Origin of the sequence: Methylobacterium sp. Leaf125 (assembly GCF_001423085.1) — a bacterium.
Taxonomy (GTDB): domain Bacteria; phylum Pseudomonadota; class Alphaproteobacteria; order Rhizobiales; family Beijerinckiaceae; genus Methylobacterium.
In genome coordinates this window covers 1-56,196 of sequence record NZ_LMNU01000049.1, presented here as the reverse complement: position 1 = coordinate 56,196, position 56,196 = coordinate 1, and the positions used below count along the sequence as shown (strand labels likewise).

Sequence of the window (56,196 nt, the reverse complement as noted above, 5' to 3'; positions counted from 1 at the left end):
ACGCGTACGTCCTCAACCGCGACCTCAGCGTGGCCGTGGTCGACCGCGCGAAGAACGCGGTGGTTTCGACGATGAAGCCGTGAAGCGTCGCGCGCCGGGTGCCTTTCGGCGCCCGGCGCGTTCTCGATCTCGACACGTCGCGAACGCAGGACAAAGACCCCATGCTCGGCCTGTTCCAGCGCAAGGACCGCCTCATCGTCCACGGAAAGACGCCCTACAACGCCGAGCCGCCGCTCGATCGCCTGCGGGCCGCCTTCCTGACTGATCAAGCCGACTTCTACGTCCGCAGCCACGGCGACATCCCGGACCTCGACGCCGACGGCTACCGCCTGACCGTCGACGGGATGGTCGCGACGCCCCTCGACCTCTCCCTCGCCGATCTCAAAGAACGCTTCGCGCCCGTCACCGTGACGGCGGTGATGCAATGCGCCGGCAACCGCCGGGCCGACATGCTGGCGGTGGCCCCGGTCTCCGGCGACCCGTGGGCGCCCGGCGCCATCGGTAATGCGGAATGGACCGGCGTGCGGCTCGCCGACGTGCTGCGCGCGGCCGGCATCAAAGCGGATGATGAGCGCCACGTCGCCTTCGAGAGCCACGACCGGATCGCGGACACGGACACGCGCTTCGGCGCCTCGATCCCGCTCGCCAAGGCGCTGGCGCCCGAGACGCTGCTTGCCTTCGCGATGAACGGCGAGCCTCTCGCCCCCGAGCACGGCCATCCGTTACGCGTGGTGGTGCCGGGCTTTGCCGGCATCCGCAGCCCGAAATGGCTCGCCCGGATCACGGTGCAGGACCGGCCCTCCGACAACCCGATGCAGGCCGACGACTACAAGCTGTTTCCGCCCGACGTGACGGCCGAGACCGCCGACCCGGCCCACGGCATCACCATCGAGGCGATGCCGTTGAACAGCGCGATCTGCGAGCCCGCCCGCGGCGCTGCGTTGAAGGCCGGCCGGCACGCGATCCGCGGCTACGCCATCGCCAGCGACCGCGCGGTCGCCCGCGTCGACGTCTCGACGGATGGCGGCCGCAGCTGGGCGCAAGCCCGGATCAAGCGCGATGCCGACGCGCCCTACGCCTGGACGTTCTGGGAGATCGAGCGCGAACTGACCGCGGGCGAGCACGAGCTCGCGGTGCGGGCCTGGGATTCCGCCGGCCAGACCCAGCCGGCCGCCCCCGACGACACCTGGAACTACAAGGGTTACCTCAGCGCCGCCTGGCACCGGGTGCGAGTGACGGTGGCCTGACCCTCACGCCCAGAGCAGGGCGGTGGCCGCGAGGCCGGAGATCGCGATGAGCAGGGCCGCAATCCCGACGGTGAGGAGGCGCGGCATCATCGGGATCTCGGAATGGGCGAGCCGTGCCCGGATCGCCCGGTCCCGCCACACGGCGCCGGCGAATGAGGCGAGCGCGCAGCCGATCAGCGTCAGCGACAATACCTTCAGCGGCCAGACCGCGAGCACCTCCCGCAGGAAGCGCTGCGCGGCGAGGCCGACGCCTAGGAACGCGAGCCCGGTGCGAAGCCACGCCACGAAGGTGCGTTCGGCCGCTAGAACCGTCCGATCCTCGGCGAGTCTCACCCGGGGATCGTCGGGGGGCACGGGTTTCGCGAGCTCGCTCATCCGGCATTCGCTGTCGCGATCAGGTCGAGAAGCGCGTCGGCGGCCCGGCTGCGGTAGCGCTCCTTGTGGCGCAGCACCCGGAACGGCCGGCTCGGTAAGTCGAACGCCGCCCGGACCAGGGTCCCGGCCCGAAGCGCGGCGGCGACCACGGTCTCGGACAGGACGGCGGCCCCGCCCCCGGCCTCGACGGCGGCGCGGACCGCCTCGTTAGAGGGCAGTTCGAGCGTGACCCGAAGCTGGGCGGCTGCGAGGCCGGCCGCACCCAGGGCCGCCTCGAAGGCCGAGCGGGTTCCCGATCCCGCCTCGCGCAGCACCCAATCGACCCCGGCGAGGTTTTCGGGTTCGAGGTGGGTCGCCTCGGCGAAGGCATGGCCAGGGGCGACCACGAGGACCAGTTGGTCCTGCGCGATGGTCGTGCTCGCGAGCGTCGGGTCGTCCAGCGCCCCCTCGACAAAGCCGAGTTCGGCCTGCCCCGCGCGCACCGCGTCGGCGGCGTCGGTGGTGTTGCCCACCGCCAACCGGATGGCGATCTCAGGGTAGGCCCGGCGGAAGGCGACGAGGTGGCGCGGCAGCCAGTCGCTGGCGATGGTCTGGCTGGCATAGAGGGCCAGCGTCCCGCGTCGCATGCCACTGAGGTCGGCGAGCACCAGTTCGGCGGCCTCGGCCCGGGCGAGTACGGCGCGGGCCTCGACGAGGAACACGCGTCCCGCCTCGGTCAGCTCGATCCCGCGGCCGACCCGGTGAAACAGCTTGGTGGCGTGCCGCCCCTCGATGTTGGCGATCGCCGTGCTGACTGCCGACTGGACGAGGTTCAGCGCCTCTGCAGCCCGGGTCACGTGCTGCCGCTCCGCCACGGCCACGAAGATGCGGAGTTGGTCGAGGGTCATGGTTGCCGCGGCGGAACCGGCAATCCACGGACCTGCGCGTCAACCGCCTGCGCGACGGTCAACAGCCGCGCCTCGTCGGTGCGACCCGTCACGACGTAGGACATGCCGCCATCGACCCAGGAGAAGGCAGCGACATCGCCCTCGCGGGCGAAGCGGAACACCGTGCGGCCATCCGCATCGCCCACGCGGCTGTAGAGCGTCAGCCGGGTGCCGTGATCGTCATCGTACATCAGCATCGCGGCGGATTCGGAACCCGCCGGCAGCAGCCGGCCGCCCATCAGGCGGAAGCCGTAGGCCGTGAGGTCGGGGGTGGTCACCGCCCGGCCGAGGCGCTTCGAGAGCCACGTCACGAGGTGCGGCTTCTCGTCGGCGCGCACCTCCACCGGATGCACCGCCTCGACCACGTAGGTGCGGAAGGCCGCCACTGCGTCGTCGGTCGCCGGCTCGGTTCGCGCGAGCGTGACCGTGGGTACCTGCCGCACGGCATGGCCGAACCAGCCGGCGGCACCGCCGACCGCGAGGCAGAGCACGGCCGCAGCCGCGACCGGAAGCCAGCGCCCGGTTATCGGGCGATGTCGCGAGCGGATATTGGCGACCCTGAGCCGCGCCGGGATCGCCTCCTCGGCGATCGGCGCGAGGCGGGCACGCAAGCGCTCGCGCAAGGCGCGATCCGCCGAGACCTCGGCCGCCCGCGCGGGATTTCCCCTGAGCCATGCCTCGACCAGCGCCTGCCGCTCCGGTTCCAGACGACCGTCGATCAGGCCGTGCAGGTCGTCCTCGCCGACCGGGCGCGGATCCCCGCTCATTTTACCCTCCTCAACAAGCCGGTTCGGCCCGTTTCCAGAAAACTTCGCATCCGCTCCCGGGCTCGGCTTAACCGCGACATCACCGTGCCGAGCGGTACTCCGAGCACCTGGGCCGCTTCCGCATAAGACAGATCCTCAACCGCGACGAGCAGCAGCACCGAGCGCTGCTCCTCGGGCAGCGCATCGAGCCCGGTGAGCACGTCACGGGCTCCCATAGCGGTCTCGGGGTCGGCACCCGGATCAGGCACCTGCTCCAAAGCCTCCGCGCCGAGATCGACGCCGCGCCGGCCCCGGCGTCGAACAGTGCCGAGGAACAGGTTGCGCTCGATCGTGAACAGCCAGGCCCGCAGGTCGCCGTCGCGGCGGCGTCCGGACCAGCCGGACAACGCCCGCTCCAAAGTGTCCTGGACGAGGTCGTCCGCCGCTTCGCGGTCCCGTAACAGCGCGACGGCGTAGCGCCGCAACGCTGGGATCTGCGGTTCGATGAGGGCAGCGATCTCGTCCACGAGGCTTTACCGATCAGGGCTTGGCGATGTGCCATGCACCGTTGAGGAATCCGTCGCCGGTGATGTCGCCGGGCTTCGTATCCTTGGCGAAGGTGTAGAGCGGCTTGCCCTTATAGGCCCACTGCATCGTGCCGTCGTCCCGCGTCACCATCGTCCAGTCGCCACTAGCAGCCGAGCCGGGCGCCGCCATCAGGGCGGGCCAGTTGGCGGCGCAGGGGCCGTTGCACATCGACTTGCCGCCCATGTCCTTGTCGAAGGTGTAGAGGGTCATGCTCTTGGCATCGACGAGCGCCGGCCCCTTGGCAGTCTCGGCCGTCATCGCAGGCGCAGCGGCCTGGGCGGCGACGGCGGAGAAGGCGAAGGCCGCAAAGGCGGCGCGGATCAGCATGGTGCGCATGAGTGAGGTCTCCGGCGGTCGACCATGACCGCATTGGGAGAGATGCCGAACGGGCGCGTCTATTCCACTGACATTTGGAAAAGATCGATCACATCGGCAGGGCCGCGAATTCGTCCCCGGCCAGGGAATAAAACCGTTTCCCCGGCATCTCTCCCCTCGACAACGAACAGGGAGGACGGCTCATGCGCGGAGCATTGGGATTTGCGCTCACGGCCGCCGTGATGGCCGGCGGCCTCGTCGGCGGCCGGATGATGATGCCCCCGACGCTGGCCGCTGCCGAGCCGCCGGCCGTCGTCTCCGCGTCCTTCGACGCGGTGATGGCGCAGTCGATGACGCGGATGCATGCCGACATGATGGTCCCGCCCTCGGGCGATCCGGACCGCGACTTCGCCGCGATGATGATCCCGCACCACGAGGGCGCGATCGCGATGGCCCAGGCGGAGCTGCTCTACGGCAAGGATCCGGTCCTGCGCCGCCTCGCGCAGGGGATCATCGTCGAACAGGGCCAGGAGATCGCGGTGATGCGCCGGGCGCTCGCCGATCTCCCTCCCGCGCCGGATTCGTCCGCCGCAGCCGCCCACCTTCACCACCATGGCACGGCCCCTGCCGCCGAGATGCCTTCGGAGATCTGCCGATGAAGACCGCCCTCACCCTCCTCGCGCTCGCGCTGCTCTCCGGCTCGGCTCTCGCCGGGCAGGCCCCGGGCGCAGCCTCCGCACCGGACGTGCCGGTCAGCGGCAGGGACCGGTTCTACACCTCGGACCAGTTCTCCAACACGGTCTCGGTGGTCGATCCCGCCGCCAACGTCCTGCTCGGCGTGATCCGGCTCGGCGACCCGACGCCGATGAACCTGAGCCCGCTCTATCGCGGCCAGCTCCTCGTCCACGGCATGGGCTTCTCGCCCGACCACAGGACGCTGCTCGCGGTCTCGATCGGTTCGAACTCCGTGAGCTTCATCGACACGGCGACCAACACGGTCCGCCACACGGCCTATGTCGGCCGCGCGCCGCACGAGGCCTTCTTCACGCCGGACGGCCGGGAGGCCTGGGTGAGCGTGCGCGGCGAGGACTACATCGCCGTACTCGATGCCGCGACCGCCAAGGAGACGCGCCGGATCACCGTGCCGAACGGGCCCGGCATGACGATCTTCTCGCCGGACGGCGCCTACGGCTATGTCTGCTCCAGCTTCAGCCCCGAGACGGTGGTGATCGACACGAAGACCCACACCATCGTCGGGCGCGTGAAGCAGGAGAGCCCGTTCTGCCCCGACATCGCCGCGACACCGGACGGCAAGCAGGTGTGGTTGACCCTCAAGGATGTCGGCCGGACCCAGGTGTTCTCTGCGACGCCGCCCTTCGCGCCGCTGAAGACCATCGAGACCGGGCCGATCACCAACCACGTCAACATCGTCTCGACCAAGGCCGGCCAGTTCGCCTACGTGACGATCGGCGGCCTGAACCAGGTCAAGGTGTTCCGCACCGACGACTTCACCCAGGTCGCCACCATCCCGACCGGCGCCCTGCCGCACGGGCTCTGGCCCTCGGGCGACGGCAGCCGCGTCTATGTCGGCCTAGAGAACGCCGACAAGGCGGCGGTGATCGACACCGCATCGAACACCGTGATCGCCGAGGTTCCGATCGGCCAGGGGCCGCAGGGCGTGGCCTACGTCCCGAACGCCGTGCCGGAGGGGGACGGAAAGCAGAACCTCCAGCCGCTGGGCGCAGCCGGCAAGACCAGCGCGCTGACGCTCGCAGGCACCGATGGCAAGCCGGCGACGCAGGTGACCCTGTTCGACCAGGGCGTGCTGCAGACCCTGCAGGCCGCGGTCACGGGACTGGCGCCGAAGACGCCGTTCGTCCTGGCGCTCGCCGCCGATCCGAAGGGGGCCGCCGGCCTGGAGCCGCTCGCCGCCTTCATGACCAACCCGGCCGGCGCGGCCATCGTCAACGCCATCGGCCCGATCCGCCAGATCACCCGCACGGATGCCGGCGCGAGCCGGCGCTACCTCGTGGTGGTCTCGGGCAAGCCCGGTGAACTCGGCGGCGTCGTCCAGATGCAGACTGTGGATTGAACGGGCGGCCTCACGAGCGCGGGAAGCGGGAATCCGAGAGCATGCGTTCGCAGCGCGCGTCCGGCTGCAACGTCTGCTTTCGAGGCCGCCGTTAGATTGCTCCTATGACCTAGTTGGGTCGGAGGCGGAACGTCCGCTTCAGGGCGAAGGGTCAGGGTCCGCTTCCCACCAGTTGCGACTTCGCAGGTGGGTACCAAGCGTCAGGTTCGGACCACTAGATCGGGACACGCCCCGACCGGCAGCTTCTCCAGCGTAGAGGAAGGTGCCGCGAAGAGGCGACGCGTCAGTCGAGTGCTTTCGACCAGCTCATCTCCTCCCCCCGTTACTCCTATCCAGTGTAACGCGGAAATTGCGAACTTTCAGGCTTCAGGGATCCAGCCCGAGACGGGCCGCCAGGGCCGCTGAGACGGCCTCCCGGCGGTAGATGACGGGGTTCTTCCCGGCTGCTAGGCCCCGCTTTGTGCGTGCCTTGAGCGCGGCCGCCGCCGCTAGGATGACCGCACCCGCGTCGATCGGGCTCGCGAGGCGGTACCCCTTGGGAGCGCCTGCAATGACGACCGCCAGCCCGTCGGCGATCGCGCGGTCGAGCGTCGCCGGATCCGGCGCGCCCGCCTCCGCTGCCCGGGCGCGGGAGGCAGCCTTGGCGGCGCGGTTGGCCTCGCGTGCACGGGCGGCCGAGAATGAGGGGCGGGGAGTGCTCATGGGCGGATGATGCCGTGACGAGGTGCAAGGCACCATGACATGTCACGCCCTCGACACCCTCTCGGCACGCCCTCGTGCGCACCTCGTGCTGAGCGCAGCATTTCCTCAGCATATTTTTGGGCGTTTCAGTTTTCCACATCGGCGATTCATCAAGAGCGAAATCCGCAATCACTCAGGACGCGTGCTGCAGCACCCCCGGAAACGGATCGTTCACCATGCCGTGTGGATCCCTTCGACTTCGGGTTGACGGGGAGTCCCGGCCAGGCGCGAATTGAGTCGTGAGATCGCCCCGCCCGGAGAGAAGCCGATGTCCCACGAGACCCGTTCCTTCACCGTCGACAGCTCCTTCCGCGTCGCGCAGGGCCTCGCCCTCGGGCACTCCGCCGTGGCGGGGGCCTTCGACGGCCTGCGCGAGTTCCAGCGCCAGCGCGACCTCGCCGACCTCGGCGCCGTCGAGGCCGTCGCCCGGGAGCTCCACCGCGTCCGCCGGCTACTCGCTGCCGCGCAGGCCGAGACCGCCGCCGCGCGCGCCGAGGTCGCCACCCTGGAGCGCGCCGTCGACGGCGAGCGCGCCCGTGCCGACCGGGCCGAGGCGAACCTCGCTCGCCTCGTCGAGGCCGTCCGCGACGGCCGCATCCGGGCACAGTAAAGCCCGCCGGGGCGATCCGGCGGGCTCGGTCGTCGGCAGGGTCCGAGGCGTCAGCGGCGAGGGCCAGCCGGGGCGCTCGCGTAGCACTCCTCCATCGTGAGGCCTGCCAAGGCCAGCTTGTCGACGAGGTCCATCTCCTGCGCGGGCGCCGCCGCCTCAGCCGCCGGCTTGTTCCTGTTGCCGCCCGAGGACGATCCGCCCTTGCCGGCCGCGCCGTCCTTGCCCGCCGCCGTCTGGATCGGGAGCGCAACGATCGCCGCGGGCGTGACGAGGCCGAGCTCGCACCGCATGCGGCCTTCGGGACCGCCAAGGACATGCTGCTCCAGGATCCGCGCCGGCGCGCGCCACGCCGCGAAAAGTTGCTCGCGCGTCAGCCTGTCGAGCCACGCGGCGATGAGCGGCGGCAGGGCGGGGATCGCCTCGTCGCTGGGCTTCGTGCCGACGACCCGGCGCCGGGCGTGCTCGCGGATGAGCAGGCCGAGGACGTACTGGCCGTCGTCGATCGGGGCCTCGTCGTCCCCATCCCGATCGGCGAGCGCCGCCGCGGCCATCACCGCCGCCGGGTTGGGCGGGCCCCCGAAACCCAACATCCGGAAGGGGGCCGACAGGGCGGCGGCGAGGGCGGCGAGCAGGGCGTAGAGGATGCGCACGGGGCAGGTCCTTCGATCTGAGGGTGACGGGGGGAGCTTCACGCCGCGGGCAGCAACCCACCAGCCGGGGCCTCCCGGCTCGTCGCCGACGCGATGCCGAGGGCGCGGTAGGCGAGGTAGGGCGGCAGCTGCCGCCGATGCCCGTGCAGCAGCTGGAGGCCGTGCGCGGCCTCCAGCTCGCTGAGGCCGTCGCGCTCGGCCAAGGCGTGCCCGGTCCAGGAGGTCGCCTGCGAATAGCCGCGCCCGTTCTCCTCGGACGCCCAGTCCTCGTCGAGCTCGGCCAGGTACTTCAGGCCCTCGTGGACGGCGGCCCGGACGGCCGGGTCCTGGGCGCGGGCGAGCCAGTGCGGCATGGCCGGGCGGGCGAGGCGCGCCTCTGCACGCACCCTGTTGGCCTCAGCGGCCTCCAGCCACCGCTCGGCAATCCGCCCGCCGTACGCTGTCCAGGACGTCGCCGTCATCAGCTCACGCGCGGATGCCAGCTCCTTCCCCAGAGACCACAGCCGCTTCGCCACGAGGTCCTGCAAACGCTGGCGAATCGGTGCCGTCAGAACCTCGTCGGCCTCGGCCCGCTGTTCGGCCCGCCGGTCGGCCGCCCCGCGCCGGGCGCCCGCCTTGGCCAACGCCGCGTCGACGGCGGCCCTGAGCGCGGGCACGTCGACCTCGGCCTCGCTCGTCCACCAGCACGGCAGGAGCGTGCCGTCCGGCGAGCGGGCGTTCGCCTTGTCCGTCCAGCTGTAGCCGGCGCCGATCATCTCGGCGCGCGCCCCGCGATAGGCGTCCTGGAACGTCTGCGGGATGGCGTCGAGGACGTGGAGTAGGCGGGCGTTCCCGTAGCGCTGGCGCTCGCCGACCAGGCGCCAGGGCAGGTCTTCGAAATCCAACGGGGGAGCAGTCAACCAGGGCATGGGCGTGTCCACAGGATAAAATAGCTAACGCAGACTAATACGCAGCATAGTCATTTTCAATGGCGATATTGACATAAAGATGCAGCTAATGCATATTGATCTGCGTTCACAAGGAGCCTCCCCGGTGCCCCGCCCCCCATGCCCCTCCATCCCCACAACTGGTCGCCCGACCTCGTCGAGCGCGTCAAAGCCGCTTGGCTCGCCGGCGCGTCGGCCGGCGTCATCTCGGCCGCCCTCGCCGCCGACGGCGTCCACCGTTCCGCTTCCTCGTTCATCGGCAGGATGCGCCGCGAGGGCTGCAGCTTCCTGGGCCCCGGCACCGGCAGGACCCGCCTTGCACGTAATCCCCACGAGGGCCCGCGGAAGGCCCCGAAGGCCGTCGTGGTTAAGGCCGCGCCGCCGCCCCCGCCGGCCCCGCGTTTCACCCCCCGCCCGAAGGCCTCCGACGTCGCCCTGCCGGAGAGCCGGCGGGTCGCGATCCTCGATGTCAGGGACGGCATGTGCCGCTGGATCGCCGGGGACCCGCGCCGGGACGCGCCGGCTTGCGGGCACCCCACCGATCTCGGCTCGCCCTACTGCCCGGGGCACCGCTGCATCGGCACCGTCGCCGCCCGGTCGCGCGGCGTGCCGTACATCCCGATGAGGAGGGCGGCATGACGAGCTGGTCGAGCCTCGCGCAGGACTATCAGCACGCCCTCGGCGAGGACGGAGGCCGGATCCCGCGCCGACGTTCGCGGACCGGGGCGTCATGAGGCGGCACACCGCCCGCAGGCCGGGCCCCTGCGAGCGCTGCCCCATCGGCCGCGGCGTGCAGCCGGGCGAGCGGTACCTCGTTCACGTCGGCCTCGACGAGGACCACCGCGACTTCTTCTACGCCCGCCACTGCGAGGCGATGCCCGATGCCTGCCGGGCCGCGATGCCCCGGGGCGAGGACCCGCACTGCGCCGCCGTGACGTACGGCCCCGACGAAATCCCCTTCTAGGAGACAGCCCATGGTCGACGTCCGTGCATTCTTCGCCCTCTCTGGGCCGCCTGACATTCCCGACGTCCTGAGTCCCGATCGCCCGATCCTGCACCCAGAGGCATTCGATCTCGGCCTGGAGCAGGGCACGAGCGATAGCGACGGCACCTCTCATCAAACGTGGCTCGGGCACGTCTGCACGAAGGTCGCAGCCTGCTTCGGTGGAGACACCCTCGGGCGGGAATGGATCGTCCTGCGCGTGTGGGCCGGGCATAGGTTCGTGCCGGTGGGCCATGAGGCCCCGCACCAGACTGCGCAGGGGTGGCGGCACGCCGGCTGCCTGGTTCACCACGCCATGAAGGTCAGGCAGGTAGAGCAGGTCGTCGGCGATGACGGCGAGCCGCAGTGGCGGCTCCTCTCGCGCGATCCGATCTTCGTCATCGAAGACCAGCCTCTCCGGGCTATCCGGGTGCGTGGCCTCCCACCGGCCGAGCAGTCCAGGCGTTATGCCCTGGAGAAGCGCCGCGAGAAGCTCCGGCTCAGGCTGCTCCAGAGGGGCGGATTTTGATGCCCTACCTCGATTCCGAGATCGTGACGCTGCGGGACGGCACCGCCTTCGCCGTCTACGAGGGCGACGGCGCGCCCATCGTCGCAACGCGCGTCGGTGACCCCGCCCTACCGCAGGGCCTCGCTGCCTACGGCATCGGCTACGGCCGCGCCGGCGAGGCGACGGTCCTCCACCGGGGGATGCCCGCCGAGACCATCCGCGAGTTCTGCCGTGCGCACGGCGGCGTCCAGTCGGCGGGCGCGGCCGCGCTGGAGATCCTGCGGCGGATGACGCCCGCACCTCCGCCGGCGCCCCTGCCGGTGTTCGCTCCTATGGACCGGGCGCCGCGGCCTACCGGCCCGGGCAGCCGCAAGGCCCGGGCCGCCGCGCAGCTGGCGGCGTACCACGCGGCCGTCCCGAGCGCGGCCCCGGTGTGGCGCGTGCCTAACGTCACGAGGCCTGCCGAACCCATGCCCCCTGACCTCGCAGCCACCCCGTCGCAGGAGTGATCCGATGCCCTACCGCGAACGCCCGATGAGGCCCCTCCTTCTCCCGATACACCCGGAAACTCAGCTCACGGCGGACCCCGGCCTCACCGTCGAGAGCCGCCGGTTCACGGACGTACTGACCCTGCAGGAGAGCTTACTCTGGCAGACCGCGCCCCTCACTCGGGACGGGCGCGCCGAGGTGGTCGGGGCGTTCCGAGAGGGGTGGCTCGTCCGGCGGCCCAGCGTGAACCCGCCGTTCGAGATCGTACTCCGGCAAGATGGCGGGCCCGAACCCTGCGCAATCGTCCTCATGTTGCGGTCGCACACGATGTACGGCCGCCTGGTGTCGGCCGTGCCGGAGCACATTCCTTTGGAGCACGGGGACCGCTCCGTCATCGTGACGGCCGATCGCGTCATCGCTGTCCGTGGCGCGAACGAGGCCCGCGCATTTGGGTATCTCGCCAACCTCCTGGTCGGCACGCACTGGTCTCCACGCCGGCGAGCGCGGCCGATACCCGCCGAGGACGCCGATGCCCTGAGGCTGCTGTGATGTCTTGACAGATGGTTAACCAAGTCCCCATAATGGGGACCTGGAGCAGGCACTGACCTCTCCTCGCACGATGGGAAACCACGCCATGACGAAATCCGAAATCCTCTCCGCCGTCTCGCGCATCAAGCGCGCCCCGAACGTCACCCTCCTCATGCGCGCGGTCGATGCTGTGCTCGGCAGCAACGCCATGGGCATCGCCCGCATCGGCGCGCGGTGGGAGGTCTCCGAGGGCGGGTTCGCCATCTACCAGGCCGACTTCGCCACGGTGCGCCGGCGCCTCGCCAGCTACGTCATGGATGCCTGCTCCTGCGATGAGGCGGATGAGCCCGCTGAGCAGACCGCTGCCGTGGTTTCCCAGCCGACCCAGATCCAGCAGGCCTGCGCCGCCCCCCGCGTCGCCATGAGGCTCGTGCGGACCGTCACCACGCACGGCATCGTCGCCGTCAGCGTCGGCCCCTGCCCGGAGTTCCCGGACCATGGTCGCGACGAGTACCGCGTCACGACCGATGGCGATGTCGTCCGCACCCGGTACGTGCTGGCCAACGATCACTACAGCTGGAGCAGCCCCGGAGCCCGTCCGTTCATCACCCCCAACCGCAGCCCGGTGACGGCGCGCCGCACGATTGATGCGGTGGCCGAGTGCCTCGCCGCCGCGCCGGCTATGACCACCCAGCCATGCCAGCAGCAGCAAGCCCGCGACAGGCGCAGTCCAACCCGGGCCGCTCCCACTCAGTCGAGCTTCGACGCCGCCACCGTCGCTCAGGGTGACAGTGTATCGCGCCTCCTCGACGGGCTTCTGCGCGAGGACGCGCCCGGAGATCTCGCTCAGGCGCTCGTCACGGTCCACGCCGCATCGGCGCACCTCAACTCGGCCAATGTTGCGTACACGGCGTCGCCGTCGAAGGCATCGCTCGCCTCGCAGTGGCGGGCGCGCTTCATGCACCTGCAGGCGTTGCGCCACTACGACGTCCTGCTGGAGATCGATGCCATCGGCCATCTCCAGATGGGCTACGGCCTGAGGCCGTGCCTCGAAGGGATCGCGGTCCTGCAGGGCGACGAGATGCTCTTCCACGTCCCCCTCGGGACTGAGCGGCGGGGTATCGAGACCGCGCTCCGGATCTACGCCGACGCCTTCTCGGCCGGCCGTGAGGCCGGACGCGCCGCCGCCATGGCCGACTTCCGCGCCTTCATCGGAGAACCCGCGTGACCCGCCGCATCACGCCCGAGACCCTCGCCGAGGTGGGGACATTCCTCCTCGGGCCCGAGTGGCGCCGGCCGCTCGCCGCCCTGCTCGGTCCCCTCCATCCGGAAGGGGCCCGCCCTTCGCTCGATCCCCGACTGCCCGCCCGGTGGGCGACCGGCGAACGCGAGATCCCCGTGTGGGTCGGGGACGCCCTCATCCAGATCCTGGACGAGCAGAGCGAAACCGCCAGGGCTCTGGCCAACCGTCTGAAGGGGGAATGACCATGGCGCGCGATTGGGACTGGTTCGAGCCCCGCGAGAGGGACGACTACGAGCAGGAGTACGGCTTCGTCTGCGCATGGTGCGTCGAGGTCTGCGACGACCACGAAGCCATCGTGCTGACGCGCCATCCGGAGATGCCGACCGTCTGCATCAACTGCGCCCGCAGGGGAGGAGAGTGACAATGGAACCCGCCCACGCCGCCTTCCTCGACGCCTGGCGCGCGCAGGAATTCCACGTCCCCCTGGGGCCCTGGCCGCGCCCGGCCCCCCCGAAACCCGTCCTGCCGGGCCCCATCCAGCTGCCCCTCTTCGATATGGACGGAGATCCGGAAGCGCCGCCCGCCTCGCCCCCGCTGCCGAGCGCTCTCCTGACGGCCCTCATCGACGACGCCGGTGTCGGGCGCCGGCGCCCCCGGGACATCGCGATCGTCGAGGCCGCGATCGCCGCGAGCATCCCGGCCGACGTGCCGACGTTCGCCGATGAGATCCTTTCGGCCCGCCGGGATGGCGAGGACCTCGTCTCGCGCGTGCGCCTGTTCGACGGTGGCACCATCATCCTCAACGTCGTCTGCGGGCCCGAGCCCACCGTGCGCGAGTGGGAGGCCGAGGGCGACCAGCGCGCGTTCCACTACGCTGACGGCGCGTGGGTCCGATTCGACGAGGCGGTGACCCCGCCGCCGGCTAAGGCGTAGCCGTCCCCCGCAGACGTCGCGTATGTCGAGGCCGCGATCCAGGCCATCCTGCCCAAAGGTGTGCCGACCTACGTCACGGAGGTCCTCAGCGTCGGCCGCGTGAACAGGTCTAAGCGGAGGCTTGTCGAGATCGTCCTCTGGGACGGCGGGATCGGACGCCTGGAGATCTCCGGCGAACCGGGCGCCCATGGGTACCACTGGAAAACCACCGGCGGCGACGCTCGCCCCTTCCACTGGGACGAGGCGGCGAGGTGCTGGGCCCGCGTCGACGAGCCGGACGGCTGAGGGCGATCTTCCCGATCGGGTATCCCGATTTGGGTCATCTCGTAACCCATTAAAATGGCGTGACTATTTCGGTGTTTCAAATCGGGATGCCCGATCGGGAAGATCCTTACGCGGCGAGGTCGACCGGTTTGGCGTCCTCCTCGACGTCGGCCGTCGCCTTCGCGCGCTTCCCCTTGCCGGCGAGTTCGCGCTCCCTGCGCCGGCGCGCCAGCTCGGCCCCGAGCTCGACGGCCGAGGGAAGGGCGGCCGCCGCGATCGCGGCCTGCTCGTCCGACCACGCGTGCCAGCGAGCCATCAGGGTTTGCTTGAGGTCCAGGCGATCGTCCTCGGTGTAGTGGCGCTCCAACACGTCGTCGCTGCGGATGCCCTCGTTGTGGTCGACGACCATTTTGACCGTGTCCCTCGGGATCCGGAACACGGACTGGCAGACCGTCGTCATGCCGCGGCGAAGGTCGTGCGGGGAGGCAACGACCCCCATGTCGAGCAGCCTGTGATTGATCGCGGCGTCGGATAGGTGCCCGTCGGAGGCGGCATCCTTCCGCGCGGCCCGGATCTGGGGGAACAGGTACTCGCTGCCGGCATCCCGCGCCCGCGCCATCTGCTGCTGGACGAGGTCCCACAGGGCAGGCGGCAAGGGCAGGGCATGCCTGTGCTTGTCGCCCCTCTTGGCCGCGGTCTTCCTGTGCGCCGGCCCCATCGACCAGACGCCCCAGCCCGGCACCTCGGCCCACGGGACGAAGTCCTCGACGAGGGACTCGACGATGGGACGGCGACGCTGGCCCGTCAGGACGAGGAGCTGCAAGGACGTGGCGACGGTCGGCTCCAGGACGCCGGCCCGGGCGATCGCGAGGACGCGCCCGATCTCGGCGGGCTTGGCCGTGTATCCGCCCGGCACCTTGCCGTTCGCGCGGGGCTTGTCGCCCGGCGTCCGCTCGGGCGCGCGCAGGCCCGGGATCCCGGCCTCGACGCCGCTGACCTTGCGGTGTTCGTGCCGGGCGAGGTAGCTCCACATCGGCCGCAGGACGGATGCGAGGTGCTCGGCGTGGCGCTCCCGGCCCGAGGCATGGATCGCATGCACGATCGTGGCGAGGTCCTCGATCGTGATGCGCTTCACCTTCCGGTCGGCGAACACCGCGAGCTCGGGCGAGTGGAGCAGCTTGCGATAGTCCGTGTGCGTGGCCGCCCGCCGGGTGCGCGCGACTTCGGTGAGGAATGCCGTGCGGGCCTCCTCCCACGTCCACTTGTGCGGGCCCCAGGAATCCAGGAACGCCTCGACCAGGGCCGGGTCCCTTGGGCCCTTCTCCGGCTTGGGAGGGAGCTTGCGCATCTGCCGCAGCTTGTCCCCGAGCCACTTCTCGTCCGGGAGCCCGAGCCCGTCGACAAGACGGCGCCGCGCCTCCGTGGCGATCGCGCGCGCCTCCACGAGCCGCAGCAGATCCGTCGAGCCGAGCGTCAACCTGTGGGTCTTGTGGCCGGTCTCGAACTTGAAGGCGAAGCGGACGCCCCTCGGCCCGACGCGCATGAGGAGCCCGGGGCAGCCGGCGTCGATGAGGTCGTACGCCTTCCCCTTGGGGACGGCGTCGGCGACGCCTTGCTTGACGAGGGCTTCGGTGAGCTTCACGGGCATGCGGCGTACTCGGGCGGATCTCGGGCGGAGGTTTTCGGGCGGATCGCCGCCCGGGTTCTCCGCCATCCCTATCGCCAACCCGTTGCCAAAGCCTTGATCGGACATGCTAAAAGCCTGGGCTCCACCGGTTTCATGCCCGTGCCGATCCGCCCGAATGGACCCGAAAATGCTCCGTTACGAGGAATCATAATCCTTGTGTCGGGGGTTCAAATCCCTCCCTCGCTACCATGAATTTAGCCCGCTAGGTCAATGACTTAGCGGGCTTTTTCGTGCGCTCTTTGAGCCCGCAAAAAACGGCTTTACAGCTAGCTCAGTGCTAGCGCAGCTCCAAAAAAAGCTCATTGCCCTTAAGAGTTTCGTGGGGGCTCAGGGAGCAGCCTAGCGCACTTCTAGCGCAGTCATCCGCATCAAAATAACCAGACAGGGCGCATCGTGAGCACCCCAGCCAGCGCTCCAGCTGAGCGCTACCAGCTGTTCCATCGCGCAGGCAGCACGAAGTGGCAGATGCGCTTCAGCGTGCGAGGGCAGGGGCAGCTCAAACGCTCTCTGGACACCGACGACCGGGCTGAGGCTGAGCGCCGAGCGGACGCCATCTGGTACGAGGCCACCTACAGGGCCAAGCAAGGGCTGTCGGCCAAAGCGCATGGCTTTGACGCCGTGGCTGAGGAGTACATCGTGCAGATCCTAAGGGAAGTGGAGCGAGGCGAGCGGCGAGCCGATCAGGGCAAGAGCGAACCCGCAATGATTCGCCGCTTCTTCATCGGCTACTTCGGCTCCAAGCCCGTTGATGCCATCACGGACGCGGATCTGGAACGCTACGTGGAGTGGCGGCGCACCTATTGGACGGAGGGTCCAGGCAAGCTCATCATGCACATCGAATACGAACGGGGCGGGCACCGCTTGCAGAGGCCTGTAAAGCGCTCTCTGCCCACCGTGAGCCGGCAGCGCGGTGAGACTGTGGTGCTGCGAGCACTCCTGCGCTGGGCCTCCCGGCAGGGCTACCTGAAAACGCCGCCGGAAATCACGATCAAGGCTCGCCGTGCTCCGGACAACCGGCGACCCAGCTTTGAGCCCCATGATTTTGCCAAGCTCGAAGCGATCAGCCTGAGCCGGCTCGTGGATCCCATCATGGACGGCACGGGTGCTCTGGTGAACGCCAATGACCGGCGCAGCTGGCGCATCAAGCGGCTCGATGACCACACCCGGCGTGATCGCACCCTGCTGCACGCCTACATGATGATCGGCGCGTTCTCAGGCCTACGACCAACGGAGATGTACAATCTCACTTGGGGTGACGTGCTGGGCTACCGCGCGGGCAGACGCAAGCCTGTAGATCAGCGAGACATCCGGCTGCAGGTGCGAGGCAAGGGTAAAAGCGGCAAGGCGATCCCGCAGAAGGCAGCGATCCCATGGTTCGACACGCTTTGGATGCTCTTCCAGCGCAGCATGGAGCGGGAACCCACGGACGCCGATCCAGTATTCGCAAACGACCAGGGCAAGCGCATCACCTCAGTTGCGAACGGCTTCACTCAATTGCTCAGGGCAGCCGGCCTGGAGCGGGATCACAGGGGCATCAAGCGCACGCCGTACTCGCTGCGACACTTTCACATCAGCGAGCAGCTGGCGAACGGCGCGGAGGTCATGGACGTGGCCCGGAACTGCCGGACGAGCTTGGTGATGATCGACAAGCACTATTGCCAAGTTCGGCTAGAACGTGTGGCAGATCGGCTGAGGCCTGAGTGGACACGAACGTAAGCTATAGACAGCATCGCAGCGACACTAGGCTTTGCCGGATTTCCGAAGGACTACTCTGGGATCCGCTGAAAATGAGGGACTGTTCCGTCTTCAGTCCACCTGGTGCACATCTCCTGCAAAAAGAACACACGAATCCTCACAGAACGGATTAAGGCCAACGACTCGCACATCTAGCCCGAAGGACATGACTCAGCCTTACCGCATTAACTATAAACAAAACCGAGGATCACTATACCACCGCGCATTCATCGCATACCGCAGATATCGTGACAATAAAAAGCAAGAACACCAAATAAGAAAAGGAAGCAAAAAGTAAATTATTTGTGGAAAAACGGGTACGTTCGCCCGGCTTTAAATTGAAATCTCCCTTCCTCTGACGTATAACTTCGAATGAATAAAAATACACCATCAGGGCACTCGCTGCAGATGAATCTATTTACTGCTCCGGCATCCGGCGAGCTTTTGATGATCTCGCCAAAGGAAGCAACAAACACATGCCTCGGGATAAACGACTCCGTGACAAATGTGAGCGAACTCCCCTTAAATCCAGTACACAATGCACAGTATAGCTTTCAGAATGTCCGCCGCAGCACGGTGACAAAATGGACGCATGGTTTGCATAAATATCCAGCAAAGTTTATACCTCAAATTCCACGATGGGCGTTAGCACACTGCGGTCCAGTCCACGGGAAGACAGTATTAGACCCATTTTGCGGCTCCGGGACTACATTAATAGAGGCTGGCCTTGCGGGAGCCGATACGCGCGGGCTGGATGTCAGCCCTGTTGCGGTGACAATAAGCGAAGCGAAGACCACTATTACCAATCTCAGTGCGAGTCATTTCAGCAAACTACTATCTGAAATTAATGATCTCGCGCTAGATCAGCTTGATGCCATCCGAAATTCATTTGGCTCTTCAGTAGGCCAGAATTGCAATGGCCTCCATTTTACATGGTCAAATTGGTTCGGGGTTGACGAAATATCGGGACTAGTTGCGACCAGAGAAGCAATAATGGCTCTTGCACCAAAAACTGAAAGGTCTTTCCTGCTCGCCTGCTTGTCATCCGTTAGCAAGAGCTGCTCATACCTTGATGAAGACCAAATCAAGGTTCGATTAGATAAAAACAAAAAGCCGCTTGCGCCATTATCAACATTCACCCGCTTCTCACTCGAAGCATTTATGACTCAGGCCACTTTGGCAAAGGCTTATACTTCAGCTGGAGCATCATTCTCAGTTGATCGTGGATCAGCTGATGCTCTCCCTTATAATTCTCAATCGATCGATGTGATTGTAACCTCTCCTCCATATATGAATGCAATCGATTATACTATGAATCATAAGTATAATATGTTTATCTTAGGGTTGATTCAGCCAGAGAATTTTAAAGATCATTGTAGGGAATATATAGGAATCACGGAACGAGCCGTGCGCACGAAGGATGCACTGCAGGTTGGGAGTACAAATAACCAGGTCGCGGACGGATTTATTGAGAGCTTGATTGACGAAGGGTCAGCCCTCACAGCAAATCGCGCATACGTCGTCTACCAATATTTCTCAAGAATGAAAATGATGTTTGCGGAAAGCTTTCGTGTATTACGACCTGGTGGACGAGCGGCCTTTGTAGTCGGCGAGACGAACAGAGTATGTGGTCACCTTATACCCACTGCAGAGATTTTAGAAGATATGGCGAATTCGGAGGGACTTGCGACGGACCTGCGCTTCGCCCATGTCATGGCAAATCGTAGCAGTATGCGCCTAAATAGATCTCAGACAGGCGGACAGATTAATCGGGAAATGATTTATGTATTTTCAAGACACTAATGTTCTTTGCACCAATCTAAAAGCGCGCAGACATTCGGAGGGAAGCCTTGGAATCCATCCTTATTTTGGAAAAATTGATCCAGCGTTAGCAAATGCGTTAATTGAGAAGCTGTCCAGCCCCGGTCAGCTCGTCCTTGACCCGTTTTGCGGAAGTGGAACCGTGCTGCATGAGGCGATCTGCCTTGGTCGTGACGCAACTGGCTGGGATACGAGCGACGTAGCATTGCTAATTGCCGCAGGAAAGTGCGTAGGTTTCACTGCCGCAGAAGCGCACGAACTTAACTCGCTTTACGAATTTTTTGCAGGATACGTGAAACAGGACAATCTGCTACAGAAGATCATACCAGATGCAATTAACATACCTGCTATGCCTCGGGTAAGAGAACCCAGCACTTGGTTTACTATCAATGCCTTGAAAGAACTTGCTTTCATACGAAATGAATTGAAAGAGAGGCAGTTCCAGTATCGGGAGGCTGAGCTTCTGGCGGAGCTGGCATTCAGCAGGATTATCACAGCTGCCTCAAACCAGCAGGGAGAGTCGACCTATAGACGCGTTGCTAAACCCAATTTTCAAGGCAGAGTTATACAACTTTACTGCAAGTCATTGCGCGCAACAATGTCTTCGGCAAACAAGTTCTCACAGCTGGTCAGCGAATCCGGACTAATTGAGCAAAAGAGATTAAAGCAAATCGATAATGTGACAGAAATCAATCTCCCGGGCTCTGTGGTAACCCTTAAAAAGCACGATGCTCGTATGCATGATGCAATTTCCCAACAGTCTGAATCCGTCGACTTGGTTGTAACCTCACCTCCATATTTAATGTCTTGGGACTACGGGCTATACCACAAATTTAGATTCTATTGGCTCGGGTATAACCTTGATAGCTATGAGGAAACAGAAATTGGTCGTCATCTTAGGCGCCAAAATGATGATGTTATGCGCTATAAAGCAGATATGGCCAATGCATTCAAGTCGCTTCAGAAAGTCGTGAAGAAAAGCGGCTATGTGGCTATGGTAAATGCCCCATCTGTGGTCCACGGTAGTTTGGTGGATACTAATGAGCTGCTTGTGGAGTGCGCAGCGGGAAGCGGCTTTGATCATATAGGAACTGAGATATCACTCCACATCCCAGGACCACACCACGGGATGTACAGCAGCCTAACTGCCCGCGGCACGAAAACAGCAGGAGTTAGTGGCAAGCGGGAACACGTTGTTTTGCTCAGAAAACGGTGAAGAAGACGAAGGTGCAAGGCAACCTTGAGCGGTCAATTCACCTTAGCCTAGTGGTTTGCCTCAAGCTTTTTGGAAGACCGCGCTCCGTATAAAAAACGGAAGCTCGCCGGCGCCGTGCCTTACTGCGGGCCTGGCACTTAACTATCGGGCTAGCACCGCGACGTTATTTATTCGGTCTCGAGTTAAGGCGGATTAGCACTACTTTGGCAGATTGACGGAACGGGGCAGGTTTTCATGGATTCGTGTGCCATGGCGATGGTCATGGGTGATCGCGATGTCAGGGGCTGGTGGATGGCGTGACGACCTGGATCGGTGGCTTCAGCCGTTCCTTGCGGGCCTGTCGCATCGGGCGCGCCGGGCGATGTGCCCACTCTATGTGGCCGGGCTGATCGGCCTGGGCGATCGGAAAAGCGTCCAGCCGATGGCGACGCGGGGCGACGGGGTTCCCTACGATCGGCTGCACCAGTTCATCGCGGCCGGGATCTGGGGTGAGGCGCCGCTGCAGCAGGCGCTTCTCGGCGAGGCCGATCGCCTGGTCGGTGGTTCGGATGCGATCCTCGTCGTCGACGACACCGCCTTGCCAAAGAAGGGCAACCGCTCGGTCGGGGTGGCACCGCAATACGCCACGACGCTGGGCAAGACCGCCAATTGTCGGACGCTGGTTTCGCTCAGGCTGGCACGCGGCGAGGTGCCCGCGGCGGTCGGCCTGGCGCTATTCCTGCCCGAGACCTGGACGAACGATCCGGACCGGATGGCATCGGCCGGCGTCCCTCAGGATCGGCGTACAGCCCGCACCGAGTTAGAGGTCGCCATCGCGGAGATCGACCGGGTCCGGGAGGGTGGCGTGCGCTTCGGCTGCGTGCTGGCCGATGCGGGTTATGGCTGTTCCGCCCCGTTCCGGCAGGCTTTGAGCGAGCGCGGCTTGAGATGGGCCGTCGGGATCACAGGGCGCAACAAGGTCTACCCGGCCGACGTGGCAATGATCTTCCCCGTGGCAGGGCGTGGGCGACCGCGCCAGCGTTACGTGCCGGATCAGGTCTCCGTCGCGGCCGAGACGATCCTTGCGGACATGACAGGGCGATCAGTGACCTGGCGGCACGGGACCAAGGGTCGGCTACGGGCGCGCTTTTGCGCCCTACGCTTACGGATGGCCGATGGTCCGACCCAACGGATCGGCACGATGGGCGATCAACATCTGCCCGGGGAGGCTGTCTGGCTGGTCCGCGAGGAGCGCGGCTCGGGCGAGCGCAAGTTCTACCTCTCGAACCTGCCCGCCGATGCGACCCTCAAGCAGCTCGCCGCCATGATCAAGGCTCGCTGGATCTGCGAGCAGGCGCATCAGCAGATGAAGGAGGAGCTCGGCCTTGATCACTTCGAGGGCCGCTCCTGGATTGGTCTGCATCGCCATGCGCTGATGACGATGATGGCCTACGCCTTCCTCCAGTCCCGGCGCCTCGCAGCAGCCGGGCGGAAAAAAAAGAATCGCCTGCCCACCGCCCGAGTCCTCGATGCCGGCGATCCGACAGGCCATCCTCGATCACCTCAGCCGACCGCCACCCCCGCGATGCCCGCATTGTGACGTCGTCCTCGGACTGCCACCTTAAATGCAATTTGCCAAAGTAGTGTTAGGTTGCGAACCCATAATGGGTGGCACGGTTGAGCTGCGGCATCGTTAGCTCTCGGACACGGAGGGTTCTGGATGGCGCGGTTTGATCTAACGGATACAGAGTGGGCGGTGATCGAGCCGGTGCTGCCGACGGACGTGTGCCGCAAGGATCGGGTGGATGACCGGCGGGTGCTGAACGGCATCTTCTGGAGGGTGCGTCAGGTGCCTGTTCCGCAGTAAAGCACAGCGCGCCACGGTCCTCACACGACCTGCAGCAACCGTTTCCGGCGTTGGCGCAAGCGCAGGATCTGGGACCGGCTTCTGGATGCTGTGTCAAAGGCTCACGAGGGCGACCTGCATATGATCGATTCCATCAGCGTACGGGTGCACCAGCATGCTGCCTGTACCCAAAAAAAGATGGCGGATCCGGTGGCATGGACCGTTCGCGAGGCGGCCTGACAAGGAAGATCCACGCGCTGGTGGATGCAGAGCAGCGTCCCGTGGCGCCCAAGATCACGGACGGCCAAAGCGCATGACGGGCGCTCGGTTTTTCAGATGTCCGAACAGGCGTTCGATCTGGTTGCGGCGGCGATAAGCCTTGCGGCTGAGTGGGTGTGGAACTGCGTCAGCCAGTAAAGATCACTGTGCTTTGGATAAAATATTTTTCCCAAAATCAGATGAGCTTGAAAAAACAATAGGTGTCCTGGCCGCGATAAAGCAGATAGTAATTTCTGCACATCCAGAGACCTGAAAAGCGATCCTCTCTATTGTAGCCAGATTGCATATGCCGGTCTGACAATAAGCCAGCAGTAAATGTTGGACGCCTACTACCCCGGCGGCCGCTGCCAACTCGTTAATCAAGCCTTCTTGTCTTTTCCTATAAGTTCTTAGACTCGCCTCTGCTTTTTGAAAAGCTCCGTCGATTTCCACCAACAATATATAATCTCCTTTCATTGCGACGATGTCTGGAATGGGAAATCTCTGGCTTTCAAAAATGTGCAGGCATGCTCCCTGTAACCCTTTCCCGCCCCTCGAAACTCTTCCCGCATCAGTGAAAACGACACTCCACGCAGCTTGTTTTAAAGCCTCACTGAGATGGTAATTACAGTGTGATTGATCAATCTTAATTAGCGCCAAGGAAGACTACCTTATCAGCGATTTCGAATGGCAGCCTCTTGTATAGAGCTGTAGCGTCCTTTCCGTCTTTGAAGAACGGGAAGCCATTAGGAAGATAAGTAAAACTTACTGTTAGGGATTTTATTTGTTTACCTTGATCATCAAAACAGTAAAGATACTTCGCAGCAGCTATCATACCGATATATGGATCCATTTGCCCGGATCCCTTCTTGATCCAACTAATACGATCAGGCTTAGCACCAATATGGACAGTGACTTCACGAGAGCCATTTTCGATGCATGGAAGCTCAGGAGCTGGTTCATGCTCTAAGGCATACCTGAGTTGCGTACCAACATTGGACATGACAGATCGCCGGATTTTTGAAAAGTTCTCTTTGTTATTCGATATAATTGCGTCGATATATCCAAATGCAATTTTTTCTGCGTGGTCCTCGCTATCTATCTTAGATCCATCCGAGGAGTAGAAAAGGGGCAGAGGACTGTGATCTGGATACCGGCGGTAAAGAGCTGCGAATACAGCAAGGTATCTGTACAAGCCCCAGCGGTCTCCTCGCTTTGTTAGATCAAGACCAACCGTTCCTTGTAGAGCAATACTTGGCACACCTAAGTTTGCGGCTTTGATCAAACGTGGCATTCTCTGAAACACGTTCATTCGTACAATGTGCGTCGTGTCTTCCAAGACGAATGCTGGCTCGTTCCCAAAGCTCGCCATTATATCACAAGTACAATATTGAACTAGCCCCGTAACTGAATTTGGCGCTAATATTATTTCGTCAAAAGTGTCCACTGCGCGGTCATTGCTAGTGGTATAATATTCTCCTCCGGTGTACTTGTTGTGCCGCTCTCTTGGCGAGCGTTTTGCAACAAAAATGCGTTCAATGTTCAGCTTGGTGGCGGTGTTATCTGCACGAGCTAAAAAGTTCCTCGCTTCTTCGGGCGACTCTGCCCATATAGTGAGCGGCTTGCTAGTGACTGCTTTGCCAAGCCCTATCATTGAGGCTGGCCTGTCGGTGTTGGTGATTATCATTTTTCGGCAGAGCCTGTGTTTTCTCGCTTCCTCCGAGGTTTCTAGTCCGCTGGATGGTGGCTAGGCAATGCTACTAGATGATACCAATAGACTGCGACGGAGGCTCACGGGGCGTTCGCGGCACGGCAATCATGACTCGACGAGGAGCAGCGAAAAGGTCTGCCATTTCTGCTGCCATGACGTTGCGCTGGGACATCGGCTCCGATGACCTGCAGCGGTTGGTCAAGATGAGCCAGGATGCCGGACGGAACCGCCGACTTTGGGCGCCGGCGATCTACGACGCTGGGCAGCGAGATGGATGCGGCGCGGACCGAAGCGGTGGGCCTGCAGACAGTGCGCAATTGGATCCGAGTACATCTTCCGAACGGCCTGAAACGGTCTGCGTGGCTAGTCGGTGAGGAGAATACCTATGTCCTTAGCCCTGTCCATCGATCTACGTGAACGCCGTAGGAGCCGTTGAAGCCGGGCCTTCGCGGCATCAGGCGGCCGAGCGCTTCAAGGTCAGCCTGGCCAGTGAGAGCCGATGGTGCGGGCAGCTCGCGCGTGAGGGGCACGTCGCCCCCAAGCCATTGGTAGAAATCAGCGCTCGCATCGAATCGAGACGCATGCCGACCTGATCCTGACGCTCTATGAGCATCAGTCGTACATCTTCCTTCATGAGCTAAAGACAGCCCTGACCGAGCATGGCCGCTACGTGGCCCAGAGCAGCCTGTCGCGATGCTTCAAGCGCTATAAAATCACGCCGAAAAAGCACCGGCCACGCCGTCGAGCAGGCCAGGTCGAACGTGAAGGCTGCCCGTGAGGCGTGGTTCGAGGGGCAACCCGATCTCGATCCGGACCGCCTCGTGTTCATCGACAAAACGGCAGCCACCGTCGCCATGGCTCGGCGCTACGGATGCGCTCCACGAAGCGAGCGCTGCCGCATGAGCGCGCCCCAGGGCCATCGGAAAACCGCAACTTTCACGGCTGGTCTGCGCGCCAGCGGCATCACTGAGCCCTAGATGCTCGACGACGCGGTGAACTGGTACGCCTACCACACCTATGTCAAGGCCGTGCTAAAAGCACCTGCTCGACGTAGGCAAGGAACCAGTCTCGCGTCATCGGCCCGTCGAGCACCATGGACGCGCTCACCCCCGACAGGCGAAAGCCCGCAACGAACGTCGTCGTGAGCCAATGACCATGCGGGATGCCCGAGCGTAGGCGCTGACCGCGAGCACAGCGACCGCGCAGGCGCGCCATACGGGTGGAGAGGCCAGTCTCATCGATGAAGATCAGGCGCTCGGGATCGAGATCAGGCTGCGCTGCAAACCACGCCTCACGCGATGCGGCCACGTCAGGGCGATCCTGATCGGTTGCGTGCGCTGACTTTTTTTCCATGTCACCGCCCGGCGGGCGAAGAAACGCCAGAGCGTACCCAATCCGACCGAGACGCTGCGCTCGGTACGCAGACGCTCCTGCATCTCGGCGTGCGTGATGTCGCTGCGCGGTCCTTCGGTTCGTCCTTCTCTTCGGTGAAGCCGAGCAGGAAGGCTTCGTGCACATCGAGCTTGGAGCCGGGTGGACGGCCCTGACGCTGAGCCTGCGTCTCTCCTGTCGTCGTGGCGTGCGCGGCCCAGCGGATCACCGTAGCGATACCGACCCGATAGCGCAGGGCCGCGGCCCGACGGGACAGACCTGCTCCCACCGCGTCTAGGACGCGAATACGCAGATCGGGACTGTAGGCACGGACCATGGCGATCCCCCTGACGAACCTTCAGGGATCAACGCTCACCTCGCCCCAACGACTCAGGGATCGTGGAAAACGCTCTAGTGCACCGACGCGAACATGCGATCGAAAGGCGCGTTGCTAAACACCTATAATACAAAGGGAATTTCTGATGCCTCGTGTATCCTTTGAGGGCATCAGTTTACTAGCGGCCATGATCCGCGCACGTAACAGCCACGCAGCACACCTCTGATGGCGAATAAATGGCTCAGTGCCGAACTCAGTCACGTTGCCCATTATGGCAATCTGCCTATACTGCCACCTGTTATTAACGCGGCTCCGACCGACCAATACAAAAGCAAAAATCTTCTGCCGAAATAACATTATCTCAGTGCATTGACAAATGACTGCCCACCCCAAAAAAGCAGCATTCACACATCATTGCGCAACCCAACCGGACCGACAAAAGGGCCAATCCACTAAAGCAAACATTTAAAAAAGATCTCCATATACAAAAATAATTACTAACGCCTTAATTTTCGTGCAAATCTTCTTTGTTGTAAAAAGTTACGCACGTGCCGCATCTAGATGGATGAAGTGCACGGAGCCTGTGGTGAATTTCGCTGCATCATTACTCCTTCAATCACTAATCCATCGTCATTATCTAGCCGCTTCAAACTAGTTCTGAAAATCTGCCTTGAATCACCGGTACCTAGTATTTTTATTATGCCCTTCAATTCCTGAACTGGCACCCACGATTCTTCCGGAAGGATGACTAATTTTCTAGTTGATATAGCAGATGCATAAGAGGTGTCATAATTTCCACCAAACTTCATCTTCGTAAAAGGGGGGTCAAGAACGACCCTAATGTCGGAAAATTTACTTATTCCGCTCGAAACATACGTGATCAACTTGTCTCCAGGCACAATGAAAGCAGCAAGTTTCAATTTTGTTTCTGGTATACCAAACCGGACGAACCCTTCCGCTTTGTCAATGAGCCAATTCTCATAACGTTCTACAATGATCCAGTAAGCCATAGGGCAAAATCGCCTGCACGATCCCGTTCACGAACTTCCAATCGAAGTGCGCCTCCGCTCTGCTGCCAGCACGAAGGTGGGAGGTCAATCATTTTGCACGCATCCACAGGTGGAGGCTCGAGAGTTCGTCTGAGAATGCGCGGTCTTGACCTGCTCCTCACTCCTACAGCGCATGCGCGGCAACCTCATGAGCCGTTTCTACGGAGAACCGAATGATGCTGTGATTATTTTATTTATTTGATCCTGAAAACTTCTCCGACTCAAACTAGACCATCAACTATATAATAGCCGACATTCCTATACATTGCGCCCTCTGTCAAAGTACCTCCACGGCTATTCGCATCATTTGATCATTAACATCGATATACCGCTGTGTAGTTGAGAGATGCTGATGCCCTGCAAGCATCATGATTGCTTTTGGCGATATCCCGGCGTGTGCCAGGCGCGTAATGAACCAGCGCCGGCCGCTGTGACTTGAACCACCGTCCAAGCCGGCTTGCGTGTAAAAGCCCTTCATCAGCTGCGTGAGAACGTTCGCGCTAAACGCCCTGCGCTTGTGGGTGACGAGCACCGGCTGCAGCAAAGCAGGGGTCTGCACAAAGCTGGTACCACACTGCTCTATCTCCTTGCGCAGTCGGGCGTTCAGAAACACCACTCGGGCGCGCCCACCCTTTGTTACGGTCGCGCTCAACCGGAGTTGCTCACGTACCTTCCCTTCATTATCAAGAAGGTCACCCCAGCGTAACGCTGCTATCTCGCCGACTCGAAGGCCTCCGAAGTAGCTCAGCATAAGAGCCAAACGGTTGCGCGGCCCAAACCTGCCTTGGCTCACTACCGCAACAAGCCGCTTGAACTCCACATCAGTGGGTACCCTAGCCTGCTTCATTAGAACCTCATATCTTGCACCGTTCGGCGACAAAACATGATGTATCCAAAAGACCAAAAGGGCCAGGTTATGACATAATTCTTTGGGATCAAGAACTTAACGCTGAATCCGACATCACATAATACAGCTTTTATGACGTTATCTCAGCGTTGATGTTCAGGCCATTCTTCACCCTGTCACAGTTTGGATTATCTCACTGGACCTGCTCAAACCCGTCATCGCCTGAACGGATTGCCTGCGTTTGCGTTTTGCCCCTCCGGAGAGGAACGATGCTGAACGACGCACGATGATCCGACCTCGAGCCTTTGGTGGAGGCGTGCGGCACAGATCTTCACCGTAGTCGGTCAGGCTCATGAACTACCCCACGCTGTTCCCCTCTTCGACCAGCTTCCGGGTATGTCCAAGTGGGTGGTGAGCGATCGCGGCTACACCAGTCACGCCTTCTGCGAGCACATCTGGAACATGGGCGCACGGCCCGCGATAACGCTTCAGCGCCACGAAGCGCCCGTCGCATGTCCGGACGGGATCTAAAACAACCGCGATCAAGTCGAGCGCTTTTGGGCCAGGCTCAAGGAGTGGCGCGCCATCGCAACCCGCTATGAGAAGACCACCGCTAGCTTCATGGGCGTCTGCTGCCCCACCGCCGCACTGATTGGCTCAAGCAATGACACGCCCTGAATGTCAATGCTTGGTGCATCAATTAAACCGGCTTGCGCTCGCCAACGAAGAACGGCCACAATGCGGCACAGGGAGGCGATGATGATAAGCCAGGGCGATCCAAAGCTACTCGAAGAAGCCGTACATGGGCCGAATCCAGCGCGCCCTGGTGACAATAGAAGCACCTACAAGAGGGAGCGAGCGCGAATTTTGCACTCCTCTGCGTTTCGAAGGCTACAAGGAAAAACTCAGGTGATGGGAGTGGGGGAGGGTGATTTCCATCGCACCCGCCTGACACATTCTATCGAGGTAGCTCAGATCGGAGAAGGTATACTTGACGTTCTTCAGGACAGGCATCGCAACGAGGCAGAAATTATCCGCTGGCTTCCATGCCACGATCTTCTCAGCTCAGCCTGTTTCGCTCATGATTTAGGGCACCCACCATTCGGTCACGCTGGTGAAGTCGCGCTTCAGGAAAAGATGTCGAATTCGGGCGGTTTCGAAGGGAATGCCCAAACACTCAGAATTATCGCGCGCTTGGAAAAGTACACTGAACTTCACGGAATAAACCCCTCTAAGCGGCTGGTTCTGGCCGTTCTAAAATATCCCGTCCCTTACTCAGCTTCGGCCATTGAAAAGTGGGCGCCCAAACCCCCGAAATGCTACTACGACGAAGACCAAGACATAGTCACCGCAGCTTTGAAAGATTTCTCTAAAGATGACCTTTATTATATCACTAAGTTAAGTAGTGCAAGCAAGCCTAAGCCCATGAGAAGATCTCTAGACGCAGCAATAATGGAACTTGCTGACGACATCGCCTACGGGGTTCACGACCTAGAAGATGTTGTAGGTCGAAAGTTTGTGTTGAGAGAGGAGCTAGACAGTTTATTGACGACTCTTTTTGCTGACATCGGCATTTTGAAAAGCGACGCCGCAAACGGACAGAATGACCAGATGTCGAAGGAAAATATTATTAGAGGCTTATTCGGTTCATCGGTCGAAAGAAAGGAAACAATCGGTCGCCTAGTTAATATATTCGTCACTAGCGCGAAGGTAGGTGTGGATACTGACGTTTCGCACGGGCTATTCAGACACACAATCGAAATATCAGCTCCTCTTAGGAAAGCACTTGACTTTCTCAGCGACAAGGTAACTTTTGATCTAGTGATACTAAATCCACGCGTGGCCCAGCTTGAGCGACGCGGGCAACGTATGGTGCAGATGGTCTTCGATGAGCTTTTAAATAGTCCAGACCGCTTTATTCCAAAGCACTCGTTAAAAAGCCTAATTGCCGTAGGCTCGGAACGTCGTGCTGTCTGCGATTATGTAGCTGGTATGACTGACCCTTATGCCGAGAGGGTCTACCATCGCCTGTTTACGCCAGGAGCCGGAAGCAGCTGGGATGAACTCTAAAATGCTGCGCTTGTAAAGCAACTAAATGAATTCGCCCGATTTTTAAATGAGTACGCACCTGGATCTGCCTAATATCAAAGAATTGCTAGCTGGCAGCTTTGGTCAGGAGCTGCTTCTCGTTGCAAGAAATTGCACAACGTCCGTCAGCTTTTCGGCACCAAACGAAGACGGTTGGTTGCCACTTAAAAGCGGCAGTGCGTTCGCACTTCGTACTCCAAAAAAGCTTGTGCTCGTCACCGCAAAGCACGTTTACCAAGATTACCTAAAGCTCCGATCCGAACACAACAAAGCTAGATTCCAGGTCGGGAGTATCGAGTTTTTGCCAGAAAATCGTCTTTTAGGTTTGGGAAACAGAACTGACATCGTCACGTTCGATTTATCTCAAGAGGAGCTGACTAAACTGCAAAAGGTCCCCTTAACTTTTTGGCCGCCAGTTCCACCACGGGAAGATGCTCCCGTTTTGTTTGCCGGATTTCCAGGACGTGAACGTTCAAAAGTGGGATCAGACTCATTTCAGGCAGGAATGTTCCTTGCAACTGGTAGAACGATAAGCGTGACCAATGAACAGATCAAAACACAGATCGAACATGACGCCCTCATCGACCCTTTCGCGCTGGGCCGGATACCCGACCCCGGCTACGACATCGGTGGAATGAGCGGCGGACCTATGATCAGCCTCCTCTGGAGCGGCTCACTTTTGTATTGGGCCCTAGGCGGTGTCATTTCAGAGGGCTGGCCGACCTTAGACCTAATCATAGCGCACTCGGCGGACGGCATCACAGAGTTGGGGACAGTCCGCTTCTAAGTGGGGACTAAACGCACCTACGATTGACCGTGCCATAGAGCGAAAGGACTAAATTTGAGGCACAACCCTTTTTGGAGCAAGTTTGAGTCCGTTTTGCGTGCGAAAGATTGATGGCGTTTTCGGCCACGGAGCTGACGTTCCAAGTGAACCGGCAGCTCACGGCATCTAGGCAATCAGCGCACTCGCGGTGCAGACCGCGGCGAAGTCCTCCTGAAGTTCGCTCAACGACCCTGCGCCGTTCCAATGCGACAAGGCGCTTTTAGTTCAGCAGCTTCTCGACGTCGCAGTACTATAAGCATTGAACGAGACACCAAGGTTGGCAACGCTCGATCATAAAGAGAGATCGGAGGAACCAACGTCCAACAATCCAAGGTTGAACTATAGGATCACGGCAGTAACATCTTCGCATGGGAGTCGCAACGGGCCTCAACGGAGATGCAAAATGTCAGTGCTCAAGTCCCTCAAGCTCAGCAACGCCGCCCCAGTCGCAGCGGCCAACGATCCGCTGCATCGAGCTCGCGACAAGCTGCTGGGCGCCCTAACCGATCAACGTGCCTATGCCACTGCAACGGTAGCGGGCGAACACTATACGCCACCGAAGAACATCGTAAGCCGTAAGAACGAGGCGGGTGAGCGCGTGCGGATGGAAGCCAACCGGCGCATCCGCAAGGGATGGTTCCAGGATGGCGCGGGTACCGTGCATTTCCAGGTCTACGTCGGCGGCAAGCCTATGGAACTAGCCAAGGGCAAGCAGGCTGTGGAGGTAGGCACGTTGGACAAACTGCCGTCAGTGATCGACCAGTTGATCGAAGCGGTGCGCGCGGGAGAACTAGACGCCCAGATCGCCACGGCTGCCGAGGCACGCGGCCTAATGATGGCGGAGCGTCGCAAACCCCGAGCTGCTTGAGTGCGCTGGACACTACTGCGAACAGCGGCGATCCTGCTGCTCGTCACCCCGGCATGGGCAACCCTATCGGCCCCGCCGATGTGGCCTCAGCAGCTCACCAGCATGCGTCAGTGCTACGCGGCACGGCAGATCTTCATGGAAGCCGCGGGGGATGCGTCATCCCTACTGTGGTGGGCTTCCTCGGACAACCACCGGCACGGCTTCATCAACCCTTCGGTGGTGATCGAGGCACGACAACGCGTGCAGCAGATGATCGCTGCCGCTGATTGGCGCTTTACCAAACTGGCATCCCGTGAGGATGCAAGCCCGCGCGACTGCCAGCACTATGCAGAAAAAGCGGGAACGGACGTCATGCAGCTGGTGCGGGCGATCCTCGCAGGCGGCACAATTCCGGCATCAGCCCCAGCGTTTCGCACCTCTCCACTGGATCGCCACCGGAATGCGCCTGGGAAGTCCCAGGATCGCCAGCGATGATTTGCGTGTACCCAGCGCGCCGGTAGAGCGACAAGCGTCTGGACGAGCTTCCTACCGCAAATCGCAATGGAGGGTGGTGCCGATATCAACTGAACCACACAGCACCACGGGTACGAAGAGGCGCCCACAGCTTTAGGCGTCGTCGCTAGCATGATCGGAAGTAGGCGTTACAGGAAAATTCTATTAGTATGCCGCCTCTGTATATTTTGACAAATGGTCATCGCGCCAATAACGGTCCGGCAGTAATCCCAGATAGTTTCCTAAAAACGGCTTGTCCATACAGCCTTAAAGCCTTGTGGAACCTGCCAGTCGTCAAATACATTATATAATGCTTGCTTAAAAATCATAAAATTCGCATTGAACGCGACACAATCAGTCTGCGGAACATAAAACTCCGGAACTATTAAGCATAGAATTTTACTTCCATCTCTATTCTGAGCAATAATTGAATCGAAACCAGAACTCTGCTGTTGAAGCCATTGTTCTATTTCACCGGAGTGATCGCCTGAGATCGTCAAAATTCTCTGGTTTCTACTTAAAATCCCAGCTAATTTTGTTGCTTCATCTCGATTCAACAGCTCGATTTTGTTTGCCATTGGCCGCCAATCCTTTGAGATCACGGCTATGCAGGCAGATTCCTAAGAATTTGATACCAAACAGCCCACCACACATGCTGAGCGCCGGACCAGGTCATCCACAATCTACATGTATATAAATCTTTTATCTCCTTGGATACATGAGACAACCAGTTAGTATCATGTATGTAAAAGTACTGACTGCTACAACACACGAACCACAAACCTCAATCTCTCAAACCCACCTCTCTTGCACATGAGCCACTCCACGTACTCACGTATGTCCCCTTTGCTCCACCAACTACGAACAAATCCCAAACCCCTTGTGGCATCACAATTTTCCTGACTTGCGCCTTTGAAGTCTCGTTCAATGCGGAACTTCAACGCGTACCGGATCACCCCTTTGATGTTTCTCACCACGCTCTGATCACGATCGAACGGCTTCAAGCTCACCTGATATGGCGCATCATGTCCTCGGGCTCTCAGCGCGTCAGCGAACTCCTGCCCAGTCACATCTCCCAGCGCCACGATCCCGTGCAGATGCGGTCGCCACACCGTGCTCTCAAGGCGTTTCGCGAACAGCGGCCATCCCAACCCCTGCATGGCGATTCGCTTGTTCCGGCCGAACTCGGTGAGATCCCCGTAATTGTCACGGTCCATCTCCCACCACCCGGTTAGCTGAACTAGGTTCCAACGCGGGTCCTGCCGGCGCTGATACGCTACAAGGTTGCGAATGCGCCGCTTGGTCGCCTGGATGCCAGCATCCACCGTGCTCAGGTCCAGCGTGGGCTCCAGCAGCAGGGTCAGGAACGCCATCTGCTCGTTCGGGACATCCGCGAACGCCTGGCCCAGTGCTCGGCCTGTTTCCTTGCCCCGACGACGCAAAAAACACCTCGGGCACAGCGGCACCCCGCAAACACGCATGTTGTTGTGTTTTTCGTCCATCTCCCCGCAGGCAGCCATGCGATCGTACAGTGGGTGCATCATGCCGATAGCCAACAACACCTGAGCACGCTGCTCCTGCATGCCTGGACTCAGCCATCGTATCTGACGTCGTTCCCAAGGCTCAAACAGCCGGATCAGCGCGGTACGAAATTCTCTCATCTTGTCGTTCGACATCACGTTCTCCTCAGTTCGACCTGAGGTATTTAGCCATGGCCAATCTCATCATTTACGAGGTGAAATCCACCAACAGGGTTGGTGGAAACACATGACCCGCCAGGCTTGCGCCTGGCGGGTCATTCGTATGCATCGGATCAATCGATCGGATCACCAGCGGTCAAAATCTCACGCTAGCCACTCATCGCAATGGCTGCGTTCGACCCATTGCTGATGCCCGGAATGTCGGGTTTCGAACACATCACGGCGAGGGCTTTACAACCGAGCTGGATGGTTTTGCGGCTGTATTCTTCCGGACGGTGAAGCATTGATGTCGGCTGCTTTGATGGGGGAGGGGGGAGCCTACTCTCGAGGCGGTCAGTGGCCTGCAAGTCGGCGATGCACGAATGTTGCGAAATCGTCACGAATAAAACTTCCATCCGCTCCGTCAAACGATATTCTTCCGATTAGCTCGAAATAGCAGCCGCCGGAAAATACCATGTCCGCAGAGCCGATGGTCTTCGTAAATATCGGATGGATGAAGGAATACGCTGGCCCATCGGCGAGCGATACGCCAGTCGGTGGCCACGGCTACCTCAAGAACGGCAACATAGGTCACGAGGTGTTCAACTTCGCTTTTATCCAGGGTAAAGTCTATGGCTACGTCCCTCGCTCGGCTCGCATCAACCTTAAGAACCTGGGCGGCTCATCATCCGATGAATTCGTAAAACCGGTCACAGTCGTCTGGATTGCTCGAAATCCGAGTGACAAGAAGACGTATATCGTCGGTTGGTACAAGGACGCTTCTGTCTTCAAGGACAATAATCATATTGAATTAAAGCGCAGTAAGAGTTTTAATATAGGCTATCAAATCGAGGCTCCAGCGGACAAAGCAACTCTGTTGCCTATCGACCGACGTTTGTTCAGAATTCCAACTGCGAAGGAAGAGGGCAACCTGGGACAGAGCCCGGTGTGGTACGGTGGAAAAGACGAGTTCCGCGCAGCGGTAGCGGCCTATGTAGAGGCGGATGGTGTGTTCGCCGAGAAGCTGAAGGCCGGATCGAAGCGGGCTAAGCACCAAACTGATCCAGAGTTGCGAAAGCGCATCGAGCTTGCTGCGGTTCGGCATGCCACCGCCTACTATCGCTCAAGAGCAGGCGGGTCCCAGGTCGTCGACTCCGTCGAAAAAGATGGGGTCGGGTGGGATTTGAACGTGACGGCCCCGACTGGTGCAGTGCTGAAGGTTGAGGTTAAGGGGCTGAGCGGACGGGACCTTGTGGTCGAACTAACGCCCAACGAATTTACGAAAATGAAGAGCACAGAACACCGGGCGCAGTATATCATCTACGTGGTCACAGAGGCTCTGACGTCTGAAGCTCGCAGCCACGTCTTTAGGCACAATGCGGAGGCCAGCAAGGGCGGAGATCTCGTGTGGGCAACAGCCGATGGGCGGCAGCTCAAGATTGAACAGATCGTCGCGGCAAGGCTCTCGGCGCGCTACGAAACAATCACCTGAAACCTAAGCCATAAGCGGGAAGGTCCGCTTCAGCGTAACGGATTAGGGTCTGCTTCCCACTGAGGTCGTGTGAAAACGTCCGCACGGTCGAGGATGGTAGAATGCTTTTCCCCGTGGCGCTGCCTTCGGCACCATAGCGAGCGTTCGAATGCATCAGAACCGGCGTTCCGCACGCTGGGACATCATCAACGCAGAATATCGTTCTCCGGTATCGATAAGCGGCGGCGTTTTCACACGGCCTGCACTCGTTGCAGACCCCTCGGGGGACCAAAGGTCAGACCTTGATCACTGGAACAGAGACTGAGCTTCCGCCAGGTGATCCGGGTGTATGGCCTGATTCAAATTGAATTCGGGATATTGTTCAACGATAGCCCTGAGAAGCTGAGCCACATCATGATTCAGGTAGATCGTCTGAGCGGCCAGTTTAGCCGAGCTTCGCTTGGCGTTTTTGAGATCGTCCACGCAGGCATCCGGAAATCCAATCGTGATGAGCCAGTGCACGATGTCGCCATAGGTGCTGCGGTCGCCAGTATCGGGATCAATTAGGCTTACCCCCCATTCACCGCGAACAAGTGCCCGCAGGAACTGTCGATAGAGGTGTCCCAAGGGGCCATCGCCACGCAACCCCACCCCTGCCGCGCGTACGGGCGCAGCCATGGTGTGGTAGGCCTCCCAGGCCAGGAAATCGGGCAGCGCCTTGAGAAGCCTCAGCTGACCGCGACGCCAGCCTTTGAAACGTGAGATCGCTTCTCTTGCCTCCGCAACGTTGCGCCAGGGCACGCTATCGAAAGCCACGTGCATCCTGCCCTGTACGGCACGCTCCACGGCTCGAACGGGGCGCCGTTTGAAATCATACTCCAAATTCAACCGAGGGTTCTTCGTAATCCCCACGAGATCGCTCTCGGTGAGCCACTGCTCTTGAAGCGAGATCAATGAAGTCTGAGCATGTTGCTGTTCGGGTTCACGGTTTAGAAAAAGGCGCAACATGTAGTCGTTGTGCTGGTCCCGCGGCACATCAGGCTTCACGCCAGCTTTGGCTAGCGCCGGCTCTGCGTAGCCTGGCAGAAAAGCACCCGTGAACACCCCACGGGTCCGCATCTGCACTGGCTGGGCCACCCGATGCTTTTCTTCAAGGACTTCGCCGGGACCAAACATGTGCTCACGAACGTCTCGGAACATCCCGCAGAGGGGACCGTCCAACTGCAGCTCGGAAAGCGACGCGTCAGTCAAAAGACCATCTGTGGTGGCGCTCACGACTGATCGGTGCTCGGGTACAGCAGCGAGTATTTCACCTAACAGGGCTCGAACGAATCCAGTCACATAAGCCGCGAACCAGGGCGACGTGATAGCCGAGGGTGGCATGGCATCGGTTCGGCCGCGCCGAGGATCGAACACCCGCTTCTGATGCACGCCTTGCGCGGTCTTCCCGTACAAGCTGTTGCCGATCTCCTTCCAGAGCTGGGCGCGCAGCGAGCCCTTCCCGGCCTCTCGTCGGTGCGTTTGTACGCGCCGGGTGAAGCTCTCGAAAATTGGTAGGTCAGATGCCCAGGGAATGATGACACCCATGAGGATTTCAACTTCGGCACCCATCGACAGCGCCGCGGCGATCTCAGGCGATGTGCATACGCTGATGCCTTCGAGCGGGAACAGCAGGATGTCATCGTCTCGAACTGGCAAGCAGGGAAAGCGAGTGCCTGAGGGAAACGCGAACTTGACCTGAGCCACCCCCATCACATCAGGTGCGAATTCATCAGCGTACCGGGACATACGAGCTTTGGCATAGTCCAGCGGTCGCAGCAGGCACATCACGCTGGTGTAGGCACTGGGGAGATCGAGATCGTAATAAGTGCTTACCTTGGTGGGTCCAAAAACGTAGGCTTCACCCCGGCCGCCGTGATAGCCTAACGCTGCAATCTCATCGAACACCTGCCGCGAGAACACGGATTGCCGCTCAGTTACAGTGCGATAGCTGCGTCGAGCTTCACTGTAGACGGTGCGCTTGAACGTTTCGAACCCGAATGCCTCTTGAAGCGAAATACCGGTGCGTTCGATCTCCTGCCTGACGACGGCGAGAGCGAAACCCGCGAGAGAGGAAGGCAGTCGCTTGAGGCCGATTTCATCGGAGAGCCGCTGAAGCTCCTGACCGTAATCCAGCGCAATCCGGGCATCTTGAAGCGCGTAGGCTTCGAACGCCTCGCGATTGGCTGCGAGCAGCCGATCCATATTTTCGATCTTGTGCCCAGCTGGCAACGGCACCTTCGTTGTGCCGATCAGCTGAGCCGCCGTTTCGAGGCTCCCCCGGCCTGGTGTGAGAAGCATGGTGTCAACGAAGCGCACGGACACGCGTCGAGGAGCACGCCCTCGACCACCAGTCCACAGGCTCATCGATTTTCGACGGCCTTCACCGCTCTTTCGCTTGGAAGGCTCAGCGTCTTCCGGCGCTAGGTCGAGATTATAGCGCACCGAGGCAGCGGTGAATGTTCGCCCGATGCCATCGAACTCGCGCTTGCGTGGCCAGAAGTTATCGAACGCAGTAATGTCAGCGCGCAGGAAGTGGCAAAACACCGTTATCCGATCGGGCCAGTCCGGAAGCACGCCATCCTTAATCGCCTTCCGAATACCCAGCTCCAGCAGGCGCTCCAATGTCAGCCTGTACCGCCGCGTTTTGCCGGCTGTATAGCGAATGATTTCAACGCGCTGGCCGTTAAAGTCGAGCACCAGCTGGTAACTGAGGATCTGGTTGTAAGGCTTGCCCGTAACGGCATCGACCCGCGTGACCCATTCCGCATCGACCCCGCAGGCTATGTGAATGGGTGGCGCGACGAAGGATTTGGATGAAGCCCGGAGGCGCGTCTTGAGGGATGGGCGATCACCGGGTGGTGTAGCGGTTCCTGTGTCCCCATCGGAAGTTTTACACCACTCATAAAGTTCATTTCGTGCAGACACTTAGTAGTCCTCAATAGGGGGAGGGAACAAGTACTGGCGCAACAAAAAAGGGGAGCCCGTGCGGGCTCCCCTTCTCATTGTGTCAGTCGAGGTCGATCAAAGCCCAAGATGGGAGATCGACCTTCCGACCGATGTTGTGCTGTGCCACAGCACGGCTGATGTCCCGGATGATGAGGTTCAGATTGTCCTTGTGTTCACCAGGGAAGTCGGATGGATCAAGGATGGCTAGAGGCCTGTTACTGGCTCGATCACCCAAAATGACAGATCCGTCATTCGTAGATCTAACCGATCCAATCGCCGAAACCACACAACCCGAAGAGGTCGGGCCTGGAAAAACTAGGAATGGGTCGTTTGTAATGCCTTGTCGTGCCATGTTGCAGCCTTTCTGCAGACGTCGTTGCAAGAGACGACGGGCAAAAGACGCAGGGGGCCATACAATGCAAGCATGCATAGGCGATCCACCGCGTGCCCTTGCACGTCGATAGATCGCCTGATCAAGGCTAAGCCTCTCGGTAACCCCGAGAAACTCACCCTCCCGCTATATGCGAAAGGTACTGAGGTGTTTCTGCCCTCAGCGGAGTCGGTTCGCTTGCGCTATCACCGATACGAAGGGCGGTATATTGCCCCTAAACTCCGAACCACACTCCCTTTGCCTGTCACACAATCTCATCGCAACCGCGAATGGCTACGACGATAATAGTTGACGGGTGTCGATTGGACACCAACTCGGGGCGCTCCTATGACCCTGGCGTGGCTGATCTGCTGTAAACATTTCTTAACAAGCGAACGCTGTCAATACGCGTCCTCGAGGAAAAATACGTGGCATACTGATGGATCACTGCTATCTAGCGCAGTGCTAGCGCAGTTCCCAGCGAACCCTGTTAGATCAATAACTTAGCCGTACTTGCGTTCAGATCATAATCCTTGTGTCGGGAGTTCAAATCTCTCCCTCGCTACCATGAATTTAGCCCGCTAGGTCAATGACTTAGCGGGCTTTTTCATGGGCTCTTTGAGACCGCCGAAAACGGCACTACAGCTAGCTCAGTGCTAGCGCAGCTCCAAAAAATGTCCTTTGCCCTTAAGGGTTTCGTGGGGGCTTAGGGAGCAGCCTAGCGCACTTCTAGCGCAGTCATCCGCACCAAAATAACCAGACAGGGCGCATCGTGAGCACCCCAGCCAGCGCTCCAGCTGAGCGCTACCAGCTGTTCCAGCGCAAGGGCAGCACCCGGTGGCAGATGCGCTTCAGCGTGCGAGGGCAGGGGCAGCTCAAACGCTCTCTGGACACCGACGACCGGGCTGAGGCTGAGCGCCGGGCCGATGCCATCTGGTACGAGGCCACCTACAGGGCCAAGCAGGGACTGTCGGCCAAAGCCCATGGCTTTGAGCCTGTGGCGGAGGAGTTCATCGCGCAGATCCTGCGTGAGGTGGAGCGAGGCGAGCGGCGAGCCGATCAGGGCAAGAGCGAACCCGCAATGATTCGCCGCTTCTTCATTCCCTACTTTGGCTCCAAGCCCATCGACACGATCAACGACACCGACCTGGAGCGCTACGTGGAGTGGCGGCGCACCTATTGGACGGAAGGCCCGGGCAAGCTCATCACGCACATCGAGTACGAGCGGGGCGGGCACCGCTTGCAACGGCCCGTCAAGCGCTCTGTGCCCACCGTGAGCCGGCAGCGCGGTGAGACCGTAGTGCTGCGTGCGCTTCTGCGCTGGGCCTCACGACAGGGCTACCTGAAGACACCACCCGAGATCACGATCAAAGCGCGCAGAGCCCCTGACAACCGGCGGCCCAGCTTTGAGCCCCATGAGTTTGCCCGGCTGGAAGCCGTGAGCCTCAGCCGGCTGGTGGATCCCATCATGGATGGCACGGGCGCTGTGGTGAACGCCAGTGACCGGCGCAGCTGGCGCATCAAGCGTCTGGACGACCACACCCGGCGCGATCGCACGCTGCTTCACGCGTATGTGATGATCGGCGCGTTCTCAGGACTCCGGCCCACCGAGATGTACAATCTCACCTGGGGTGACGTGCTGGGCTACCGTGCGGGCAGGAGCAAGCCTGTGGACCAGCGGGACATCCGTTTGCAGGTGCGCGGCAAGGGCAAGAGCGGCAAGACCATTCCGCAGAAGGCCGCGATCCCCTGGTTCGACACGCTGTGGATGCTGTTCCAGCGCAGCATGGGGCGGGAACCCCAGGACAACGATCCGGTGTTCGCGAGCGAGCAGGGCAAACGCGTGAGCTCGGTGGCCAACGGCTTCACCGAACTGCTCAAAGCGGCTGGCCTGGAGCGGGATCACCGCGGTATCAAGCGCACGCCGTACTCGCTTCGCCATTTCTACATCAGCGAGCAGCTGGCCAACGGCGCTGAGGTCATGGACGTGGCCCGCAACTGCCGCACATCTCTCGTCATGATCGACAAACATTATGGGCAGGTGCGGCTTGAACGTGTGGCGGACCGCCTTCGTCCGGAGTGGACACGCGCCTGATCGAGTCAGAAGTTGACCCTTTGCAGAAGCTGGGAATGTCCGCTCGTCGGCGGCTCGGTGAGGCAGTGACCTACGGCCGATATAGGTGGTGATCCCCCCGTCTGCATTCGCGAACCGGGCTCAGAAAAGCGGGCCTGCGTGTGGACAGTACCGCCCGCCTCCTAATCGTGCAGGTTCCCGATGCACTCCTTATCGGTGAACCTCGATCGCTTCATCGTCTAGTCATTCCAGGATGCCAGACTTACTCTCCGCTAGCTCAGATCGCAGGGGTCGTGCCACTATCATGCAAGCTCTTGAGCTCGTTTTCTAACTTCAAAAAATTGGCGACTACACCGTCCCGCACTGCGTCCAGAAACTCGTCCAGCGGCTTCGTCGTGGTCTTTGACAGCCGCACGACTGGAGACTCCTTCTCCGAAGCAAGCCGCAACTCCGCGTACGCGATCGGAAATGCGATTTGGTGCGTGACCTTATCCCTAAGCGCACGCCCTCTCTCAGCCCCGCACAAAACAGAGAACCAGCTGTGATCGTCGTCTCTTAGGGGCTGAAAATATGCTGCCAGTTCGCGAAATTTAGATTCCGGCCCTGTGATCTTTTTGCTTAGATCATTGAAGCTGTCGCATTTTCGGTCGAGCAGGAGAGAGCTAAAAATCGTAGAGGCCAGATCTAGCGATGACCGAGCGAAGAATATGAACGCCTCAAGATGATAACCAATCGCAATCGCGTCATCTCCGTAGAGAGCCGGAGCTTCCTTGATTGTTTTGGAATAAAAATCGCGTTCAGCCTCTTTTGCGCGCTCAGCCGCTAGACACATCATCGCCAATTTTTGGCACGCGTGTTCAAGCTTGCTATTTATCAACACCTCCTTCTCAGGCGGAATAAGCAGGTTTTCCAAAAGACTTTCAATGTACGAGCCAGGTAGCTGATTTTCGTCTAACCCGACCGGAAGGGAAGTTGGATAAATTAGCAGCCGCAATTTGCTCCAGTTCAAAGAACGATCCTTCCTTCTGAAAACGCCTCAGTCAAGATGCTCAAGTTATAGCGATCGCATTCACGTTTCCAACACATCACTAGCCCCAGGTCGTTTTGCCACCTGGCGCGAGGCGGTCCCTCGTATCTGCCCAGAACCCGACGTCTCCAAATTCGAGTCGAGTTTGGGCGCAGCGGAACGCGATGGCGGCCTTCCCCGCCTTTTCGACGTCGAGCAGACGGACGGCTTTCGGCCATTTCCTGCTCTCCGCGGCTACGGGGCTTACGTCCACTTTCCGCCAGCAACAATGTCGTCACGTACAGCCGGTTTGGATCGGAAGTGGCGTCGCCGAACCTGGTGGATTCTTATCGGTCCACTTGGGAGGTAGAACCGAGGCAATGGACCTCAAAGAGCGCCGCCCCTACGCATCGGGCAGCATATATTCATCTATGGTGGCGAGTCGTGCTTTCTCTTTCATCGCGGCATAAGTCGCGATGAGCATATCAAGCAACGCGGCAAGCTTTGACAGATCATAGCCGGGTGGTAAATTCTGGTATTTGATGAACTCTCGTGCATAGCGGGTCTTATCGATTAGCTCGCCCTGGTAGCGGTCGACCGCGGAATTGTAACTGGTCCAACGAACGATAGGGTCTACTCCGAGATCCAGGTAGCATTCGATCGCTACGGCGCAGCCATTAATGTTCGCGAGACGCTCGCCCATTGGGCCGATCGTCCTGAAAGAGTGGAAGGCATCGAGATCAGGAAGAGTGACAACCCGCATATTATCCCGAGCTCCGAGGCTTGCGATCTTGTCACGTCCTGCAACGCCCGCCGCATCATTGTCGAAAATAAAGATAATATCGTTGATAACATCGATACTTGCCAGTCCTTTGGCAAAGTTTGCAAGATTTCCTTCGCCGGAGAATGGGTAGCCTTCCTTGACATCGGCGAAGTAGAAGAAGTCAGCAATCTCAGGGTGCAGCAACTCGAGGCCGCGACGGATGATGTGGCCGTCTGAGCTTCCTTCGGTGACGAGCAACACGCGGTCCACCGTGGAGAGCTGCTTGACGAAAGACTCCCTTGGCTCCCATCCTCCTGCTTCGAGATCGGCGAACTGCCATGTCACCGATAGGTGTTGAGCGCTTGGGTTTTTGGCGAGCAGAAGAAGAATCGTCTCGGCAGAAAGATTCTCCATGCCTTGACCCAGATTCGGGTTGTCGCGAATCTCGATGCTGAGGCGTGGAGCCAGCTCCCTTCGGAAAAATTTTCCGAAATCTTCTCCTCCCTCACCATAGTTTGGATCTAGACTTTGAACGTCAACAGTAGAAAGAACCGCCGCAAGATCATCAAAAGAAAAAATTTCTTTGTCAAAGTCGTTTAGCTGGCTTAAATGGCTATATTCGCGCCGGGCGTAGATTTCAGAATGGCCAAGCAAATAGATCCGTTTGACAATTTGGCTCAAGGGTCTGCTCAGACCCTCCTTCATTTCGCAGATCAGTGAGCCGTCTTCATCGGCGTACCAATAGGGAACAGGCGCAACATCGCCTTCCTGGAAAAGCCGGCTGTAGTCGCGAAATCCGTGGTTCTTCCCCCAGTCCACCTCAAGGCGGCCGACTGAAAGGTAGATCATGGAACCCATGCTAATACTCTCGCAGGCCGGGGACTATTCGCTCCAGCTGCGCCGTAAAGGGTCCACGGGATCAACCAGAGCGACCTGACCCAGCATGTCATCGACGTTCGGGTTGGCGAGCAGGTGATCGATCTCGGGTGGCGCGGCGATGGCCCGATCAGAACCGACGTCCATATTCGTGGACCATGGGAGTTCGAACTTCTGAAGGCTGCCGGGATCGAGTTTCTAATGACGCCCGGCACCATCAGACCTGCTTCCGCTGTTCCGAGATTGAAGAGCCGCTGGAGTGCGGCCGGTGCCTTGGATCACTCTATAGTCACGATGCCGGCCTCTCAACCGCTGACCTCCACGATCGTCGGATATTTCCGGTGCTACTCCGGCAAGATCGAACCGGGAGATGACCTCTCGGCGCTCTGCGAACGGTTGGCCGTGGCCTATAGTGCCGCGCGCACCGCCGATGGCGAAGCCTGAGAGCTAGAGATTCCGACCAAATGCTTCCTTCTCGAGTGTCGGATCGGCCGCCGGCGGAAAAGGGGTAAGCCATCGATCGGCAGACCGGATTTCAGCTAGGTCACGCTCCCGGAGCTTTTTCAGCTTTGCTGGACCGCACAGGTGCATAACTTTGAACTCGAAAAGTAGCTCCCGATCGCCCCTTCGGATGCCAATACTCAGGCCGAGCACCATGCTTTCGCCGTGCTTCCGACCACCGAAAGCGGTAAGCAGGCCTGACGACTTCGCGACGCGGTCTTCGGCACGCGAACAAGGCGACGGGATCGACGTCATGGAGGCAGGCGGCATTGAGGAGCGCATTGTTTGGCCGGCTGGGAGTGATCGGACCACAAATCGTTTCGCCCAGCTATTTCTCAGCGGGATGGTTGCCGTTCGTGCGGTCGGACCATCCAAAAAAATCCGGGTGATCAACATCGTCTTCCCGGAGGCGGTAGCGAGTGATTAGAAACTTCTCGAGACCTCTGATGCGCAGGAATGGAGGAGCCCGAAGCTGTCGACTATTTAGGAACGCCCCGAGGTAGACGTCGGAATGAGGCTTAATCATCTCATTCGAGAAAATGTCTGGATCGAGCGCGTCTTCAGCTGTCTCAGGAGCGGCCGCGATTTTGGGGCCAACTTCTCGAAACTGATCTTCTGGCACGCCGCGCTGAACCAACCGATGGTTCATTGCGATGTTGCTCAAGATGCTCAAAATTTCCCAGTCTTTCATTCCCTTCTCACGCATCGCTAGGAGGCGGCCCATCGCGTCGGCGTCCGCTTTCAGGCGCTCCAACGTGAACCGGATCGCGGGTAGCGCATGTTCATAACGATGCCGGGCATCGGCCTTGGCAAGTTCTGCTTCGTAGGTCGGCCCAGGCCCTTCGAACCATCGAACTCGCTCTCCGGCTCGCGAATGAAACTCACGTTCAGACTCGAAAGAACCTGCGCCTGCCCTAACGTCCTCTGCAAACAACTCGGCAGAGACAAAGTTTCGGTAAAGTTCTGCGTACGGACGACCGACAAAGAGCGGCGTAAAATCCGAAGCATCAATTGCGTTCATTAGTTCTTTTTCTTGAAGAGAAGAACAAGAAAAAATTACCTCGGTGAAAAATAAGGCACAGTCGATGATATTGTCTTCGGTCCGATCTGCCATGGGAAGGATAACATCCACCTCTTGATCGCCGTTGCTGGAGAGCTCGAACCTCAAACTGTCCTGATTTGGTTCAAGCGTCAGTTTGATTTTTACCGAACACGGAATGATGCCCAGGTCGCGATCGGCCATCGCGCAGCCTGCGAGTTGCAACTCTGCAATCAGTTGCTCGGCCGCAGGGGTCGTCACATAGCGGTTCGCGAATTCACAGGACCAATCTATCCCGAGGGCGCTCCAGCGGACGCACCGCGTTTCTCCGAGATCGCCGAAAGGCCTGTCGAGCATCGAACCCTCGATGCCTGACCAGACATCGTCCCAACTGCCCTCGTTCCAAAAGCCCTCTCGGATAGCTGCTCCCTTCCAGATGGGCTCCTTGATCTCCGGAGGCCAACCGGTGGCGACAGCATCAACGCGTTCGCGAGCTGCAGCGTTTCCGCGCTGGAGGAAGCCGAGCAATGCGGCCAGCTGATTGAGGTTCTCCTGGATCCGCGGGTGCTTGGCCAGGTCCATCGGATCAGGATCGTACTGAACGTGGATGTCGAGCATCGCTGGGACGAGCTGCATGAAGCCGAGCGAATTTCCGGCTGCATCTTCCGCATCGAGAACGTCGAGCAGCGCGAGAGGCAGCACATTTCCAACCCTACTGGGCCCCTCGTAGCGGGCGATGCTAGCGGCAGCCAACGCATAATATTTAGAAGCGTAGGCTAAGCCGAGCCTGCCGTACTGATCGGCGAGGAGTAATAGGACCCGAAGCGCACCGGTGAGTTGGTCACCTAGAAACCACTTAATTTTCGCCTTATGGAGTTCGCGAACGGCGGCTGTGATGTCGCCCCGGTCGAGCAGGCCGTAAGCTCGATCGATCGCCTTTTCGCCGGCCGCGGCGCTACCGGCACGCGTAGCAAGCAGATCGTCGGCACGCGAAGCGAGCGCTAGAAGATCTTTGTTTTCGCCGAGCTGAACGACGATCTTTGACAGAAAATCGGTGAACTGCTCGATTGGGAACGTTGGAGCGCTTGCTGCATGGTCGAGCATCTCGTTCCAGAACTTGAATGCCCGACCGAGATCGCGATCGAGGTCGGGTCCGGCCGGGGTCATTTCCAGGTCGCCCCGAATTCGAAGCAGTCCGCTCCGCCGCCCCGGGCCGATGCCGGGCTCCTTAAGGCATGCCTCGACGAGGCCAACAACCTCGATGCGGCGCGAAAACAATTCCACCGGGTCGACGTCGTACTGTCCAAGTCCGAAACCACCGAGGCCGTAGGTCGACAGACAGGCAGCGTCCGTGAGTTCGCCGATACTGAGATGTTGTGCGACATCGCTGAAGTAGTCGACAACGAGACCAGCCGCGGGAGTCATGTCGCCTTTGCCGCGGAGATTGCCTACGGCGATCTCGTACATTGCATCCCGTGCAAGACTTCGCTGCGATTGACCGGTTATAAATGTGGCCATCTTGTCGAGCCAGAAGCGTTGATCTGGGCGCACGGCATCGTCGAAAGTCGCCTTGCGGAGGCCCGCTTTGATTTCGAGGAAATGCGCTCGACTAACGGGGATCGGGATGCACTTGTCCCATTTCCGCCGATTCTCGATGTAACCCTCTTCGAGGTTGCCGAATGGCGCGACCTCGGACGGTATGTGAAGGAATTCCTGAGCGATCCAGAAGATATCTGGCTCGGCTAACCATTCGGCAATCGCGTTACCATCGAAAATCTGAAGTTGTACGCCACCGTCATTGGCTGCTTTGATCAATCTAAGGCGCTTCGCGATCGGTAAATTCGTTTCACAAAAATAAATTATTTCATCGACATCACCTCTCGCGACGAGGGACCGAACATCTCTTCGTATTTTTGCTTCAATCTTTTTCTCCAGGCTGCAGTCGAAGACAAGCCAACGATCACCACTGGAACGTGCGGCGAAGCGGTTTCCAGGAGGAGCGGGTGACGTATGCTGCGTCTTGAAGGTTTCGAAGTCGCGGCCCCCGTCACCGCCGCTGCTCACGGGCCCTGTTGCCGGGAGAATGTTGCTGGCGATACGGGCACGGGCTACATGACGAGCGAGATGCTCGAACTCATGATGGGCGTTCTTCGCGCCCATCTCCGAAAGATGAAAGCGGATAAGGCTCGAAAGCTTGGCTGGGTTCATTCGATCGGCGTTCGATTTCAAGCGTTTTTTATGAATGGGGTTATAATTCTAAGCGGTCCCCACGCGGTAGTCCAAGTTCGAAGTTAGTGTAGGGTTGGCCTGGAGCTGACCTCGGTTGTAATCCACGGCCAATGCAAGTTCTCCTCTCGGAAGCCGACGCTTCCAACGCTCACCGGGCCGCAAAGCGACGACCTCCTTTGCGTGCCGTGCGGAACGCATACCCGCAACAGCCGACTGCGGATTTGCGGTGACAACGGCAGCCGCCTCGATGAGCGTTACGGCTGAAGCTCTCCGATTCTCTGCTCGATGAAGGCAGCAAGCTCCTCGGGCGAGTGTCTGCGGGCGTCCACATAGCCATCCGTCGCCCGTATCCCCTCAACTTCGCCATCGCCCGTTCGGATGAGCATAATCCGGTCGTGGTCACGCCGTAAGATTATGTCGCGGATTGCGCGAAACTCGATGCCGCACCAGTCCTTCAATTGGTAGTGGCCGCTAATGAAAACCACGATAATCTTAGAGCGCTCACCATAGATTTGCTGGAGGAGCAGGTCCATGTTTGGCCGAGCGAGCTGACCCGGATAATTGCGGTCATAAAAATATCTGTCTGGTCCCAACCGATGCTCAAGCTCGCGGGCGATCTTCTCGATCAAGTCTCTCTCTTCGCCGGGAAACGAAAGTGCTACCTCGAATTCGTGGGTGCGGATATTGATGCCCCGACCTGGATATCGCGCCCATCCGGGCAGCGCTATGCCTTGGGCGTTTAGAACGGCCGTCAGATCCACGTCCTTTACGGCCCAGTGGGTCCGGTACATCTCCATTTTAGCAATATCGAGCTCGAATCTTAGCGTATTCAAATCTTCAAAACCCAAAAATGGATCAACGTCAAATAATTCATAAACTACCCGTACTTCGACCTGCCGAACGATGACGTCGCGGATCATCCCGAACTTCGGACTGCGCTCGTGGCCCGACTCGTAGGCAAAAACGGAGGGAAAGCGTTTCAGCTCTGCGATGGCAGCCTGATCCAGCTTGCCGTAACGGTCCCGCAAGGCGTCTGACGTGTACTCGTAGACGCAACGGCCCCTCTCGATATTCCAAGGATCGCCATTCCAGCTCTCTTCGTTTCCTGACACAAATAGGTTGTACATGGCACTGTCCGAAAGGTGCTGCTCAAGGGACTCAGCAACCGAGCCATGAGGGGGTTGGGGGTGATTGGCAACCCCGCATTGACTTGAAGGCCGACCCGAATTCCTAATTTGTTCTCAATACGAAACAAGTCATAGTAAAGGCAAAGGAGCTGGAAGAGTTAAGGGCATTAAGCTGTACGATGCGGCTCACACGTACCAATACATCGCTGTGAAAAACTGTTCAGCAGCACAGCTGTGGCGCCTGATGCGCTAATCCTGGTGGCAATCAGCGGGTCATAAGGTTCAAGACGCTGCTGCGGGCCTGCGAAGCACACCAACGTTACTCAGCGAGCGGCAGGTTTGCCACCCTGATGGTGGAACCATCAATATCCTGCCAGTCGCCTTAACCTCTCGCTTACCAAACCCCGCCAGGTTGCGGATTGGAACAGCCCAGGGAGAGAGCATGTCCGACACCATCGACACCGTTGGCGTTGCCGGCGACCGCATCCGCTCGATCATCGAGCGCGTGGAGAAGGTTGAAGAAGAGATCAAGGACCTCATGGAAGCCAAGAAGGAGATCTTCATGGAAGCCAAGGGCGAGGGTCTGGACGTGAAGATCCTCAAGGAGATCCTCAAGCTGCGCAAACTCGACCAGGACGAGCGTGACGAGCACGAGACGCTGCTGGACGTGTACATGCGCGCGATGGATACGCCGAGCCGGGCTCCGCTGGCTGAGGCGGCCTGAGCAGCGATCTGCAACGTAGGCGAACGCTGAGCTGTCGTGAAGGTCAGAGGATCTCCACGGCAGCGCGCATCATCTCATCGTTGACGTCGATATACCGCTGCGTCGTCGAGAGATGCCGATGCCCGGCGAGCATCATGATGGCCTTGGGCGAGATCCCGGCATGAGCGAGCTTTGTAATGAACCACCGCCGGCCGCTGTGGCTTGATCCGCCATCCAACCCAGCGAGATCATACCAACCCCTCATGAGCTGGCACAATGTGTTCGCGCTGAACGCAGAGCGCTTCTGAGTAATCAGTACGGGCTGCAGCAGGGCTGGGAGCTCCGTGAGGCTGCTCCGGTATTGCTCCACCTCTTTGCGCAGCCGAGCGTTCATGAACACCACACGGGCATACCCGCCCTTGGTGACAGCCGCGCTGAGCCGAAGCTGCTCGCGAATCTTGCCATCTCCGTCGACAAGGTCGCCCCACTCAAGGGATGCGATTTCCCCCACCCGTAGCCCGGCAAGGTAGCTCATCATCAGAGCCATACGGTTCCGCGGCCCAAGTTTGCCCTGGCTCACCACTGCTACCAGCCGCTTGAACTCGGCTTCAGAGGGTACCCTAGCCTGCTTCATCGAAATCTCATGTCCTGCGCGGATCAGCGACAAAACATGCTGTTTCCAATAGGCTGAAAGAGCGAGCCTAGATATTTATTCAACGATCACAAATACTTAGCTCAAAACGGAACGTCATAAGTTATAACTTTTATGATGTTTCTGAGCTGTTGGAGCTCGGTTCTTCACTCAGTCCCTAGCGTAGATTCCAGGCTTTGAATGGTAATATCGGCTTTAACGTTTCAAATTGGGTTTATTGAAACCTCCTTGTCAGCTGAGACGGGTGATCGGCTCCGTCCTCGGCGTAGGTAATACAGCAGCCTGACACGGGCCGGTACGGATCGCGGGTACATATGCTTAGTTCGTTGTCGCACCGATGTGGAACGATGCGGCACCGAAAGGATCGGTGGTGCGGATCGTAGCTGGTTCAGAGGATGGAAACACCGCCGAGGCGGCTGCGATCCTGCTGCCTGCGGTATAGGACAATGCATGCGCCAACGTAGCCCGAGAGCTTACGCGGCTTTGAACGGTACGATGTTACGCGATACCACCACCGTCTCGCCACCTATTGACGCTTCAAAAACCTCATCCAGTACCGTGATTGTGACATCCCCATAATGCACCTCACGGTGATGGTTGGCGCACAGCGTCATCACGTTCGACGCCGCAAGCGATCCTACCATAAGAGTTGAGACCGGCATGACATGATGAGCTTCGACGTAGGGCTCACCATTGGCCTTTTTGAAGCCAATCGGGTTTTGCCCGAGTGCCTCGCATAGCTGGCAACGAAACCCATTCGCGCGCTTAATCAGCGCTCCGACCGGGCCACGCTCGATTTTGCGACTGAGCCCCTGTTTCACCTCAGGGCACGCAGAAAGGTACTTCTGTTCGAGCGCCGCAAGCTTATCGAATGTGTCTGGCTCACTTTCCGAAACCAACTTAGCATCATTTAGCCCGCCGAGCAGCTTCAACACGGCATGGAAGTCAGCCGCCGCCAGGGGAAACGAAGCGGCTTGATGACCGTTCAATAGCAAGGGTGAGATTTGCGGAGCGGCTTCACGCAATGTCGTGATCGTCAACGGCTGGTTCAGATAGGTTTGCAGGTACCGCATACGGATCGTCGGCCAGCCTGGCTCACGTGCCTCGCCCTCTCCCCAGAACGCATCGCTGGCACCCGTGCTCGCAAATGCGCTGCTCTCGACCGTGCACAGCGCGTAGATGCCCGCTTCAAGTGGCGAGGCTCCAGCACGCTCTGCCATCGAGCGCCGGTCAATGCCAACACGTACGAGCCCCAGCTGACCGGGTGCAAATCGCTCACGATCCGATGGACGAACGCCCCAGGTGTCAACCTCGATGCCTTCGGCGATGAACCGGTCAATTGCCCACCTTTTCGGATTACAAACGAAAACCCAATAAGGCGGTTCATCTGGCTGAACGCTCAAGCCTTTCAGTAGACCTGCATATGGTAATCGTCGAATGGATGCCACCGCTTCCGCCAATTGCATCGGATTGTTGCTAAACTCTTCCCAGATGGCCTCTTCCAGCCTGTTACCTCGTGTAAGACCGACCTTGCCTTCCGCCAAATAGTCCGGATCGAAACGGCGAAAGTTCATCATCTTCATGTAAACGCCGTTAGCGTTTCGGAAGGTTGCTGCGTTGTCGAGATCGTGGGTTTGCCGCAATCTGCAGAGGAAGTTCGATAGATCTACAACCTCAATGCTTTCTTTGCCAGGCAGCGCGGTACGATGACGAAGATACAGATCCAACGCGAGGATCAACTCATCGCGCGACCATGCCGGGTTCCGGCGCGTAGGTGCGTCCGTATCAAGTCCCGCATCCGCCTCAACCTCGGCTTCAGGGGTGGGCGCAGACCCCTTTTGTAAGCCAAAGGCCCACTCGCGGATGCGCCCTTCGTTCTCCCGTAGTTCTTTGCGCCAACTCAAATGCGCTTGCCCGGGCAAACGCTCAGTTTCCCGCAGGACAGCATCGAAGTCTTTGTCGTGCCATCGGTGCGCTTGTGCCGCCACCTGCATTGTGGACAGCGGAAAGCTCCAAGATCGCTCTTCGCGCTGCCATGCTCGTTCGAAAGGTGCGTCAGCCGTCAGCCCAAGCGGTGGCAGACCGCTAACGTAGCAGGCATAATCGATGCGCGACTGAATGTTGCCAAACACCCGACCATGTCGGTGCATCTCGTCCATACCCAACGCCGCAGCAGCTTGAGCGTTTGAGTGGGGTGATAGCTCCCCATTTGCGCTTCTGCGCCCATGCAACCATTTCAACAGGGCCTCAGTCCGTGCCTGGACTGGCGTGATGGCTCTGGCGGGCGGCTTGTCGGTCGCATTGGGGAGCTTGAGCGTATTGCGCGCAAACCACAGTGCGCGGGGTGAGAACTCCTCCGAGTGATCAATGACAATCTGCTCGTAGGTCAGCTCAGCGTGATCGGCCGCAGCGAGCGCCTCATAGCCCGCAGTGGGCTTGCGGCTCATGACAGAAATTTCTGCTGCACCGAGCAATCCCTGCCGCTCGATTTGCCCTATGGTGCGATTGGCATTGCTGCCTTCACGCTTCTTCATGCCCGCATAGATGCTGATAGCTCGGACGATTTTCTCTTCGGCAGGGGATAGATCGGTGAGGTCGAGACCGGTTCGATCCGCGATGAGGTTGCGTCCGAGCTCGCCTGTTCGGTCGCGAATGGCAGCACCCATCTCATCGTCAAGCGCCCTTTTTGCGCGTGCGTTAATTTCGAACTGAGCAAGATCTTCAAGGGATCGGATATTCCGAATATTGCGCGCAATCCGATCGTCCATATTCGCCTTCCTCCTCGGCTGCCATGGAGGGCAGCTTGCCTGCAAAAACTCCTCACTAGTAGTGAGGGGAACCAACAATCTGCATCGTTCGAAACGAGCAAGGTTAATTTGCATAAATTAGCCCCTACAGAGTAATAGCACATTGACAATCGAGTCTATTCGTATAATGATTTTTTCGTCGGCAACAACGGAGGTGTAAAGGTCTGACAAAGTTCAGTTAGTGCCCGGACTAAAATCCGGTCAAGCATTGCTTGTGATGTATCATAACAGCGAACAGTGGCGTTCAGCCACTTCCGTTGTTGGGATGACATGCAGAACACGGTAACCGCCTATGCGGCCCGGTAGGTTCAAAACTAGCTGGAACCAGTCCCATGACCAATGCTGTTGCAAACATTGCTAACTCTCAGTCTCCTCAGGCTGCGACCGCCGTGCCGAGCGTGGCTTCGTGGGTGTTGAAGCTTCAACAGAGCTCCCATACCACCGCAGCATATTATCGAGCCGGACATCTGCGAGTTTACGCTCACATTGGTGAAATTCTCGAATTCATTCTCAGAGTGATAAACGACGAGAATTTGTACGGAAAGTTCATCATCGAGCGTGATCGCCTCAAAGTTCCAGCTGCGCAACAGGGTGGCAACACTCTCCTTCCGTTCGTTCGCGTGACGGAAGGGGAATACATGCTACCCGATGGCAAGCCAGCTCCTCATGGGCAAGTGACAAGCATCTGGAGACCCAATCGGTCCAGCGAGAAGTACGCCACCGTTTTGGATTATCTGATGACCCATGGCATCAAGCCAGAGGAGGCTGTGAACTTCATCGAGACGTTTGAGTACAACGGGCGGAAGAAGATCTTCGGCATTATTGCCGCGGTTCAGGCAGCGCGCGGCAACACTCGAACACCGTCGGTGGTGTCTTGGAAGCCGGGTGAGAAGGAAAAGGCTCGTGCAGCGGAAACGCTGTGTGAACTTCCCTTCATGCCGGACGATGACACGCTTCACGATGGTTTCGCCGTCTTGTTTGCATGTGTCGTGAACGGCAAGACGATGGTGAAAAAGAGCAAGCCTCTTTCAGCCGATGAAATCGTGCAGTTCGTTCGTTCCTACGTGGTGAGCCAGGAAACTGACACCAAGGCCAAACCGGCAAGCAAGGGTTACCGAACCGGAAACGGTGTGTCGGTGGACCTCAAGGCTAGCGCGCAGACTGCTACAAAAGCAGCCTGATCTGACCACCTAAAATGACGACAAAAGCCGCGCTGGGAAACCAGCGCGGCTTCTGCTTTGGAGACCGCAATGGACGACAATCGACGAAGAGTGCTTGATTTGGAAAGCACCTTGCGAACGCTGGAACGATCACCTGCAGGGCGGCTGCCAGTCAGCCAGCTTCGGCCACTCTTCAATGATGCGGAGTGGGACAATTACAAAGCAATGCTGGAGGAAAATCGATTTCAGCGCAGCAACGACAGTTTGCCTCCACTAAGCGGAGATGCCCAATACTATTGGGACCGTTTCCGCGACATTTACCGACGCAGTACTCTCATAATGAACAAGCAGCAGGCTGAGCGTTTGGCGGATGAGGCCCTGGAACTGCGAGCTGATTTTGATGAAATGAGCGCGGAGGATCAGAACGAGTTCCGTGAAGTGAATGCGGCGGAGGGTGATACGAAATGGCTCGATCGGATCGAAGTACTTGAGGAGGAATTTCCCATACGCAAGAGCGCCTTAGATCATAGACCCTGGCTGGCAAATTTAGACGGGTTTACCCAAAAGCAGTTCATTGAGAACGTCATCTACCATCTGTCGCCGCAACAGGTTGATGAGGAAATTCACCGACCGCAGGCAAAACTATTGCGATCGTGCATTGCTGCCTTGCGTCGTTGACTACAAGTGAAGAAGCACAATTATTACTCATTTGGCACGCGAAAGCTTAAACAGTAGGGCGGAAGTAGGAGCTAAAGTGTTTCGCCAAATCGGTGAGGTGGGCTGGTCTCTAAAAGGCGGCCTCAACCTGTCGTATCATTGTGGTCGAAGGCCGGTTTTCAATTGGTATAAATTAGATGTGAGGGCATAAACACATCGAATTGGTCGAGGACAATGAGAAGTAAAGCATTAGCAGATTTACAACGTGATCTGATCAAGACGCTGAACCGGGGTGATCGTCGTCAGATCCGTACGTTATCCCAGGGCATGGAGGAGCAGCGCAGCCGTGTGATGCGAGCCATCGGTCTGTACCATCCTCAGTATGATAGGATGGATGACTGCGGGAGTATGGACGACAGCGGCAACAACATGAGGCTCTGCCGGGTTCCCCTGTGCCCTCGGTGCTTCATGAAGAACCGGGGCAAACAAACTGGCATTGCGATCAAACGCACCTTCGCTGGGGCGGCAAACGAGAACATGGCGTTCCTCACAGTGTTGGTGCCCCCCACAACGGACCTGAAGGCGGTTGACCCCTGTATGGGTAGAACTGAGACTCGTCTTCGGAACATGATCCGGAACAGGAGAAAAACCGATCCCCGATGGAACACCGTGCGGTACACGGGCTGGTGGGAGATGGAGAGGCATGATTGGAAGGACTTCCACGGGTTTGGCCGGAACAAAAAACTTGCGATGGAAAGCTTGGGGTGGCCGCAGTTCGCGAACCGCCACGACGATACGGTGTGGCAGCCCCACCTCCACGCGATTGTCTGCCTGGGTGGAGTTAGCCAGGATGAATTCGTTGAAGCTGTTAGAGCCAAGGGGCATGGCTCTCCCTATCAGGTGAACCTTAAGGCGTTCGACCATCGCAAGGACGTAGGCAATAATATTAAGAGCCTCGTTCGATATTCTATGAAGTTTCGAATCGAAGCCGATTACAAAATGTCGTCGGCAAAGCTTTCATGGGATGGCACAGCCCTGTCGTTGCAAAGAGATTGGTGGAAAGACAAAGACATCAGGGATTACGTGGAATGGCTTATGAGCAAGAGAGGGGGATTCGAGAGATTACGTACAAGTGTAGGGGGCATGTAGGTGTAATTTTTATAATTTTTACATACAAGATACGAACTGGCTTACACCCATTCAGTCTCATAGAGGGCACATCGAGAGCAATTTTCGGTTGAACGGCAGGCCAACGGCAGTAGCGTCCAGGCATGAGATCCACACGGGATCCAACGGAGACGTAGATGTCGGTGCTCAAGACGCTCAAGCTCAGCAACGCCGCCCCCATCGCCACAGCTGGCGATCCGCTGGCTCGCGCTCGTGACAAGCTGCTCGGCAGCCTGGCCGATCAGCGTGCCTTCGCCAGCGCGGTGGTGGCCAGCGAACTGTACGTTCCGCCCAAGAACCTCGTGAGCCGCAAGAACGATGCGGGCGAGCGGGTCAGGGTCGAGGTGAGCCGGCGCGTGCGCAAGGGTTGGTTCGAAGACGGCGCGGGCACCGTGCATTTCGCAGCCCGCGTGGGTGGCAAGCCGCTGGAGCTGGCCAAGGGCAAGCAAGCGGTGGAGGTGGGCAGCTTGGACAACCTGCCGTCGGTCATCGATACGCTGATTGAAGCCGTACGCGCTGGGGAGCTGGACGCTCAGAGTCCGTCCGATAAGTCATGAGGCGCGTCCTAGCCGTCGAACGAGGATCATGACGGCAGCGGCGTAGAGGAAGGCTTGGGCCGAGGCGAGGGTCGCCT

General features: G+C 59.7%; 53 protein-coding genes and 4 pseudogenes (1 of these 57 only partly in view). 34 read left to right on the top strand and 23 right to left on the bottom strand.

Features of this window, described 5'->3' with window-relative positions; genetic code table 11:
* Both ASF58_RS24170 and ASF58_RS24165 read left to right on the top strand, forming a co-directional pair.
* A protein-coding gene (locus tag ASF58_RS24170; protein WP_055958936.1) for a beta-propeller fold lactonase family protein crosses the window boundary here: on the top strand, positions 1-83 show its 3' portion. 901 nt of this gene lie to the left of the window's left edge; 83 of the gene's 984 nt are visible here — the last part of the coding sequence; its start codon lies beyond the left edge, outside the window; its stop codon occupies positions 81-83.
* A 78-nt stretch (positions 84-161) separates the two neighbouring features.
* Positions 162-1,247 carry a molybdopterin-dependent oxidoreductase gene (locus ASF58_RS24165; protein WP_055958933.1) on the top strand — a complete coding sequence of 362 codons (1,086 nt, stop codon included), beginning with the start codon at positions 162-164 and terminating at the stop codon, positions 1,245-1,247.
* 3 nt (positions 1,248-1,250) lie between these two features.
* Here ASF58_RS24165 and ASF58_RS24160 read toward each other — a convergent pair whose 3' ends face one another.
* Genes ASF58_RS24160 through ASF58_RS24140 form a run of 5 tightly spaced genes read right to left on the bottom strand, consistent with a single transcriptional unit; the run spans position 1,251 to position 4,218 of the window.
* Positions 1,251-1,622, bottom strand: coding sequence for a DUF202 domain-containing protein (locus tag ASF58_RS24160; protein ID WP_055958930.1), 372 nt, complete (start codon positions 1,620-1,622; stop codon positions 1,251-1,253).
* On the bottom strand, positions 1,619-2,509 hold the full coding sequence (locus ASF58_RS24155; RefSeq protein WP_055958927.1) for a LysR family transcriptional regulator: 891 nt from the start codon (positions 2,507-2,509) through the stop codon (positions 1,619-1,621). Before ASF58_RS24155 ends, ASF58_RS24160 begins: the two co-directional genes overlap by 4 nt.
* Entirely contained in the window at positions 2,506-3,315 is an 810-nt protein-coding gene (locus ASF58_RS24150) for an anti-sigma factor (RefSeq protein ID WP_055958925.1), read from the bottom strand. Before ASF58_RS24150 ends, ASF58_RS24155 begins: the two co-directional genes overlap by 4 nt.
* Positions 3,312-3,821 carry an RNA polymerase sigma factor gene (locus ASF58_RS24145; protein ID WP_055958922.1) on the bottom strand — a complete coding sequence of 170 codons (510 nt, stop codon included), beginning with the start codon at positions 3,819-3,821 and terminating at the stop codon, positions 3,312-3,314. The genes ASF58_RS24150 and ASF58_RS24145 overlap by 4 nt, the downstream gene beginning before the upstream one ends.
* Before the next feature lie 13 nt (positions 3,822-3,834).
* Positions 3,835-4,218: a hypothetical protein gene (locus ASF58_RS24140; protein ID WP_055958920.1), complete on the bottom strand. Its 384-nt coding sequence runs from the start codon at positions 4,216-4,218 to the stop codon at positions 3,835-3,837.
* 182 nt (positions 4,219-4,400) lie between these two features.
* Between ASF58_RS24140 and ASF58_RS24135 the strand changes: the two genes are divergently transcribed.
* Entirely contained in the window at positions 4,401-4,856 is a 456-nt protein-coding gene (locus ASF58_RS24135; RefSeq protein WP_055958917.1) for a DUF305 domain-containing protein, read from the top strand.
* Positions 4,853-6,289, top strand: coding sequence for a YncE family protein (locus tag ASF58_RS24130; protein WP_055958914.1), 1,437 nt, complete (start codon positions 4,853-4,855; stop codon positions 6,287-6,289). Before ASF58_RS24135 ends, ASF58_RS24130 begins: the two co-directional genes overlap by 4 nt.
* Before the next feature lie 366 nt (positions 6,290-6,655).
* Here the strand turns inward: ASF58_RS24130 and ASF58_RS24125 are convergent, their stop codons facing one another.
* Positions 6,656-6,991: a hypothetical protein gene (locus ASF58_RS24125; RefSeq protein ID WP_055958910.1), complete on the bottom strand. Its 336-nt coding sequence runs from the start codon at positions 6,989-6,991 to the stop codon at positions 6,656-6,658.
* A 307-nt stretch (positions 6,992-7,298) separates the two neighbouring features.
* Between ASF58_RS24125 and ASF58_RS24120 the strand changes: the two genes are divergently transcribed.
* On the top strand, positions 7,299-7,640 hold the full coding sequence (locus ASF58_RS24120; protein ID WP_055958907.1) for a hypothetical protein: 342 nt from the start codon (positions 7,299-7,301) through the stop codon (positions 7,638-7,640).
* Between the two features lie 50 nt (positions 7,641-7,690).
* On the opposite strand, the gene ASF58_RS24115 is transcribed toward ASF58_RS24120, so the two are convergent.
* Complete coding sequence (locus ASF58_RS24115) at positions 7,691-8,290, bottom strand: hypothetical protein (RefSeq protein ID WP_055958904.1); 600 nt, start codon at positions 8,288-8,290, stop codon at positions 7,691-7,693.
* A 38-nt stretch (positions 8,291-8,328) separates the two neighbouring features.
* On the bottom strand, positions 8,329-9,198 hold the full coding sequence (locus tag ASF58_RS24110) for a hypothetical protein (RefSeq protein WP_055958901.1): 870 nt from the start codon (positions 9,196-9,198) through the stop codon (positions 8,329-8,331).
* Between the two features lie 138 nt (positions 9,199-9,336).
* Here ASF58_RS24110 and ASF58_RS24105 point away from each other — a divergent pair, with 138 nt between their 5' ends.
* The 10 genes from ASF58_RS24105 to ASF58_RS24060 all read left to right on the top strand — a co-directional run bounded on the left by ASF58_RS24105 (position 9,337) and on the right by ASF58_RS24060 (position 14,184).
* Positions 9,337-9,855 (top strand): GcrA family cell cycle regulator, encoded by a 519-nt coding sequence (locus ASF58_RS24105; RefSeq protein WP_055958898.1) that lies wholly within the window; start codon positions 9,337-9,339, stop codon positions 9,853-9,855.
* A gap of 91 nt (positions 9,856-9,946) precedes the next feature.
* On the top strand, positions 9,947-10,180 hold the full coding sequence (locus ASF58_RS24100) for a hypothetical protein (protein WP_243214750.1): 234 nt from the start codon (positions 9,947-9,949) through the stop codon (positions 10,178-10,180).
* A gap of 10 nt (positions 10,181-10,190) precedes the next feature.
* Positions 10,191-10,727: a hypothetical protein gene (locus ASF58_RS24095; RefSeq protein ID WP_055958895.1), complete on the top strand. Its 537-nt coding sequence runs from the start codon at positions 10,191-10,193 to the stop codon at positions 10,725-10,727.
* On the top strand, positions 10,727-11,215 hold the full coding sequence (locus ASF58_RS24090; protein WP_055958892.1) for a hypothetical protein: 489 nt from the start codon (positions 10,727-10,729) through the stop codon (positions 11,213-11,215). Before ASF58_RS24095 ends, ASF58_RS24090 begins: the two co-directional genes overlap by 1 nt.
* Before the next feature lie 4 nt (positions 11,216-11,219).
* On the top strand, positions 11,220-11,744 hold the full coding sequence (locus ASF58_RS24085) for a hypothetical protein (RefSeq protein WP_055958888.1): 525 nt from the start codon (positions 11,220-11,222) through the stop codon (positions 11,742-11,744).
* An 85-nt stretch (positions 11,745-11,829) separates the two neighbouring features.
* Complete coding sequence (locus ASF58_RS24080; protein ID WP_055958885.1) at positions 11,830-12,951, top strand: hypothetical protein; 1,122 nt, start codon at positions 11,830-11,832, stop codon at positions 12,949-12,951.
* Entirely contained in the window at positions 12,948-13,208 is a 261-nt protein-coding gene (locus ASF58_RS24075; protein WP_055958882.1) for a hypothetical protein, read from the top strand. Before ASF58_RS24080 ends, ASF58_RS24075 begins: the two co-directional genes overlap by 4 nt.
* Positions 13,209-13,210: 2 nt before the next feature.
* Positions 13,211-13,387: a hypothetical protein gene (locus tag ASF58_RS24070; protein WP_156375891.1), complete on the top strand. Its 177-nt coding sequence runs from the start codon at positions 13,211-13,213 to the stop codon at positions 13,385-13,387.
* A 2-nt stretch (positions 13,388-13,389) separates the two neighbouring features.
* The gene (locus ASF58_RS24065) at positions 13,390-13,899 is read left to right on the top strand and encodes a hypothetical protein (RefSeq protein ID WP_055958875.1); all 510 of its coding nucleotides are present in this window, start codon (positions 13,390-13,392) and stop codon (positions 13,897-13,899) included.
* Between the two features lie 99 nt (positions 13,900-13,998).
* Complete coding sequence (locus ASF58_RS24060) at positions 13,999-14,184, top strand: hypothetical protein (RefSeq protein WP_156375890.1); 186 nt, start codon at positions 13,999-14,001, stop codon at positions 14,182-14,184.
* Between the two features lie 106 nt (positions 14,185-14,290).
* On the opposite strand, the gene ASF58_RS24055 is transcribed toward ASF58_RS24060, so the two are convergent.
* Positions 14,291-15,811, bottom strand: coding sequence for an integrase family protein (locus ASF58_RS24055; RefSeq protein ID WP_055958871.1), 1,521 nt, complete (start codon positions 15,809-15,811; stop codon positions 14,291-14,293).
* 504 nt (positions 15,812-16,315) lie between these two features.
* On the opposite strand from ASF58_RS24055, the gene ASF58_RS24050 reads away from it, so the two are divergent.
* The 5 genes and pseudogenes from ASF58_RS24050 to ASF58_RS24040 form a co-directional block, all read left to right on the top strand.
* Positions 16,316-17,566: a site-specific integrase gene (locus ASF58_RS24050; RefSeq protein ID WP_244477480.1), complete on the top strand. Its 1,251-nt coding sequence runs from the start codon at positions 16,316-16,318 to the stop codon at positions 17,564-17,566.
* Positions 17,567-18,091: 525 nt separating this feature from the next.
* Positions 18,092-19,387, top strand: coding sequence for a hypothetical protein (locus ASF58_RS25490; protein ID WP_162242098.1), 1,296 nt, complete (start codon positions 18,092-18,094; stop codon positions 19,385-19,387).
* Positions 19,368-20,621 carry a DNA methyltransferase gene (locus ASF58_RS25485; RefSeq protein ID WP_082513299.1) on the top strand — a complete coding sequence of 418 codons (1,254 nt, stop codon included), beginning with the start codon at positions 19,368-19,370 and terminating at the stop codon, positions 20,619-20,621. Before ASF58_RS25490 ends, ASF58_RS25485 begins: the two co-directional genes overlap by 20 nt.
* A gap of 274 nt (positions 20,622-20,895) precedes the next feature.
* Positions 20,896-22,200 carry an IS701 family transposase gene (locus ASF58_RS24045; RefSeq protein WP_055959190.1) on the top strand — a complete coding sequence of 435 codons (1,305 nt, stop codon included), beginning with the start codon at positions 20,896-20,898 and terminating at the stop codon, positions 22,198-22,200.
* Positions 22,201-22,320: 120 nt separating this feature from the next.
* Positions 22,321-22,764: pseudogene (locus tag ASF58_RS24040) on the top strand (IS5 family transposase); the annotation flags it as partial.
* Positions 22,765-22,866: 102 nt separating this feature from the next.
* Here the strand turns inward: ASF58_RS24040 and ASF58_RS26425 are convergent.
* Both ASF58_RS26425 and ASF58_RS26420 read right to left on the bottom strand, forming a co-directional pair.
* A complete protein-coding gene (locus ASF58_RS26425) occupies positions 22,867-23,364 on the bottom strand; it encodes a hypothetical protein (RefSeq protein ID WP_156375889.1) in 498 nt (165 codons plus the stop codon).
* Positions 23,351-24,391 (bottom strand): hypothetical protein, encoded by a 1,041-nt coding sequence (locus tag ASF58_RS26420; protein WP_156375888.1) that lies wholly within the window; start codon positions 24,389-24,391, stop codon positions 23,351-23,353. Before ASF58_RS26420 ends, ASF58_RS26425 begins: the two co-directional genes overlap by 14 nt.
* A 409-nt stretch (positions 24,392-24,800) precedes the next feature.
* Between ASF58_RS26420 and ASF58_RS27400 the strand changes: the two are divergent.
* Positions 24,801-25,380 (top strand): annotated as a pseudogene (locus tag ASF58_RS27400) (IS630 transposase-related protein); the annotation flags it as partial.
* A gap of 67 nt (positions 25,381-25,447) precedes the next feature.
* Here the strand turns inward: ASF58_RS27400 and ASF58_RS27395 are convergent.
* The 3 genes and pseudogenes from ASF58_RS27395 to ASF58_RS25470 form a co-directional block, all read right to left on the bottom strand.
* Positions 25,448-26,123, bottom strand: a pseudogene (locus ASF58_RS27395) (IS630 family transposase); the annotation flags it as partial.
* A gap of 557 nt (positions 26,124-26,680) precedes the next feature.
* Complete coding sequence (locus ASF58_RS26415) at positions 26,681-27,133, bottom strand: hypothetical protein (protein WP_156375886.1); 453 nt, start codon at positions 27,131-27,133, stop codon at positions 26,681-26,683.
* A gap of 316 nt (positions 27,134-27,449) precedes the next feature.
* The gene (locus tag ASF58_RS25470; protein WP_082513296.1) at positions 27,450-28,019 is read right to left on the bottom strand and encodes a site-specific integrase; all 570 of its coding nucleotides are present in this window, start codon (positions 28,017-28,019) and stop codon (positions 27,450-27,452) included.
* A 342-nt stretch (positions 28,020-28,361) separates the two neighbouring features.
* On the opposite strand from ASF58_RS25470, the pseudogene ASF58_RS26410 reads away from it, so the two are divergent.
* The 5 genes and pseudogenes from ASF58_RS26410 to ASF58_RS26400 all read left to right on the top strand — a co-directional run.
* Positions 28,362-28,697, top strand: a pseudogene (locus tag ASF58_RS26410) (transposase); the annotation flags it as partial.
* 78 nt (positions 28,698-28,775) lie between these two features.
* Positions 28,776-30,089 carry an anti-phage deoxyguanosine triphosphatase gene (locus ASF58_RS25465; protein WP_162242097.1) on the top strand — a complete coding sequence of 438 codons (1,314 nt, stop codon included), beginning with the start codon at positions 28,776-28,778 and terminating at the stop codon, positions 30,087-30,089.
* Positions 30,090-30,135: 46 nt separating this feature from the next.
* Positions 30,136-30,894: a serine protease gene (locus ASF58_RS26405; RefSeq protein WP_156375885.1), complete on the top strand. Its 759-nt coding sequence runs from the start codon at positions 30,136-30,138 to the stop codon at positions 30,892-30,894.
* A gap of 442 nt (positions 30,895-31,336) precedes the next feature.
* Positions 31,337-31,801, top strand: coding sequence for a hypothetical protein (locus ASF58_RS24025; protein ID WP_055958860.1), 465 nt, complete (start codon positions 31,337-31,339; stop codon positions 31,799-31,801).
* Between the two features lie 102 nt (positions 31,802-31,903).
* Positions 31,904-32,275 (top strand): hypothetical protein, encoded by a 372-nt coding sequence (locus ASF58_RS26400; RefSeq protein WP_210166885.1) that lies wholly within the window; start codon positions 31,904-31,906, stop codon positions 32,273-32,275.
* A gap of 260 nt (positions 32,276-32,535) precedes the next feature.
* Here ASF58_RS26400 and ASF58_RS26395 read toward each other — a convergent pair whose 3' ends face one another.
* Positions 32,536-32,871 (bottom strand): hypothetical protein, encoded by a 336-nt coding sequence (locus ASF58_RS26395; protein WP_156375883.1) that lies wholly within the window; start codon positions 32,869-32,871, stop codon positions 32,536-32,538.
* Between the two features lie 183 nt (positions 32,872-33,054).
* The gene (locus tag ASF58_RS24020) at positions 33,055-33,969 is read right to left on the bottom strand and encodes a hypothetical protein (protein ID WP_156375882.1); all 915 of its coding nucleotides are present in this window, start codon (positions 33,967-33,969) and stop codon (positions 33,055-33,057) included.
* Positions 33,970-34,447: 478 nt separating this feature from the next.
* On the opposite strand from ASF58_RS24020, the gene ASF58_RS25460 reads away from it, so the two are divergent.
* The gene (locus tag ASF58_RS25460; RefSeq protein WP_082513294.1) at positions 34,448-35,464 is read left to right on the top strand and encodes a DUF3883 domain-containing protein; all 1,017 of its coding nucleotides are present in this window, start codon (positions 34,448-34,450) and stop codon (positions 35,462-35,464) included.
* Between the two features lie 285 nt (positions 35,465-35,749).
* Here ASF58_RS25460 and ASF58_RS24010 read toward each other — a convergent pair whose 3' ends face one another.
* Positions 35,750-38,410, bottom strand: a complete 2,661-nt coding sequence (locus tag ASF58_RS24010; RefSeq protein ID WP_156375881.1) for a DNA polymerase — start codon at positions 38,408-38,410, stop codon at positions 35,750-35,752.
* Between the two features lie 1,163 nt (positions 38,411-39,573).
* On the opposite strand from ASF58_RS24010, the gene ASF58_RS24005 reads away from it, so the two are divergent.
* On the top strand, positions 39,574-40,896 hold the full coding sequence (locus ASF58_RS24005) for a site-specific integrase (RefSeq protein WP_055958849.1): 1,323 nt from the start codon (positions 39,574-39,576) through the stop codon (positions 40,894-40,896).
* 256 nt (positions 40,897-41,152) lie between these two features.
* Here the strand turns inward: ASF58_RS24005 and ASF58_RS26390 are convergent, their stop codons facing one another.
* Positions 41,153-41,884, bottom strand: coding sequence for a hypothetical protein (locus tag ASF58_RS26390; RefSeq protein ID WP_156375880.1), 732 nt, complete (start codon positions 41,882-41,884; stop codon positions 41,153-41,155).
* Between the two features lie 400 nt (positions 41,885-42,284).
* On the bottom strand, positions 42,285-43,502 hold the full coding sequence (locus ASF58_RS26385) for a HEPN/Toprim-associated domain-containing protein (protein ID WP_156375879.1): 1,218 nt from the start codon (positions 43,500-43,502) through the stop codon (positions 42,285-42,287).
* A gap of 114 nt (positions 43,503-43,616) precedes the next feature.
* Here ASF58_RS26385 and ASF58_RS26380 point away from each other — a divergent pair, with 114 nt between their 5' ends.
* A complete protein-coding gene (locus tag ASF58_RS26380; RefSeq protein WP_156375878.1) occupies positions 43,617-43,964 on the top strand; it encodes a hypothetical protein in 348 nt (115 codons plus the stop codon).
* A gap of 385 nt (positions 43,965-44,349) precedes the next feature.
* On the opposite strand, the gene ASF58_RS23990 is transcribed toward ASF58_RS26380, so the two are convergent.
* Positions 44,350-47,268 (bottom strand): hypothetical protein, encoded by a 2,919-nt coding sequence (locus tag ASF58_RS23990; protein WP_156375877.1) that lies wholly within the window; start codon positions 47,266-47,268, stop codon positions 44,350-44,352.
* Between the two features lie 275 nt (positions 47,269-47,543).
* Positions 47,544-48,416 (bottom strand): TIR domain-containing protein, encoded by an 873-nt coding sequence (locus tag ASF58_RS23980; protein ID WP_055958834.1) that lies wholly within the window; start codon positions 48,414-48,416, stop codon positions 47,544-47,546.
* A gap of 442 nt (positions 48,417-48,858) precedes the next feature.
* Between ASF58_RS23980 and ASF58_RS23975 the strand changes: the two genes are divergently transcribed.
* A complete protein-coding gene (locus ASF58_RS23975) occupies positions 48,859-49,140 on the top strand; it encodes a DUF2312 domain-containing protein (protein WP_055958830.1) in 282 nt (93 codons plus the stop codon).
* A gap of 43 nt (positions 49,141-49,183) precedes the next feature.
* On the opposite strand, the gene ASF58_RS23970 is transcribed toward ASF58_RS23975, so the two are convergent.
* Together ASF58_RS23970 and ASF58_RS26375 are read right to left on the bottom strand one after the other, a co-directional pair.
* Positions 49,184-49,753, bottom strand: a complete 570-nt coding sequence (locus tag ASF58_RS23970; protein ID WP_055958827.1) for a site-specific integrase — start codon at positions 49,751-49,753, stop codon at positions 49,184-49,186.
* A gap of 491 nt (positions 49,754-50,244) precedes the next feature.
* On the bottom strand, positions 50,245-52,539 hold the full coding sequence (locus ASF58_RS26375) for an HNH endonuclease (protein ID WP_156375876.1): 2,295 nt from the start codon (positions 52,537-52,539) through the stop codon (positions 50,245-50,247).
* Positions 52,540-52,910: 371 nt separating this feature from the next.
* Here ASF58_RS26375 and ASF58_RS26370 point away from each other — a divergent pair, with 371 nt between their 5' ends.
* From ASF58_RS26370 to ASF58_RS23960, 4 genes are all read left to right on the top strand, one after another.
* Positions 52,911-53,759: a hypothetical protein gene (locus tag ASF58_RS26370; RefSeq protein ID WP_156375875.1), complete on the top strand. Its 849-nt coding sequence runs from the start codon at positions 52,911-52,913 to the stop codon at positions 53,757-53,759.
* Between the two features lie 69 nt (positions 53,760-53,828).
* Entirely contained in the window at positions 53,829-54,416 is a 588-nt protein-coding gene (locus ASF58_RS26365) for a hypothetical protein (RefSeq protein WP_156375874.1), read from the top strand.
* A gap of 387 nt (positions 54,417-54,803) precedes the next feature.
* A complete protein-coding gene (locus tag ASF58_RS26360; protein WP_156375873.1) occupies positions 54,804-55,544 on the top strand; it encodes a hypothetical protein in 741 nt (246 codons plus the stop codon).
* A gap of 155 nt (positions 55,545-55,699) precedes the next feature.
* Positions 55,700-56,119 carry a DUF6641 family protein gene (locus tag ASF58_RS23960; protein WP_055958822.1) on the top strand — a complete coding sequence of 140 codons (420 nt, stop codon included), beginning with the start codon at positions 55,700-55,702 and terminating at the stop codon, positions 56,117-56,119.
* Positions 56,120-56,196 lie beyond the last annotated feature (77 nt).

What these genes read in the sequence shown, in the direction of transcription:
- ASF58_RS24165 (WP_055958933.1), top strand. Translation starts at nt 162, where the DNA reads ATGCTCGGCCTGTTCCAGCGCAAGGACCGCCTCATCGTCCACGGAAAG.
- ASF58_RS24160 (WP_055958930.1), bottom strand. Translation starts at nt 1,622, where the DNA reads ATGAGCGAGCTCGCGAAACCCGTGCCCCCCGACGATCCCCGGGTGAGA.
- ASF58_RS24155 (WP_055958927.1), bottom strand. Translation starts at nt 2,509, where the DNA reads ATGACCCTCGACCAACTCCGCATCTTCGTGGCCGTGGCGGAGCGGCAG.
- ASF58_RS24150 (WP_055958925.1), bottom strand. Translation starts at nt 3,315, where the DNA reads ATGAGCGGGGATCCGCGCCCGGTCGGCGAGGACGACCTGCACGGCCTG.
- ASF58_RS24140 (WP_055958920.1), bottom strand. Translation starts at nt 4,218, where the DNA reads ATGCGCACCATGCTGATCCGCGCCGCCTTTGCGGCCTTCGCCTTCTCC.
- ASF58_RS24135 (WP_055958917.1), top strand. Translation starts at nt 4,401, where the DNA reads ATGCGCGGAGCATTGGGATTTGCGCTCACGGCCGCCGTGATGGCCGGC.
- ASF58_RS24130 (WP_055958914.1), top strand. Translation starts at nt 4,853, where the DNA reads ATGAAGACCGCCCTCACCCTCCTCGCGCTCGCGCTGCTCTCCGGCTCG.
- ASF58_RS24125 (WP_055958910.1), bottom strand. Translation starts at nt 6,991, where the DNA reads ATGAGCACTCCCCGCCCCTCATTCTCGGCCGCCCGTGCACGCGAGGCC.
- ASF58_RS24120 (WP_055958907.1), top strand. Translation starts at nt 7,299, where the DNA reads ATGTCCCACGAGACCCGTTCCTTCACCGTCGACAGCTCCTTCCGCGTC.
- ASF58_RS24110 (WP_055958901.1), bottom strand. Translation starts at nt 9,198, where the DNA reads ATGCCCTGGTTGACTGCTCCCCCGTTGGATTTCGAAGACCTGCCCTGG.
- ASF58_RS24105 (WP_055958898.1), top strand. Translation starts at nt 9,337, where the DNA reads ATGCCCCTCCATCCCCACAACTGGTCGCCCGACCTCGTCGAGCGCGTC.
- ASF58_RS24100 (WP_243214750.1), top strand. Translation starts at nt 9,947, where the DNA reads ATGAGGCGGCACACCGCCCGCAGGCCGGGCCCCTGCGAGCGCTGCCCC.
- ASF58_RS24095 (WP_055958895.1), top strand. Translation starts at nt 10,191, where the DNA reads ATGGTCGACGTCCGTGCATTCTTCGCCCTCTCTGGGCCGCCTGACATT.
- ASF58_RS24090 (WP_055958892.1), top strand. Translation starts at nt 10,727, where the DNA reads ATGCCCTACCTCGATTCCGAGATCGTGACGCTGCGGGACGGCACCGCC.
- ASF58_RS24085 (WP_055958888.1), top strand. Translation starts at nt 11,220, where the DNA reads ATGCCCTACCGCGAACGCCCGATGAGGCCCCTCCTTCTCCCGATACAC.
- ASF58_RS24080 (WP_055958885.1), top strand. Translation starts at nt 11,830, where the DNA reads ATGACGAAATCCGAAATCCTCTCCGCCGTCTCGCGCATCAAGCGCGCC.
- ASF58_RS24070 (WP_156375891.1), top strand. Translation starts at nt 13,211, where the DNA reads ATGGCGCGCGATTGGGACTGGTTCGAGCCCCGCGAGAGGGACGACTAC.
- ASF58_RS24065 (WP_055958875.1), top strand. Translation starts at nt 13,390, where the DNA reads ATGGAACCCGCCCACGCCGCCTTCCTCGACGCCTGGCGCGCGCAGGAA.
- ASF58_RS24055 (WP_055958871.1), bottom strand. Translation starts at nt 15,811, where the DNA reads ATGCCCGTGAAGCTCACCGAAGCCCTCGTCAAGCAAGGCGTCGCCGAC.
- ASF58_RS24050 (WP_244477480.1), top strand. Translation starts at nt 16,316, where the DNA reads ATGCGCTTCAGCGTGCGAGGGCAGGGGCAGCTCAAACGCTCTCTGGAC.
- ASF58_RS25485 (WP_082513299.1), top strand. Translation starts at nt 19,368, where the DNA reads ATGTATTTTCAAGACACTAATGTTCTTTGCACCAATCTAAAAGCGCGC.
- ASF58_RS24045 (WP_055959190.1), top strand. Translation starts at nt 20,896, where the DNA reads ATGTCAGGGGCTGGTGGATGGCGTGACGACCTGGATCGGTGGCTTCAG.
- ASF58_RS26420 (WP_156375888.1), bottom strand. Translation starts at nt 24,391, where the DNA reads ATGATAATCACCAACACCGACAGGCCAGCCTCAATGATAGGGCTTGGC.
- ASF58_RS26415 (WP_156375886.1), bottom strand. Translation starts at nt 27,133, where the DNA reads ATGGCTTACTGGATCATTGTAGAACGTTATGAGAATTGGCTCATTGAC.
- ASF58_RS25470 (WP_082513296.1), bottom strand. Translation starts at nt 28,019, where the DNA reads ATGAAGCAGGCTAGGGTACCCACTGATGTGGAGTTCAAGCGGCTTGTT.
- ASF58_RS25465 (WP_162242097.1), top strand. Translation starts at nt 28,776, where the DNA reads ATGATGATAAGCCAGGGCGATCCAAAGCTACTCGAAGAAGCCGTACAT.
- ASF58_RS26405 (WP_156375885.1), top strand. Translation starts at nt 30,136, where the DNA reads ATGAGTACGCACCTGGATCTGCCTAATATCAAAGAATTGCTAGCTGGC.
- ASF58_RS24025 (WP_055958860.1), top strand. Translation starts at nt 31,337, where the DNA reads ATGTCAGTGCTCAAGTCCCTCAAGCTCAGCAACGCCGCCCCAGTCGCA.
- ASF58_RS26400 (WP_210166885.1), top strand. Translation starts at nt 31,904, where the DNA reads ATGCGTCAGTGCTACGCGGCACGGCAGATCTTCATGGAAGCCGCGGGG.
- ASF58_RS26395 (WP_156375883.1), bottom strand. Translation starts at nt 32,871, where the DNA reads ATGGCAAACAAAATCGAGCTGTTGAATCGAGATGAAGCAACAAAATTA.
- ASF58_RS24020 (WP_156375882.1), bottom strand. Translation starts at nt 33,969, where the DNA reads ATGTCGAACGACAAGATGAGAGAATTTCGTACCGCGCTGATCCGGCTG.
- ASF58_RS25460 (WP_082513294.1), top strand. Translation starts at nt 34,448, where the DNA reads ATGTCCGCAGAGCCGATGGTCTTCGTAAATATCGGATGGATGAAGGAA.
- ASF58_RS26385 (WP_156375879.1), bottom strand. Translation starts at nt 43,502, where the DNA reads ATGGGTTCCATGATCTACCTTTCAGTCGGCCGCCTTGAGGTGGACTGG.
- ASF58_RS23990 (WP_156375877.1), bottom strand. Translation starts at nt 47,268, where the DNA reads ATGAACCCAGCCAAGCTTTCGAGCCTTATCCGCTTTCATCTTTCGGAG.
- ASF58_RS23980 (WP_055958834.1), bottom strand. Translation starts at nt 48,416, where the DNA reads ATGTACAACCTATTTGTGTCAGGAAACGAAGAGAGCTGGAATGGCGAT.
- ASF58_RS23975 (WP_055958830.1), top strand. Translation starts at nt 48,859, where the DNA reads ATGTCCGACACCATCGACACCGTTGGCGTTGCCGGCGACCGCATCCGC.
- ASF58_RS23970 (WP_055958827.1), bottom strand. Translation starts at nt 49,753, where the DNA reads ATGAAGCAGGCTAGGGTACCCTCTGAAGCCGAGTTCAAGCGGCTGGTA.
- ASF58_RS26375 (WP_156375876.1), bottom strand. Translation starts at nt 52,539, where the DNA reads ATGGACGATCGGATTGCGCGCAATATTCGGAATATCCGATCCCTTGAA.
- ASF58_RS26370 (WP_156375875.1), top strand. Translation starts at nt 52,911, where the DNA reads ATGACCAATGCTGTTGCAAACATTGCTAACTCTCAGTCTCCTCAGGCT.
- ASF58_RS26365 (WP_156375874.1), top strand. Translation starts at nt 53,829, where the DNA reads ATGGACGACAATCGACGAAGAGTGCTTGATTTGGAAAGCACCTTGCGA.
- ASF58_RS26360 (WP_156375873.1), top strand. Translation starts at nt 54,804, where the DNA reads ATGGACGACAGCGGCAACAACATGAGGCTCTGCCGGGTTCCCCTGTGC.
- ASF58_RS23960 (WP_055958822.1), top strand. Translation starts at nt 55,700, where the DNA reads ATGTCGGTGCTCAAGACGCTCAAGCTCAGCAACGCCGCCCCCATCGCC.